Origin of the sequence: Pedobacter nyackensis, assembly GCF_900176505.1 — a bacterium.
GTDB lineage: Bacteria > Bacteroidota > Bacteroidia > Sphingobacteriales > Sphingobacteriaceae > Pedobacter > Pedobacter nyackensis.
On sequence record NZ_FWYB01000012.1, the window covers coordinates 108,094 to 165,764 of the forward strand.

The 57,671-nt window shown below is 39.3% G+C and carries 48 protein-coding genes and 1 tRNA gene (2 of these 49 only partly in view); 38 read left to right on the top strand and 11 right to left on the bottom strand.

Going from position 1 to position 57,671, the window contains the following annotated elements:
• The 9 genes from B9A18_RS18840 to B9A18_RS18880 form a co-directional block, all read left to right on the top strand.
• Nucleotides 1-431, top strand: partial view of a DUF5107 domain-containing protein gene (locus B9A18_RS18840; protein ID WP_084291094.1) — the final stretch only. 2,899 nt of this gene lie to the left of the window's left edge; only the last 431 of its 3,330 coding nucleotides appear in the window; its start codon lies beyond the left edge, outside the window; its stop codon occupies nt 429-431.
• A 157-nt stretch (nt 432-588) separates the two neighbouring features.
• The gene (gene galB, locus B9A18_RS18845) at nt 589-3,036 is read left to right on the top strand and encodes a beta-galactosidase GalB (protein WP_200816396.1); all 2,448 of its coding nucleotides are present in this window, start codon (nt 589-591) and stop codon (nt 3,034-3,036) included.
• Between the two features lie 180 nt (nt 3,037-3,216).
• Nucleotides 3,217-3,957 carry a GntR family transcriptional regulator gene (locus B9A18_RS18850; protein ID WP_084291149.1) on the top strand — a complete coding sequence of 247 codons (741 nt, stop codon included), beginning with the start codon at nt 3,217-3,219 and terminating at the stop codon, nt 3,955-3,957.
• Nucleotides 3,958-3,976: 19 nt separating this feature from the next.
• Nucleotides 3,977-5,755 (top strand): class I mannose-6-phosphate isomerase, encoded by a 1,779-nt coding sequence (locus B9A18_RS18855; RefSeq protein ID WP_084291096.1) that lies wholly within the window; start codon nt 3,977-3,979, stop codon nt 5,753-5,755.
• 58 nt (nt 5,756-5,813) lie between these two features.
• On the top strand, nt 5,814-7,229 hold the full coding sequence (locus B9A18_RS18860) for a sugar porter family MFS transporter (RefSeq protein WP_084291097.1): 1,416 nt from the start codon (nt 5,814-5,816) through the stop codon (nt 7,227-7,229).
• Nucleotides 7,230-7,258: 29 nt separating this feature from the next.
• On the top strand, nt 7,259-8,074 hold the full coding sequence (locus tag B9A18_RS18865; RefSeq protein WP_084291098.1) for a xylose isomerase: 816 nt from the start codon (nt 7,259-7,261) through the stop codon (nt 8,072-8,074).
• 25 nt (nt 8,075-8,099) lie between these two features.
• A complete protein-coding gene (locus B9A18_RS18870) occupies nt 8,100-9,074 on the top strand; it encodes a phytanoyl-CoA dioxygenase family protein (protein ID WP_084291099.1) in 975 nt (324 codons plus the stop codon).
• A gap of 32 nt (nt 9,075-9,106) precedes the next feature.
• On the top strand, nt 9,107-10,402 hold the full coding sequence (locus B9A18_RS18875) for a glucosidase family protein (RefSeq protein WP_084291100.1): 1,296 nt from the start codon (nt 9,107-9,109) through the stop codon (nt 10,400-10,402).
• Nucleotides 10,403-10,441: 39 nt separating this feature from the next.
• Nucleotides 10,442-13,099, top strand: coding sequence for a glycoside hydrolase family 38 C-terminal domain-containing protein (locus B9A18_RS18880; protein WP_084291101.1), 2,658 nt, complete (start codon nt 10,442-10,444; stop codon nt 13,097-13,099).
• A gap of 375 nt (nt 13,100-13,474) precedes the next feature.
• Here the strand turns inward: B9A18_RS18880 and B9A18_RS18885 are convergent, their stop codons facing one another.
• The gene (locus B9A18_RS18885; RefSeq protein WP_144009544.1) at nt 13,475-13,654 is read right to left on the bottom strand and encodes a hypothetical protein; all 180 of its coding nucleotides are present in this window, start codon (nt 13,652-13,654) and stop codon (nt 13,475-13,477) included.
• A gap of 252 nt (nt 13,655-13,906) precedes the next feature.
• Between B9A18_RS18885 and B9A18_RS25425 the strand changes: the two genes are divergently transcribed.
• From B9A18_RS25425 to B9A18_RS18905, 5 genes are all read left to right on the top strand, one after another.
• On the top strand, nt 13,907-14,074 hold the full coding sequence (locus tag B9A18_RS25425; RefSeq protein WP_235005380.1) for a hypothetical protein: 168 nt from the start codon (nt 13,907-13,909) through the stop codon (nt 14,072-14,074).
• Between the two features lie 64 nt (nt 14,075-14,138).
• A complete protein-coding gene (locus B9A18_RS18890) occupies nt 14,139-15,668 on the top strand; it encodes an arylsulfatase (RefSeq protein ID WP_084291103.1) in 1,530 nt (509 codons plus the stop codon).
• A 15-nt stretch (nt 15,669-15,683) separates the two neighbouring features.
• Nucleotides 15,684-18,407 carry a GH116 family glycosyl hydrolase gene (locus B9A18_RS18895; RefSeq protein ID WP_084291104.1) on the top strand — a complete coding sequence of 908 codons (2,724 nt, stop codon included), beginning with the start codon at nt 15,684-15,686 and terminating at the stop codon, nt 18,405-18,407.
• 10 nt (nt 18,408-18,417) lie between these two features.
• Nucleotides 18,418-19,014 (top strand): RbsD/FucU domain-containing protein, encoded by a 597-nt coding sequence (locus B9A18_RS18900; protein WP_084291105.1) that lies wholly within the window; start codon nt 18,418-18,420, stop codon nt 19,012-19,014.
• A gap of 135 nt (nt 19,015-19,149) precedes the next feature.
• Nucleotides 19,150-21,477, top strand: a complete 2,328-nt coding sequence (locus B9A18_RS18905; protein ID WP_084291106.1) for a glycosyl hydrolase family 95 catalytic domain-containing protein — start codon at nt 19,150-19,152, stop codon at nt 21,475-21,477.
• Between the two features lie 113 nt (nt 21,478-21,590).
• Here B9A18_RS18905 and B9A18_RS18910 read toward each other — a convergent pair whose 3' ends face one another.
• Together B9A18_RS18910 and B9A18_RS18915 are read right to left on the bottom strand one after the other, a co-directional pair.
• Nucleotides 21,591-22,319, bottom strand: coding sequence for a metallophosphoesterase family protein (locus tag B9A18_RS18910; protein WP_084291107.1), 729 nt, complete (start codon nt 22,317-22,319; stop codon nt 21,591-21,593).
• A gap of 1 nt (nt 22,320) precedes the next feature.
• Nucleotides 22,321-23,088, bottom strand: a complete 768-nt coding sequence (locus B9A18_RS18915; protein ID WP_084291108.1) for a nucleotidyltransferase — start codon at nt 23,086-23,088, stop codon at nt 22,321-22,323.
• A gap of 303 nt (nt 23,089-23,391) precedes the next feature.
• Between B9A18_RS18915 and B9A18_RS18920 the strand changes: the two genes are divergently transcribed.
• Both B9A18_RS18920 and B9A18_RS18925 read left to right on the top strand, forming a co-directional pair.
• Entirely contained in the window at nt 23,392-23,604 is a 213-nt protein-coding gene (locus B9A18_RS18920) for a hypothetical protein (protein WP_084291109.1), read from the top strand.
• Nucleotides 23,605-23,614: 10 nt separating this feature from the next.
• A tRNA-Cys gene (locus tag B9A18_RS18925) sits at nt 23,615-23,689 on the top strand.
• Between the two features lie 6 nt (nt 23,690-23,695).
• Here B9A18_RS18925 and B9A18_RS18930 read toward each other — a convergent pair.
• Nucleotides 23,696-23,941, bottom strand: coding sequence for a hypothetical protein (locus B9A18_RS18930; RefSeq protein ID WP_084291110.1), 246 nt, complete (start codon nt 23,939-23,941; stop codon nt 23,696-23,698).
• A 686-nt stretch (nt 23,942-24,627) separates the two neighbouring features.
• On the opposite strand from B9A18_RS18930, the gene B9A18_RS18940 reads away from it, so the two are divergent.
• Entirely contained in the window at nt 24,628-24,849 is a 222-nt protein-coding gene (locus B9A18_RS18940) for a hypothetical protein (protein WP_084291112.1), read from the top strand.
• Nucleotides 24,850-25,128: 279 nt separating this feature from the next.
• Nucleotides 25,129-25,329 carry a hypothetical protein gene (locus B9A18_RS18945; RefSeq protein ID WP_084291113.1) on the top strand — a complete coding sequence of 67 codons (201 nt, stop codon included), beginning with the start codon at nt 25,129-25,131 and terminating at the stop codon, nt 25,327-25,329.
• Here B9A18_RS18945 and B9A18_RS18950 read toward each other — a convergent pair.
• Nucleotides 25,324-26,160 carry a GNAT family N-acetyltransferase gene (locus B9A18_RS18950; protein ID WP_084291114.1) on the bottom strand — a complete coding sequence of 279 codons (837 nt, stop codon included), beginning with the start codon at nt 26,158-26,160 and terminating at the stop codon, nt 25,324-25,326. The two genes, B9A18_RS18945 and B9A18_RS18950, sit on opposite strands and share 6 nt — an antisense overlap.
• A gap of 167 nt (nt 26,161-26,327) precedes the next feature.
• Nucleotides 26,328-28,454 (bottom strand): FUSC family membrane protein, encoded by a 2,127-nt coding sequence (locus tag B9A18_RS18955; RefSeq protein WP_084291115.1) that lies wholly within the window; start codon nt 28,452-28,454, stop codon nt 26,328-26,330.
• A 197-nt stretch (nt 28,455-28,651) separates the two neighbouring features.
• Between B9A18_RS18955 and B9A18_RS18960 the strand changes: the two genes are divergently transcribed.
• The 3 genes from B9A18_RS18960 (at nt 28,652) to B9A18_RS18970 (ending at nt 30,885) form a co-directional block, all read left to right on the top strand.
• Nucleotides 28,652-29,479, top strand: coding sequence for a DUF6515 family protein (locus B9A18_RS18960; protein ID WP_084291116.1), 828 nt, complete (start codon nt 28,652-28,654; stop codon nt 29,477-29,479).
• Nucleotides 29,480-29,646: 167 nt separating this feature from the next.
• Entirely contained in the window at nt 29,647-30,291 is a 645-nt protein-coding gene (locus B9A18_RS18965; protein WP_084291117.1) for a hypothetical protein, read from the top strand.
• A gap of 129 nt (nt 30,292-30,420) precedes the next feature.
• Complete coding sequence (locus tag B9A18_RS18970) at nt 30,421-30,885, top strand: hypothetical protein (protein ID WP_084291118.1); 465 nt, start codon at nt 30,421-30,423, stop codon at nt 30,883-30,885.
• Here the strand turns inward: B9A18_RS18970 and B9A18_RS18975 are convergent.
• On the bottom strand, nt 30,882-31,463 hold the full coding sequence (locus B9A18_RS18975; RefSeq protein WP_159452693.1) for an ATP-binding cassette domain-containing protein: 582 nt from the start codon (nt 31,461-31,463) through the stop codon (nt 30,882-30,884). The genes B9A18_RS18970 and B9A18_RS18975 overlap by 4 nt on opposite strands.
• Nucleotides 31,464-31,927: 464 nt before the next feature.
• Between B9A18_RS18975 and B9A18_RS18985 the strand changes: the two genes are divergently transcribed.
• Nucleotides 31,928-32,233: a hypothetical protein gene (locus B9A18_RS18985; protein WP_084291121.1), complete on the top strand. Its 306-nt coding sequence runs from the start codon at nt 31,928-31,930 to the stop codon at nt 32,231-32,233.
• Nucleotides 32,234-32,236: 3 nt separating this feature from the next.
• On the opposite strand, the gene B9A18_RS18990 is transcribed toward B9A18_RS18985, so the two are convergent.
• The 3 genes from B9A18_RS18990 to B9A18_RS19000 form a co-directional block, all read right to left on the bottom strand.
• Entirely contained in the window at nt 32,237-33,016 is a 780-nt protein-coding gene (locus tag B9A18_RS18990) for a murein L,D-transpeptidase catalytic domain family protein (RefSeq protein WP_084291122.1), read from the bottom strand.
• 194 nt (nt 33,017-33,210) lie between these two features.
• Nucleotides 33,211-33,567: a hypothetical protein gene (locus B9A18_RS18995; protein WP_084291123.1), complete on the bottom strand. Its 357-nt coding sequence runs from the start codon at nt 33,565-33,567 to the stop codon at nt 33,211-33,213.
• 289 nt (nt 33,568-33,856) lie between these two features.
• Nucleotides 33,857-34,900: a hypothetical protein gene (locus B9A18_RS19000; RefSeq protein ID WP_084291124.1), complete on the bottom strand. Its 1,044-nt coding sequence runs from the start codon at nt 34,898-34,900 to the stop codon at nt 33,857-33,859.
• A gap of 154 nt (nt 34,901-35,054) precedes the next feature.
• On the opposite strand from B9A18_RS19000, the gene B9A18_RS19005 reads away from it, so the two are divergent.
• The 8 genes from B9A18_RS19005 to B9A18_RS19040 all read left to right on the top strand — a co-directional run bounded on the left by B9A18_RS19005 (nt 35,055) and on the right by B9A18_RS19040 (nt 47,535).
• Nucleotides 35,055-36,062, top strand: coding sequence for an LLM class flavin-dependent oxidoreductase (locus tag B9A18_RS19005; RefSeq protein WP_084291125.1), 1,008 nt, complete (start codon nt 35,055-35,057; stop codon nt 36,060-36,062).
• A 170-nt stretch (nt 36,063-36,232) separates the two neighbouring features.
• Nucleotides 36,233-36,835, top strand: coding sequence for an RNA polymerase sigma factor (locus B9A18_RS19010; RefSeq protein ID WP_235005381.1), 603 nt, complete (start codon nt 36,233-36,235; stop codon nt 36,833-36,835).
• A gap of 58 nt (nt 36,836-36,893) precedes the next feature.
• Nucleotides 36,894-38,048, top strand: coding sequence for a FecR family protein (locus B9A18_RS19015; protein ID WP_084291126.1), 1,155 nt, complete (start codon nt 36,894-36,896; stop codon nt 38,046-38,048).
• 305 nt (nt 38,049-38,353) lie between these two features.
• On the top strand, nt 38,354-41,902 hold the full coding sequence (locus B9A18_RS19020) for a TonB-dependent receptor (protein ID WP_159452694.1): 3,549 nt from the start codon (nt 38,354-38,356) through the stop codon (nt 41,900-41,902).
• Between the two features lie 8 nt (nt 41,903-41,910).
• Entirely contained in the window at nt 41,911-43,614 is a 1,704-nt protein-coding gene (locus tag B9A18_RS19025) for a RagB/SusD family nutrient uptake outer membrane protein (protein WP_084291128.1), read from the top strand.
• A gap of 26 nt (nt 43,615-43,640) precedes the next feature.
• A complete protein-coding gene (locus B9A18_RS19030) occupies nt 43,641-45,323 on the top strand; it encodes a DUF5018 domain-containing protein (RefSeq protein ID WP_159452695.1) in 1,683 nt (560 codons plus the stop codon).
• 69 nt (nt 45,324-45,392) lie between these two features.
• Nucleotides 45,393-46,802 carry a family 10 glycosylhydrolase gene (locus B9A18_RS19035; RefSeq protein ID WP_084291130.1) on the top strand — a complete coding sequence of 470 codons (1,410 nt, stop codon included), beginning with the start codon at nt 45,393-45,395 and terminating at the stop codon, nt 46,800-46,802.
• A gap of 127 nt (nt 46,803-46,929) precedes the next feature.
• Nucleotides 46,930-47,535, top strand: a complete 606-nt coding sequence (locus tag B9A18_RS19040) for a phosphatase PAP2 family protein (RefSeq protein ID WP_084291131.1) — start codon at nt 46,930-46,932, stop codon at nt 47,533-47,535.
• Nucleotides 47,536-47,538: 3 nt separating this feature from the next.
• On the opposite strand, the gene B9A18_RS19045 is transcribed toward B9A18_RS19040, so the two are convergent.
• The gene (locus B9A18_RS19045; RefSeq protein ID WP_084291132.1) at nt 47,539-48,132 is read right to left on the bottom strand and encodes a 2OG-Fe(II) oxygenase; all 594 of its coding nucleotides are present in this window, start codon (nt 48,130-48,132) and stop codon (nt 47,539-47,541) included.
• Nucleotides 48,133-48,245: 113 nt separating this feature from the next.
• On the opposite strand from B9A18_RS19045, the gene B9A18_RS19050 reads away from it, so the two are divergent.
• The 8 genes from B9A18_RS19050 to B9A18_RS19085 all read left to right on the top strand — a co-directional run.
• On the top strand, nt 48,246-49,448 hold the full coding sequence (locus B9A18_RS19050) for a DUF763 domain-containing protein (protein WP_084291133.1): 1,203 nt from the start codon (nt 48,246-48,248) through the stop codon (nt 49,446-49,448).
• Nucleotides 49,449-49,534: 86 nt separating this feature from the next.
• Entirely contained in the window at nt 49,535-50,878 is a 1,344-nt protein-coding gene (locus tag B9A18_RS19055; RefSeq protein ID WP_084291134.1) for a deoxyguanosinetriphosphate triphosphohydrolase, read from the top strand.
• A 156-nt stretch (nt 50,879-51,034) separates the two neighbouring features.
• Nucleotides 51,035-52,720: an ATP-binding protein gene (locus tag B9A18_RS19060; protein ID WP_159452696.1), complete on the top strand. Its 1,686-nt coding sequence runs from the start codon at nt 51,035-51,037 to the stop codon at nt 52,718-52,720.
• 66 nt (nt 52,721-52,786) lie between these two features.
• Entirely contained in the window at nt 52,787-54,241 is a 1,455-nt protein-coding gene (locus B9A18_RS19065) for an aminoacyl-histidine dipeptidase (RefSeq protein WP_084291136.1), read from the top strand.
• Nucleotides 54,242-54,296: 55 nt separating this feature from the next.
• Nucleotides 54,297-55,109 carry a serine O-acetyltransferase EpsC gene (gene epsC / locus B9A18_RS19070; RefSeq protein ID WP_200816397.1) on the top strand — a complete coding sequence of 271 codons (813 nt, stop codon included), beginning with the start codon at nt 54,297-54,299 and terminating at the stop codon, nt 55,107-55,109.
• Nucleotides 55,110-55,111: 2 nt separating this feature from the next.
• Nucleotides 55,112-55,984: a cysteine synthase CysM gene (cysM, locus tag B9A18_RS19075; protein WP_084291138.1), complete on the top strand. Its 873-nt coding sequence runs from the start codon at nt 55,112-55,114 to the stop codon at nt 55,982-55,984.
• A gap of 27 nt (nt 55,985-56,011) precedes the next feature.
• A complete protein-coding gene (locus B9A18_RS19080) occupies nt 56,012-57,265 on the top strand; it encodes a murein hydrolase activator EnvC family protein (protein WP_084291139.1) in 1,254 nt (417 codons plus the stop codon).
• A gap of 34 nt (nt 57,266-57,299) precedes the next feature.
• Nucleotides 57,300-57,671 carry the 5' portion of a pseudouridine synthase gene (locus tag B9A18_RS19085; protein WP_084291140.1) on the top strand. 306 nt of this gene lie beyond the right edge of the window, so the window shows 372 of its 678 coding nt (coding positions 1-372); its start codon is at nt 57,300-57,302; its stop codon lies beyond the right edge, outside the window.

Below are 57,671 nucleotides of genomic sequence, written 5' to 3' on the forward strand. Positions count from 1 at the left end.
GATTAAATGATGAAGCTTCGGCAAGAAAATATTTTAATAAAGCAACTTTAGGTACGAATGAACCCAGCGCAGCAATTTTTTATAACGATCAGCAACCTGATAAGATATTCTATCAGGGGCTAGCCTGGAAGAAACTAGGAAATCTGGAAAAAGCGCAGCATATTTTTGATAAGTTAATTGATTATGGTGACCTGCATATTAATGATGAGGTGGAAATCGATTATTTTGCAGTTTCTTTACCGAGTTTATCGGTGTTTGAAGATGACCTTGAAGTAAGAAATAAAGTGCATTGCTATTTTATTAAAGGATTGGGCCTACTTGGGAATGGATGTGTTGAGGAAGCGAATGAAGCTTTTCAAAAAGTACTTGCGCTTAATTCCTCGCACCAGGGAGCTCAGTTACATTTTGAAATACAAAAACAAGTAAATTAATTTAACGAATATCAGTTGGAATAAGTAAAGGATTAAACATAGACTACCTACAATAATGAATTGCAAAAGATTTTTTTTCAGGACTGCGTTCCTGATATTGATACTTGGTACCATAGGGTTCAAACAAGTACTATCCCAGCCTAAAGCTATTGTTAGGATGGGGTCTTTGAATACAGTTTCTTTTGATCAAGGTTGGTTATTTGCCCGATATGGTTTACAACCAGACGGTACAAGGAAAGAAGAACCATCTGGTTTGGAGGCTTCTGGATTCGAAGATATCAGCTGGAAAAAATTGAACTTACCACATGACTGGGCCATTACCGGCCCTTTTAGAATTGATCTTGAAGGTGCAACTGGTAAACTGCCCTGGAAAGGAATTGGGTGGTATAGAAAGCACTTTACTGTAAATGGATCCGATGCAGGGAAACGGGTTTTTGTAGATTTTGACGGCGCAATGGCTAACGCAAAAGTTTGGCTCAATGGCAAATACATTGGAACCTGGCCTTATGGATATTCCTCTTTCCGAATGGATTTAACACCCTTTCTTCAGTTTGGAAAAGAAAATGTTTTGGCTGTTCGTTTAGACACGGAGAACTGGGATTCACGTTGGTATCCGGGCGCCGGAATTTATCGTCATGTCTGGCTGGTAAAGACTGATCCGATACACGTGAATCATTATGGAACTTACATTACCACTCCTCAGGTTTCTGATCAGAACGCGGTTGTGAACATTGAAACAACAATAAATAATCAATCCTTAAAAAGTGAAAAAGCTATTGTAAAGACAAGCTTGTTTGAGCTAGACGCTTCGGATAAGCCCACACTTAAGGTAGCGGTTACAAAAGATACAATCATTGTAATTAATCCGGGCGAAAAGAAGTTGACCTCATCAAGAGCAGTCATTGATATGCCTAAACGTTGGAGTATTGAAAGTCCTCATCGTTATGTTGCGCAAACAACAATCCATATAAAGGGAAAAGTAGTTGATACTTATTTCACACCTTTTGGTATCAGAACGCTGGAGTTTACAGCCAAAAACGGCTTTTTATTAAATGGTAAGCGTGTTCAGATTCAAGGAACATGTAATCATCATGACTTAGGAGCACTTGGTGCAGCCTTTAATCTTAGTGCTTTAACCCGTCAGCTGAAGTTATTAAAGGAAATGGGCTGTAACTCTTTGCGCACTTCGCATAATCCACCTGCTCCGGAGTTATTGGAACTGGCTGATAAAATGGGATTTCTCGTTTGGGATGAAGCTTTTGACAGCTGGAAAAAAGGAAAACGTAAAAATGATTACAACAAAATTTTTGATGAGTGGCATGAAAAGGATTTAATGGCATTAGTGCATCGCGATCGTAATCATCCTTCTGTTTTTATATGGTCAATCGGGAATGAAGTTATGGAACAACAAAATGTTGAACTTACTAAACATCTGGTGGATATTGTACATCGGGAAGATCCTACCCGTCCCGTTTCTAACGGTTATAACGATCCTGATGGAGGTCGTAATTCAGGTGCTGTTGTGGCATTAGATTTAATGGGGGTAAATTATTTCTTTGATCAACAACCTCGTTGGGATGCTGATCCGAGATATGCCAATAAGCCGACTTTAGGGAGTGAGACATCTTCTTGTGTGAGTTCACGTGGAGAATATTTTTTCGGTGGTACAGAATACAAAAACTGGCAAATTACATCTTACGATGTTGCAAAACCAGGCTGGGGCTGCTCTCCGGATGAGCAATTCAGAACTAATGCCAAATATCCGCATCTGTTAGGTGAATACGTTTGGACCGGTTTTGACTATTTAGGAGAACCTACACCTTACAATTCAGATGAAACGAACCTGCTCAATTTCAGAGCCGATGCAAGTAAAAAAGAGGAATTAGAAAAACAGTTAGCATTAATTCGTAAAAACAATCCACCTTCAAGAAGCAGTTATTTTGGGATTATTGATTTAGCCGGTTTTCCTAAGGATCGCTTCTATAGTTACCAGGCACATTGGCGCCCGGATTTTCCAATGGCACATATTCTTCCTCACTGGAACTGGCCTGAGCGCATTGATTCCATTACACCTGTACATGTTTACACCTCGGGAGATGAAGCAGAACTGTTTTTAAACGGTAAAAGCCTAGGCCGTAAAATTAAAGCGCCAGGGAAGGATTTTCGTTTGGTTTGGGATAAAGTAATGTATAAACCAGGTGTGTTAAAAGTGGTTAGTTATAAAAATGGAAAACTCTGGGCAACGGATGTAGTGAAAACTACGGGTGTAATGAGCAAGCTTACCCTTTCAGCTGATCGAAAGACCATTAAATCGGACAAGGATGATTTGTGCTTTATCACGGTGAAAGTAACGGATGAATCAGGTTTGATAGTGCCGCGGTCGAATCCGTCTATACGTTTTTCGATTGAAGGACCGGGGGAAATCGTTGCAACCGACAATGGTGACGCAACCAGTTTTGTATCTTTTCAAAATCATGAACGACCGGCTTTTAATGGAATGGCATTGGTGATTGTGAAAGCAAGGAAGGGTGCTAAAGGTATCATTACGGTTAAGGCAGAAAGTAAAGGTTTAACCAGGGGAGCTACAAAAATTCAGGTTCAATAATCAGCCAAACTAAAAACTCCTTCTACCAGGTTTAATCAGCATCCGGTTAAATATCCTAGAGGTCATGTCGCTGTTATGACCAATTTAAGCCTTTCCGCCTGCACATCACTTGAAAAAAAATAACTGGAACTATTGCGGTTTATAAAAAAGTGTTTTTATATTAGTAATATGTTTGAACATATGAACAAAATACCATTACTTAATCACGACAGCAAAATACCATTGAATAAACAGGCTGAGGATGTATTGAGGTCTTTGATTCAGCTTCCTGAATTTAGCAATGGATCATTATTTCCAAAAGAGACTGATCTTGCTCAGCGTTGGAGCATTTCCAGGAATACATTGCGACAAGCAATCAATAATCTTGTTAAAGAAGGTTTGCTTGAAAGAAAGAAAAGAGTAGGAACACGGGTTACAAAACAAAAGATCTCTACAAATCTCAACAATTGGATGAGTTTTACGCATGAAATGGAGAGCATGGGGTTGTCCTTTAAGAACCTGTTGCTTAGCGTTGAAAAGATAGCCGTGGATGAGGAGGTAGGCCAAAGTCTTCAAATCCATGCGGAAACAGAAGTGATATGTTTAAAACGGGTTCGCAGTACAGATGAAAATCCAATGGTTTATTTTGAGTCCTATTTTCATCCACGTATAGGTATTTCGGAAAATGAAAACTTTGAAAAGCCTTTGTACGAGTTGTTAGATGAGCAGTACAATGTAATGCCTGTTTATTCGCAGGAAGAAATTAAGGCTGTTGCAGCGGTAGGTAAAATTGCTGAAATCCTCAAAATAAAAGAAGGGGAGCCCTTATTGGAAAGAAAAAGGCTGGTCCTTGATGCCGCAAGAAGACCCATTGAGTATAATGTGTGTTATTACAGAAGTGACTGGTTTACTTATAGCATAGAAATAAAGCATTCAGTTTAAAAAATATTACGAATTACCAATGGAAAATATTCAAACAGTACGAAATACAACACAATCCTTATTGCCGCTTACCAGCTCTTCTCATGCTCATCAATCCTATAATATTGTCCCAACTTTTAGTACGCAATATGCAGTACAAGCGGGTTATGATTCATTGGCTCAAAGTTTATTAGCTGAAAAGGCTGTAATAATCGATGGTTTTGGTGGTGTATTATGGGAATCGTTCCGAATGAATTTACAGCAGCACTTTGACCGGTACGGCAAAAGAGTATCGTGGCATAATATAGATTCCTGCTTAAAAACTCCTGAACAAATAAACGAAATGATTGCCCCTAATTTAAATGGCAACGATCCTGTATTTGGGAAGAAATATGTAGGCAACCTGATTGATTTCTTTGACGAAGAAAAAATAAAGTCATTAACGTGCAGTAACGATGTTGATTTATGCATTGTTTACGGAACGGGAGCGATGTTAAGTAATTGGCAGGGTCCTCTTATTTATGTGGATGTTCCAAAAAATGAAATTAAGTATCGCATGTGGGCTAAGAGTATTACAAACCTCGGGGCGATAGATGTATTTGAGAATACTCAGATGTACAAACGGTTCTATTTTGTTGACTGGCCTGTATTAAACAAACATAAAGAACTACTGCTTTCTAAGCTTGATTATGTAGTTGATGAGCAACGTATAAATGAAATTACCTGGATGCGAGGAGAATATTTCAGGAACACACTGGATGCCATGTTTGAACAACCTTTTAGAGCCAGGCCCTGGTTTGAAGCGGGGGTGTGGGGCGGAAATTGGATGAAGAAAAACATTAAAGAGCTGCCTCAGGATGAGGTAAATTATGCCTGGTCTTTTGAATTAATTGTGCCTGAAAATGGAATCGTGCTGGAAGGTAATAAACATCTGTTGGAGATTTCTTTCGATTTTCTTTTGTTCCGAAATAATCATAAACTGTTGGGAAAAGCGGCTCATAGGTTCGGTAATGAATTCCCAATACGTTTCGATTTTCTGGATACCTATGATGGAGGCAATCTTTCTATTCAGTGTCATCCAAGAACCAAATATATCCAGGAGCATTTCGGAGAAACATTTACCCAGGATGAGACTTACTACATCTTAGATTGCGAGCCAGACGCCGATGTTTATTTAGGCTTTCAGGATGATATTAATCCGGATGAGTTCAAACAAGCATTGCTTGATGCGCAGAACAATGGCGTAGAAATGCCAGTAGAAAAGTATGTGCAAAAGTACAAGGCGCATAAACACGATTTATTCCTTATTCCGAACGGAACCGTTCATGCTTCGGGCAAAAATAATATGGTGCTGGAAATTAGCAGTACGCCATACATTTTTACGTTTAAAATGTACGATTGGCTTCGTCTGGATCTTAATGGCAGCCCGCGTCCCATCAATATAGAACATGCTTTTAATAATCTATATTTTGACCGAAAAGGTGATTATGTTGCGCAAGAGTTGATTTCGCACCCTATAGTAATAAAAGAATGGCCAGAGGGCAAATTGATGAAGCTGCCTACTCATGCAGAACATTTTTACACTGTTGACCGATATGAGTTTACGGGAGAAACGGTTATTGCTACACAAGGACAATGTCATATATGCATGTTGGTTGAAGGAGCATCAGTTGAGATAACGGTTGGAAACAACAATACTGTATTTCAATATGCCGAAACATTTGTGATTCCTGCTGCGATAGAACAGTATACCGTTCGCAATCAAGGAACACAAAAAGCCTTTTTAGTTGTCGCTTATGTAAAGGATAATCATTGCTAAAACCCGAATTCCAATTGACCTATTAAAAAACGAACCACGTTTAAGAACTAAAACTATTATGGAAACAAAAGGAACAAATTACTTTATTTTTCTCATCACGCTTATTGCAGCATTGGGAGGATTTTTATTTGGTTTTGATATGGCTGTAGTGAGCGGTATTATTGAGCCGTTAAAATTGCAATATGGATTATCCTCCGCACAGGAAGGATGGTTTGTATCTTGTGCTTTATTGGGTTGTATTGTTGGTGTGGCTTTTTCTGGGTATCTCAGCGATAAAATTGGCCGAAGAAAAGTCTTGTTTATTGCTGCTGTATTGTTTTTAATCAGTGCCATTGGTTTTTCGGTTTCAGCGGAATATGCAATGTTAATTTTCTTCCGTGTACTTGCTGGTGTAGCTGTAGGTGTAGCCTCTAATGTTTCACCGCTTTATATTTCAGAGGTAGCACCTTCTAAAAAAAGAGGTCAGTTGGTCGTTTTTTATCAACTTGCTATTACTGTTGGGATCCTGGCAGCTTATATTAGTAATTTATTTTTACAACGTTACGCTACCTATGCAGGGGCTGGCGATGGTATATTACATTGGTTATTAGTCGAAAATGTTTGGCGAGGTATGTTTCTTGTTGGGGTTATTCCGGCTGGGGCATTTTGTCTGCTGTTGCTTATTGTACCCGAAAGTCCACGTTGGTTGGTACAATATGGAAGAAATGAAGAAGCTTTAACTATTTTAACTAAAATAAACGGAGTAGAAACAGGGCGCCTGGAACTGGATTCTATAAAAGAAATGGCCAGTCAAAAATCAGGTGGCATTAGCGAGCTCATGCGTTTACCGCTAAGTAAACTCTTAACATTGGCCATGGTGCTTACTGCATTGTCACAATTTAGTGGTATTAATGGGGTGATTTTTTACGGACCTACTATTTTAAAATCGGCAGGTATTGTAACCAGCGATGCTTTATTTTATCAGGTAATAATAGGATCTGCCAATGTAATTTTCACATTCATCGCCATTTCAAAAGTAGACACCTGGGGGCGCAGACCGTTGTATATTTATGGTTCAATATGCGCTGCTTTTGCTTTGGCACTAACAGGAGCTTGTTTCCTGATGGGTATAACAGGATGGTTTATGCTAGCAAGCATCATTTTGTTCCTTTTGTTCTTCGCTTTTTCTTTGGGCCCATTAAAATTTGTGATTTCAACAGAAATATTTCCTACGCACATTAGGGGGACGGCTTTGTCTATATGCATTATGACGATGTGGGTTTCCGATTGGGTTGTGAACCTGTTATTTCCCATGATGAGAGATGGTTTGGGCATTGCAACTACGTTTTTTATATTCTCATTTTTCTGTATCCTCTCTTTTGTATATGCAAAAAAGAAATTGTTCGAAACTAAAGGGAAAAGTCTGGAAGAAATTGAAAAAGCCTGGAATTCAGATATAATTAAGGAAGAGAAATTGTCTGTATCAAAAGTTTAAATTCCTAAGACGTTAAGAAACTATAGCTTATGAAATTGGAATTTTATTATCCGCGATGGGGTTCAGAGAATATGGATTGGAATCTCTTTTGTCAAAAAGTAAAGCTAGTTGGATATGATGGGATTGAAGCACCTGTACCGGAAGGTCCTGAGGAGCAAAAGGTAATGCTGAATGCATTGAAAAATAACGATTTGCAGTTGATTGGCCAATACTATCAATCTTTCGAAAAAGATTTTGAAGAACATAAATCCAATTACGTAAGGCAGTTATATATACTTGCTTCAGTGCAACCGGTAAAAATTAATGCACAAACGGGTAAAGATTATTTCAGTTTTGAACAGAATGCGGAATTGTTTGTTATTGCCAATACCATCTCGAAGGAAACAGGTATTACCATTTGTCATGAAACGCATCGCAATAAGGCTTTATTTGCGGCGCATATCACACATGGTTTTTTAAAAAAGTTACCCGATTTAAGGATAACAGCCGACTTTTCCCATTGGTGTAATGTAGCTGAAAGTTTACTCGAAGATCAGGAAGAGGCGCTTGCGCTCGCTTGTAAAAATGTGGAACATGTCCATTCAAGGGTAGGGCATGCACAAAGCGCGCAAGTGATAGACCCACGCTTACAGGAATTTAAAAATGAAGTGGAAGCGCATTTGAATTGGTGGGATGCAATTTTAAAAGAGCATCAGGATAATAAAAAAGAAGTATTAACGATCACAACCGAGTTTGGTCCGGCTCCTTATATGGTTCACTTGCCTTTTACCGATATGCCGATAGCCAGTCAATGGGACATCAACGTACACATGATGCATTTGCTGAAAGGGAGATATTGTAAATAAATATTTTGTGATAAAACAAATAACTATGGAAAATTTAAGCTTCCCTAAAGATTTAGCCGATTATAGTCATCCAATAGGAAATATGTTTGTGCAACCAAAATCTGCAAAAGAATGGGAACCTTACATGTTGTCTGAGGAACAGATTACTTCTTTTAAAAAAAATGGATTTGTAAAAGGGATTAAAATTCTGACAGAAGAACAAGTAAACCTGCTTAATGCGGAACTTGTAAAACTGCAATCCTTGAATAAAGAGGAAAAAAAACTATTTTACCATTACGAAAGCAACGAATCTGAAGATCCAAGCAAAGTACTCTTCCATGCCATCGGAGCCTGGCGTTTAACTCCTGGTTTTCATGATCTATTGTGGGCACCGGCATTTCGTATGGCCGCCTATCAACTATTGGGGCAATCGTTTCGGATTTTTCATGACCAATTGTTTTGTAAACCGGCTAAACATGGCGGGGTAGTAGCATGGCATCAGGATTTCTCCTATTGGACATTTACTAAACCTATGCACCATCTTACTTGCTGGATTGGTTTAGATGATGCCAATGAAGAGAATGGTTGTCTTTATTTTGTCCCGGGAAGTCATAAATGGGGATTGCTTCCCATTACGGGATTAACAGGCGATATGGATGCAGTAAGAGCAATATTAAATAAAGAACAATTAGCCGTATTTGAAAAAAGAGTGCCTAATGAATTGCCGAAAGGATTTGCCAGTTTTCATCACCCGCTTACGATGCATGGTTCTTACGCCAATATTTCTGATCGTCCCAGAAGAGCCACTGTTATTAACGTAATGAGTGATCATACATTGGGAAACACGACGGGGTATGACAGGCAGGAAGCTTTAAAAACCTTTCCTGATATGCCTCAGGATCAATTGCTTGATAGCAATTTTTTTCCGCTGCTATTTGATGGTGATAAAGAATTGGAAGCAATGGGAAAGGTTATTCCTAAAGTTGATCCTAAAGAGTTGTACGATATCGATATAAAATAAATATAAATTAAACATACATTAATTTAATAAAAATGAAAAGTTATTATGCATCGTTGCTGGGTATATTATTTGTTTTTACAAGTACAGCACAAGTAAAAAAGGAAGATGATAAAATCCAGACGGTAAAAGCGCAGAATGAGATTTACTTCCCTTTTGTAAAATCCAAAGCGCTGGAAGTAATGAAAACGGGCTTTAATGCTGGAGATGGCTATAGTGAGGTTTGGATTCGGGATTATAATACGTTTATTGAACTGGCGGCACAAGTGTATCCTAAAGAGGTTTTAAAAGAAAACCTATTGGTGTTTTGCAGAATGCAAGAGAATGACGGGAATATTATAGATGGATTTACACCTATAAAAAAAGTGGGCGAAGTTGCCTATGATTTCTCCTATTCAAAGTTAGAGCCAAGATATGCTGGCCATAAAAATACGGTAGAAACCGATCAGGAAACTTCCTTTGTTCAGGCGGTTTATAAGTACATTCAATTTACAGGAGATAAGACCATTTTGAGTGAAAAAGTAGGGGGTAAGACTGTCGGAGAACGATTAGAATGGGCTATGGATTTCCTGATGAAAAACCGATATAATACGAAATACGGATTAATTATTGGAGCCACAACAGCTGATTGGGGTGATGTACAGCCAGAACATGGCTGGGGAGTTGATTTGGATAAAAACACACATATGGCAATTGATATTTATGATAATGCCATGTTTATTATCGCATTGAACAATTTAATAGAAATGGTTCCCGCAACCCTCCAAAAATGGAGTCCGATAAAGAAAGAAATAGCCCAAAACTGCAGAAAATATTTATGGGATAAAAAAGGGCAAAAGTTTATTCCACATATTTATCTCAAAGATTCTCCTTTTCCGGCCAATTTTGATGAAAATGCCATCTACTATTTTGGTGGAACCGCTATCGCTATTGAAGCTGGATTGTTGAGCAAGAAAGAAGTCAAAGTATCCTTAGATGAAATGGTGAAAAGGGTAAAACAAGCAGGAGCAGCATCAATAGGATTGACACTATATCCTCCTTATCCAAACGGATATTTCGAAAATAAAATCATGAATCCAATATACAGTTATCAAAACGGGGGAGACTGGACCTGGTTTGGAGGACGTATGATTCAACAGTTAATTAAATACGGGTTCATTAAAGAAGCTTACGAGCAGATGCTTCCTATGGTTAAGCGTGTGAAAGACAATAATGGTTTTTACGAATGGTATTCGGTAGATAACAAACCAAAGGGCTCGGGTACTTTTAGAGGAGAAGCCGGTGTGTTGTATACAGCCATTACGATGTTTGAAAAAATGAAGCGTAAATAGATTAGACTAATTTTAATCCAATAACTTAAAATATAAAAAATGAAACGTTTTCTCTTTGGTGTACTCCTGTTTTTGCTTATAAGTACTAGTATCCAGGCTCAAACAAACCATAATAAAGTAAAGGAAGTAATTGTTGTATTTAAAACCCATTTTGATATTGGTTACACCGATTGGTCGGATAACGTTCGATACAATTACGCCAATTCGATGATTATAAGTGCTTTGAATACAGTCGATAAATCAAATAATTTGCCGAAAGACCAACAATTCAAATGGACAATTTCGGGCTGGCCAATGAAAGAAATTCTTTCGAAAGCGAAACCTGATGTTAAGCTAAGAGTTGAACGAGCGATTAAAAGCGGAAGCTTTTTCGTTCATGCTTTGCCTTTTTCCATGGAAACGGAGTCCAGTGATTTAGAACCATTGGTACAGTCGTTGGGATATGCTTCAAAAATAAGCAGAGAGGCGGGTTTACCACTTCCTATAGATGCAAAAGCATCAGATGTGCCGAGTCATTCCTGGATTTTGCCTACTTTATTGAATAATGCTGGAGCTAAATTCCTGCACATAGGGTGTAATCCTGCATCGAGGTCCCCCGAAGTTCCATTGTTGTTTTGGTGGGAAGGTCCGGACAAATCAAAATTGATGACTTTTTATTACGGAGAATATTACGGGACAAGTCCGGCACCCCCAAAAGATTGGGCTCACAGTACTTGGTTGGCAATTATCCAGAGTAACGATAACCATGGCGCACCTACTTACGAAGAATATAGAGCAGCAGTAAAAAACGTTGAAAAACTGAATCCAGGTGCAAAAGTTCGTGTGGGAAGTATGGCCGATTTTTACAATACCATTATCAAAGAAAATCCCAAGCTAATCACTGTAAAAGGGGATATGCCAGATACATGGATCCACGGTTATATGTCGATGCCACGCGAAATGAAATCGAGCAGAGCCCTGAGTAAATCTACTTTGAATTTGGAAGCTTTCAGTACACTTTCTACGATTTGGGGAAGAAAACCAGAAGAACCAATCCATACTTTGATTGATCAATCGATAGCGTATATTAATCTATTTGATGAGCATACCTGGGGCTTGGCAATGAGCCACGGTCGTTCGGGTTATTGGGCTTATGGCAAAGAATTTGAAAAATTGCGTGCCAAAGGGTATTATGATGATATTGAATATTCATGGAAAGAAAAAGGGAATTACATTAATGGTTCAGAAAAATTAATCCTTCCAACTTTAAACAGAGAACTGAAACGGTTAGCTACTTCTGTAAATGTAGCAGGAAATCGTATTGTGGTTTATAATCCACTGCCATGGGAACGGAATGATATGGTAACTATTCAGACCGGTGATGGTTTCAAAAAATCATTGAAAAATGTGGCTACCGGAGAGGTTGTTAAGCTTGTGAAAAATAAAAATATTCTTCAATTCCAAGCCAATCGTATTCCGGCAATGGGATATACTACTTTTGTTTCAACTGATGAGGAAGGGGGTTCGACAAAATCGAATCTTTCTTTCGATGTTGAAAAAGCAATGATGGAGAATGAATTCTTTAAAATCACTTTTGACAAACAAAGCGGAACTATCAAATCGTTGATTGACAAAAAATCGAACAAAGAAATGGTGAATACGAATGCTGATTTCAAATTTGGACAATACGTAAACGAGCGCTTCGCTAAAACACAAACAGACAAATACGCTAAAGATTACATTAAGGCGGGGTGGAATTGGGCATATGCGGAATTGGGTCGAATCAATCTTGACGATACGCCTTACAAGAAATCATCGGGTAAAAATGCAGAAATCGAATTTTCGAAAGATGCTTTGTCAGTTACAGCTATTATGACTTTCAAAGGAGATGCCGATTTGGTCCACAATTATTCAATGGTTTTTACTTTGTATGAAAACAAGCCAACAGTGGAGGTGATTTGGAGCATCAATGGAAAACCTGCTGATCCTTGGCCAGAAGGCGGATGGATTAGTTTTCCTTTCAATATTGAAAATGCACAGTTTAAAGTGGGACGTTTAGGAGCTGTACTTGATCCAGCGAAAGATTTTGTAAAAGGTTCTAATTTAGATTATGGGTTTATTACAACGGGAGTTGGGGTGTTGGATAAGAAAAATCAGGGATTTGGAATTACGTCTCCAGATGTACCTGGTGTTAGTTTGGATCGCCCGGGATTATGGAAGTATTCAACTGATTTTGTGCCGCAAAGAGGGAATGTATTTTTCAATTTATACAACAACCAGTGGAGTACCAATTTTACGGAATGGGTAGAAGGGTCATGGACTGCAAAATTTTATATCTGGAGCATTGATCATTATACCGATGGAAGTTCAATTGTGATGCCTTCTGAAGAAATTAGAAATCCATTGATGGTTGCCTTTACTGGTGGAGAAGCAGGAAAACAAGCCGCTAGTTTAAAAGGAGTTTCAGTATCTGAAAAAGGAGTTTTAGTGACTTTCTTTGGAAAAAACAGAGATGGGGAAGGGGATGTAATCCGTTTGTGGGAACAAAACGGAAAAACAAGCGCCTGCAGGATTACGCTGCCTGTTGATAATACATATAAATCGGTACAACCTTGTAATTTGAGAGGAGAAAAAACAGGAAAAGAAATTTCTATTAAAAATAATGCGTTCGAGGTTAAGCTGAATGCCAATCAGCCGGCTTCATTCATTTTAATTTAAATAAAATTCTAATGCCGTCAGAATTTTCTGGCTAACTTACTGCTTTGTAAATATGCATGGGTATTGCAAGTTCAAAATTAAAAACCATATTCATTTAGTTTTGTTATAACCTTTCAAAACTTGATATAATGGAAAATCAAATTCTCGAATCGGGCGGGTAAGAATCTGCATGAAGATTGGAAGGCAGATTACAGCGCGAAGGGCTGGTAGTACATGTAATTGTTAGTAAATGCGTTGATTTAACCAAAATGTTGGGTAAACTGGTACAGCGGGAAGCAGATGATTTGCCCGTATTGACATTTCATGGTGGAAGGAATTTCAAATAAAGTAATTTTTTAAGGGTTGTTCAGTTAGAAAAACCCTTAGGTATTAAGTCTAGTTTAAGTCGATTGAACGATCCTTTAAAGCTTTAGGTAGTATCATATCATTTTGCAATGATTTTTTTCCCCAATCTTTATCCTCTCTAAAGTCTTCATCCGCATGAAAATAATGCGCGATTTTAGCCAAACGAGAGTTTTTATGAATTTTCTTGCCTTCTATTATTTTGGTTTTCATGTTTTGAAAATTAGCACTGTTATAATGTAACAGGTTCATTATTAAAATGTTTGTCATAAGGAACCAATTTAAAAAGTCAGTCCTGCATATCGTTTGAAATCCGCGTCCTCTGCATAATTTTTGAGACGCTGGATATCCTGTATTGATCCAATCATCCGGGATGGCCGAGCTTATTAAATAATATAAACGATCGGTCAAGCACCGTTCTTTACATACCTGTTCCACAACAGAAGCTATATTCTACCTGCAACCGTGACTTCTTTTTTGCCTGACTTTAAGCGTTGGAAAAAAGGTAACTATATCAACAATGTGAAATTCTATAATGTTCCTTTGGGATGGCTGGATAAATACTATCTTGGGCCGATTCCAGTGCAGGAAATGGTATTAAACCCTCAATTGAAACAAACACAGGGCTGGTAACCTATAATATTACTATTTTAGGATGGTGGTCTTGGGATCACCATCTCATTTAATCGTTGACCATATGGCATTTATAACAAACTTTATTCGCATCGGGAAACTGATAATTTGCACGCTAACCCTGCTCCAATTCAGTTACGCTGTCTTTGCCCAGAAAGGAGTAAATAGAAAACCCAATATCATTTACATCTATGCCGATGATCTGGGGTATGGAGAAATTGGACCTTATGGTCAGAAGTTGATTAGAACACCCAATTTAGATCGAATGGCCAAAGAAGGAATTAAATTTACCCAACATTATACCTCTACACCGGTTTGTGCTCCTGCACGGTGCATGCTGCTAACCGGTAAGAATGGAGGGCATGCTTATATTCGGGGTAATTACGAAATGGGAGGTTTTGCCGACGATAAGGAAGGTGGGCAAATGCCTTTACCTGAAGGTAGCTTTACGATTCCGAAAATGCTCAAGACAGTGGGGTACAGAACCGGGATAACCGGAAAATGGGGATTGGGGATGAACTTTACTACCGGTGATCCAAACAAACAGGGCTTTGATTATGCTTATGGTTTTCTAGACCAGAAGCAAGCCCATAATTATTATCCAACGCATCTTTGGGAGAATGGGAAAAAAGATACGTTAAATAACAAATTCGTTGTTTTACATGAAAATATTGATCCTGCTAAGGCAACAGATCAGATTTTTGAAAAGTTTATTGGTCAGGATTACGCCGCTGAAAAGCTCACTGAAAAAGCGTTAAAGTTTATCAATGATCATCAAAATAAGCCGTTTTTCTTATACATGCCTTATACCATTCCTCATGTAGGACTTCAGGCCCCCGATTTGAATGTTAAGGAATACATTGGGAAGTTTCCCGGAGAAGAACCTTATTACGGACAAAATGGATACAATCCTTCCAAATATCCATTGTCTACCTATGCTGCAATGATTACTTATCTGGATGCGCAGGTTGGGATCATTATGAAAAGGATTAAAGATTTAGGTCTGGATAACAATACCATCATTATGTTTTCCAGTGATAATGGAGCAACTTTCAATGGAGGAGTGCGGGCAAAATATTTTAATAGTACGGCAGGGTTGAGGGGATTGAAAATGGATTTGTATGAAGGAGGAATTCGTGAGCCTTTTATAGCCCGATGGCCAGGTAAGATTAAACCAAATACGGTAACTGATCTCATCTCCGCACAGTTTGATATGATGGCTACTTTCGCAGAAATCTCGGGTGCAAGACTGAATCAAACGGATGGAATTTCTTTATTACCAACGCTTTTGGGTAATCACAAAGATCAAAAGAAAAGGGAATATATTTATTTTGAATATCCGGAAAAAGGAGGGCAGGTGGCCATTAGAATGGGCGACTGGAAAGGACTACGTTTAAACGTTCGTAAGAATATCGAAAGTCCATGGCTGTTATATAACCTGAAAAATGATCCCGGAGAAACAATTGATCTGGCTTTAAAGCATCCTGAACTTATTGAGAGACTTAAAAGAATACAAGTAAAAGAACATCAGAATGCTCATATCAACGACTGGGAATTTCTGAACAATAAAATGAACCTTAAAGTAAGTAACTAATGGAACGTATTTAATATGGAGAGTAAATCATTCGATAGAAGAAATTTTATTAAAAAAGCCGGCCTGTTTACAGTTAGTCTAGCCGCGTTACAGTTCCCGGTATGGGGTAAAAGTATATTTGCACAGGATTACCCACTTCATAATATACCAGAAAATAAACGCATAGATCCTCAATGGATCAAAACGCTTTACAATCGAGGTCAGGAGACAGCATACCTTAAGAGTAAAAGTGAATTTAAATATATTGGTATGCCTGTTGGTGGCCTTCACGCCGGAACAGTGTATGTTGGGGGAGATGGACGACTGTGGTTATGGCAAATCTATAATGAAACTTTTGAAGGGGCAAATGAAGGTATTGAACCAAAAACGGTAAACTGGAACGATGGAACATCGGTAAGAAAGATCCGTGCCAGAGACGGCTCTGCTTACATTGAACCTGCCATTGCCAACAATAAACGAGTCTTGGAGCAGGGTTTTGCTGTAAAATCTGTAGTGAATGGTAAAATTTTTATTAAAGAATTAAGTGAAGAGCATTGGGATGAGATTGTTTTTAAACCTGCTTATCCAATAGCCACCATTAAATATAGTAGCAAAGATTTTCCTGTTGCAGTGCAGCTAAAGGTTTATTCTCCTTTTATTCCCCTTGATGCACAGAATTCGGCTCTACCAACTACCATTTTACGGGTAGAAATAAAGAACACCACCACCAGTAATAATATTAATGTATCGGTGTTAGGCTGGATGGAAAATGGCGCTAATAAGTTAACAGGAAAGGTAAATACAGGAAAAAGAAAGAACGAAGTTTTAACAACCGAAAACTCAAGTAGTGTTTTCTCCTCATTTGAAGCAGCTAATGACGAGGTGAAGAATGCGCAGGATAGCGGAACCATGTGTTTTAGTCTACACAAGGCAAAGGGTAGGGCATATGCTGCTATTGAGCCATGGCCGGTTATGAGCAAGCATTTCAATGCTGCGGTTACCGATTCAGCATCTGCAGATGCACCAGGAAAATTAGTGGGAGGGATTGAAATGGCAGCGTCGCTTAGCCCCGGGAAATCACTTAAGGCTGATTATTCAATCAGCTGGCATTTCAACAATGCAAATGTTAACCTGAAGAAAATAGTTAAAGATGCACAAGAGGGCTTTCATTATGCCACCAGATTTAAAGATGCCCGAGCAGTAAGTGCTTATCTGCAGTCAAATTTTGAAAAACTAACCAAAACAACGGAGTTGTGGAGTACGACATGGAATGACGCTACGCTTCCATACTGGTTCCTGGAACGCACTTTTATTAATATTGATACACTGGCAACAGCTAATACTTATCGATTCGCTGACGGCAGATTTTGGAGCTGGGAAGGAGTTGGAGCCTGTGCCGGGACTTGTACCCACGTTTGGCAATACGCGCAAGCCGTAGCCAGAATATTTCCTGAACTGGAGCGCGATTTAAGGCAACGTGTAGATTTAGGTATTGGGTTTAAGGAAGACAGTGGTGCCATTATATTCCGTGCAGAAAATGAAAGCAGACCGGCAATTGACGGACAGGCAGGTACTGTTCTTAGATTTTACCGTGAGCATCAAATGAGTGGCGACAATACTTTTTTGCAAACCAATTGGCCAAAAATTAAAAAGGCAACTCAGTTCATGCTAGATCAGGATAAGAATGGGGATGGTATGACCGATACGCCAATGGAGAATACATTGGATGCGGTATGGGAAGGTGAGATTGCCTGGATTGTTGGACTTTGCATTGCAGGTGCAAGGGCTGGTCAGGCTATGGCAGAGGAAATGAATGACACTGCATTTGCTCGGATCTGCGAAACTTACGTAGCCAATGGCCGTAAGAACATGGAAAAAGAACTGTTTAATGGCGAATATTTTATCCACCGACCAGATGAGACTCAGGGTCGTAAAAAACTAGGATCATACAACACCTGTCATATTGATCAGGTATATGGCCAAAGTTGGGCGTTTCAGGTAGGACTGCCAAGGGTATTGAGTAAAGATAAAGCCATTGCCGCACTAAAAGCCTTATGGAAATATAATTTTACTACCGATGTGGGGCCATATATAAAGACGCATGTCGGGGGGCGGCCATATGCATTGCCCGGAGAAGGGGGCATGGTAATGAACACCAATCCACATAACGAACCTAAACCATTTGGAGAGGATGTAACCTGGCAATTGGGGTACTTTCATGAGTGCATGAGTGGATTTGAGCATCAGGTAGCAGCGCATTTGATGGCTGAAGGTATGGTAGAAGAAAGTTTGATTCTTACCCGATTTATTCACGATAGATATCATGCGGCTAAAAGAAATCCATTTAACGAGATTGAATGTAGTGACCATTATGCCAGGGCTATGGCAAGCTATGGTACTTTCATTAATGCCTGTGGATTTGAGTATCATGGTCCTAAAGGCTATATTAAATTCGCGCCAGCCTGGAATGCTGAAAACTTTAAAACTCCGTTTACTTCGGCTAATGGCTGGGGTAGTTATACGCAGAAAAAAGCAGGGGTTAAGCAGTTGCATACTATAAACCTGAAATATGGGGAATTGCAATTACAGGAGCTAGCCTTTAATAAAATAGGTTCTGGTAGTATAAAATCGGTTTCAGTAATGTTGGGAGGCCAAAATATCCCTGTTCAATTGAAACAGTACGGTGCTGAATTGCGGATTAGAAGTAATAAGAAGATCAGTGTTAAAACGAATGAAAGTTTAAATATTACTTTTTCATAGGTAAAATAGTATGAGATATTTAGTTGATACATTAAAAAAAATGCTGACAGTTTTACTGTTTAGTACTTTGGTAATGCTTGCTGGTTGCCAGGAATCGGGAGTCAAGACAGTTGAAAACACTGGAAATACGGATCGGAACTGGAAGGAACAATTCAATCAGAAACTGTCTATGCTTGGACATAGGAATTGGATTCTTGTTGTGGATAAAGCATTTCCAGAGCAAAATGCTCCGGGAATGGAATACATTTATGTCAACGAAGGTTTGCTGCCGGTATTAAAGGAGGTACTCAAACAAATCAATTTGTCTACCCATGTTAAACCCATTATTTATCAGGATAAGGAACTAGGTTTTATCACCGAAAACCAGGCTAATGGAGTTGAACAGTTTGTTCAGGAATCTAAAACTATCTTTGGGAATCAAACAGTTTATACAATGCTTCATGATTCAGTATTCAGGAAACTGGATAGTGAATCTAAACTGTTCAAGGTTTTGATCATTAAAACAAATGAAACTATTCCTTATACCTCTGTCTTTTTACAGTTGGATTGTAATTACTGGAGTGGAGAAAAGGAAAGGCAATTACGGGATACCTTAAACGCAAAGTAGAAAGCAACTTAAGAAAAGGACCAATTGAAATGGTGAAGTTTATAGGAGCTCACCCGCTAGTTATCGAAAAGGAGTGTTTTATATTTATTTTTTCGATATTACACCCCTGATTATCGATAGTTAATTCATAGTAAAATGCATACACGCAAAATTTTTAACGCAATTTTATTTTTCTTAAATATTTCCATAGGCTCGGTTGCTTATGCTCAAATGCCGGAATTGCCTGGTTCTGCTTATAATTTAGTGCTTAAAGCCCCAGTAACTACATGGGACGAAGCACTTCCTTTAGGCAATGGCTTAATGGGTGGTTTGCTATGGGGAGAAAAAAATATCGTCAGGCTATCGCTGGACAGGGGCGACCTATGGGATGAACGTACGAATGGAGAAAAAGAATGGTGGAAAAAATATACTTATCAAAAGGGGGCAGATATGATTGCCCAAAAGAAATTTACTACTGTAGCCTCCTGGTGGGATGAAGCTTACAGAGGAGTAAGCCCGACTAAACTACCCGCCGGCCGAATTGAACTTAAATTTCCTGATGGGGAAGAGGTAAAGGAATTTGAATTGATGGAGGCTACGGCTGAAGGAATCACAAGATTCAGCTCTGGTGCTATTATGAATGCTTTGTATAGTGCCACAGATCCGGTTGCATTACTTTCTATAAAAGGAGTAACATTACAGGATTTGGAATTATTAAGTCCGATGGATGTATATCGTCAAAACGCCAAAGGGGACGGTGGTCCAAGTAGCGGTGGTTCTGTGCGTAAACTGGGTTATCCGGAAGCCTTAAAAGGAAAAACGGAAAATGCACAGTGGTATATTCAGGAAGCAGCAGAAGGACTTAAATATTGCGTGTATATTGAGACAAAGAAAAACGGTAAAGAAACGCTGCTGGCTTTTACCATAACCTCCACAGCAGATGGAAAAGATCCTTTGTTGTCCGCGCGTCAACGTGTTGCCAATGCATTGAAAAATGGATATCAGTCTATGCGCAAGCCACATGTAAAGTGGTGGACCGCCTTTTGGCAGAAATCAAGTGTGAATATCCCCGATACCGCAATTCAAAAACAATACAATCTGGTCCAATATTTTTATGGTGCCGCTTCACGTTTAAATGCGCCACCTATGCCATTACAAGGCGTTTGGACAGCTGATAATGGCGCTTTACCACCTTGGAAAGGCGATTATCATAATGACCTGAATACCCAAATGACCTATATGGCATACCAACAATCCGGCCGATATAATGAGGGGGCATCCTACCTGAATTTCCTTTGGGACCGTCGTGATTTCTTCAGAGACTTTGCCAGAGACTTTTATGGCACAGCCGGCCTTGCTTGTCCTGGTGTGATGTCTTACTCCGGACAACCTTTAGGCGGATGGGGGCAATATAGCATGTCGCCAACAATGAGTGCCTGGAGCGCGCATCTGTTCTACCTGCATTGGCTGTATACCGCTGATGATACCTTTCTAAAAGAGAAAGCTTACCCATGGAGTTCGGAAGTTGGAGCGTGCATGTTGGGCTTATTGAAAAAAGACAACAATGGATTGCTGAAATTGCCGCTTTCTTCTTCTCCGGAAATTTTTGATGATAGTCCTAAAGCCTGGTTGGAGCCCAATAGTAATTATGATTTGATGAGTTTAAAAATGTTATTCCTGTCTTTAAAGGAAATGGCTGCGGAAATGGGCAAAACAATGGAAGCCAGGAAATGGTCAGACGCGGCTTTGGCTTTAGGTGATTTTCATACGAAAGACGATGGGACGCTGCTTTTGGATGCTAAATATGAACTGACCAATAGCCACCGACACTTATCTAACATTATTGGTATTTACCCGTTCAACCTGATTACCAGTGAAGGTGGTAAAAAGGACGAGCAGATGATCCAGGCGAGCATGAAAAACTGGGATAATTTAGGTACCCGGAGTTGGGTAGGTTATAGTTTCTCCTGGATGAGTTGCTTAAGGGCAAGACTGGGAGATGGGGAGACAGCGGTAAAAAACCTGGACATTTTTGTTAAAGCCTTCATATTACGAAATGGCTTTCATGTGAACGGCGATCAGACTAAAAGCGGTTATTCGGGCTTTACCTATCGTCCCTTTACCTTAGAAGGTAACTTCCTGGCTTCACAAGCTGTACATGAAATGTTATTGCAAAGCTGGAGTGCCACTGCAGGCGAAGTGCATAAGGGCATTATTCGTGTTTTTCCTGCGATGCCTAAGAAATGGGCTAATGCTTCATTTACAAATTTAAGGGCAGAAGGCGGTTTTAAGGTTTCGGCAGTTTGGAAGAATAACAAGGCCGTAAGCTTCAGCATTACTGCTGCTCATCCACGAAAGGTTCGTATCAAAGATAATTTTAATGGAGCAACACCCAAATGGAGTGTTAAAGGTGTTACAAAAACCGGCGACGTTTACGAAGTTAAAATGAGTAAAGGGCAAAAATTGGTCGCTCAGTTCGATTAAGTTTCTCTTTATAATGGATTGAAATACCGGATTCTCCAAGCGCAAGGTCCCGCAGATTATGTCCCTGTAAAAGTAAAAGAGGAATAGATAGCGTGGAAAAAGGAGATAAATGGTCAGATATCAATCGTAAAATAACCATCATGTCCATTTTTTTTCAGCACAGGAATCGCTACATTATAAACCATTGATTCGTTTCCAATACGCCCTTGCATTGTTCCAAGATGGGCATGGCCATGAAATGTCGCCAATACTTTTCGCCGCAAAAGGGGTTCTGCCAGTCTGGAACAACCAAGAAATGGATAAATTGCCTCTGGTTCGCCAGCAACGGTGCCTGATATCGGAGAATAGTGCATGATGGCTATTTTTTTAATTTGTTCATGCTCCTGATCCAGACGTGCAAGAGCCCGATCTAATTGAAGCGCGTCATTTACAGCTTCCTGAACAAAATTTTTCATGGTATTTTCCCCAAACATAGATAGCATATGATTATCGAAGCCTCCCCCAAATCCTTTAATGCCGGCAAAACCGATCCCTTCTATCACTACCGATTCTCCATCAAGAATGTGGACATTTTGACTTTGCAGCGCCTGCCTGATTAATTTCTCTCTTCCTTTCTCATAATCATGATTGCCAAGTACGGCAACAACCGGTATGGTGCAATGTTTTAGGAGGTTCGCAAGAATGTGGGCTTCGGCTTCGTCACCTGTATTCGTCAGGTCGCCGGCAATAATTAACACTTTCGCTTCTGCAGAAACCTTTTTAAAGCAGTCAGACCATCTTCCTGAATCGGCCTCATGGAGATGAATATCTGCCATTGCTGCTATTTTTACTTTTTTTATCATCTCATGTAGTTTTGATAGTACTTACCTTATAATTCCATTCTTTGATATCTATTTCGTATTGTGTTTGATCTATTATCGGCCCTCTGCACACTTTCTCAACTGCAGCTGGGATGTCATATTGTTCCTTGGCCCGCTCTATCAAGGTGTCAAAAATCCATCGGGGGATGATATGGTGATATTCTGCCGGATAGACAAACTGAAAAAGTAAAATTTGTATCAGTAATAAATGCCAATCCTTATCCAAAAGAGCCATTAAGCGGTTCCAATCAACTTGCGGACCTTGTTTTAACAACAAATGGTTTACATCTGCACCATCATAGCGTTCTCTGTTTTGAACGTATACTTTACACCAGATTAATTCTTCCAATGGTATAAAATTAATGGGGATTCCCTGAAAAGTGCCTGAAACCGCATGCTCAAGCCAGGTATCGTCAACCGTGCAAATGTTGTTCACCGTATCAAAAATGATGTCGATATAATCCTTATTATAAAAAACTTTTGCTAGCCAGCGGACATCTGTTAATTCTGTTTTATAGCCTTTTTCTGCCAGTATTTTCAGGATTTTCGGATATTGTGAAGCTTTGCAAAAAATATCGAGGTCCTTTTTATCGCGTAGAATTCCCGTATAGTGTTGCATAGCAAACCCTCCGCCAATCATAAATTTAATAGCTTGCTGGTTGAGTATCTCCAGTACGCTGCTATAAAATTGAGTTACATCTTGCTTCTGCCCCTTAGAATGTAGGTTAAGGTGTTTCTTTAAAACCCGCATGTTTTTTGTGTTAAAATGTTTTAGCAGAGGAATGATAGTGATACAACAGGTTTCGGAGGATATAGATTTAATTTTTTGAAATAAAACTTTTGGCTATTTGAACTGTTTTTAGCATCTCAAGGGGAAAGATTCTGGTGAATTTAAATCAATTTATGATGTTAACAGGGAGTGATAAATATGTCAATGATCTGGCTGGATGCAGATGGGGTATTCAAGCAGGTGAATTGTATTGTGAGGGGACTAATAGGATAGGCCTATGGAGTTGAATATATCTCTCGTAGTTTTTTAACTAAAAAATTAATTATGAAATTGAAAGTTTTGGCAATGTTGTTCCTCCTTATGGGAGGATTTACAGCCTGTAATTCCGACCGTCGTGACAAAGGTCACAGAGATTCGCTAATGACCGACAGCACAATTTTGGATACTGCAACAATGGGCATTGGAGTTCCCGATAAAACAAATCTTGATACGTTGACGGAAGATACATTGAAAAATGATACACTGCTTTATAAATAATCTGGAACAAGGTCGGGTGGCTCGAGTGGCTAGGCGGGGGCCGGCAAAACCCCCTACAGAGGTTCGAATCCTCTTTCGACCTCCAGTTTATTTAGGTATGACTATGCCCATTATTCCATTGCTCATGGGACTGGATGCCCGCTCTGATGGAGTTTAAAATTGGTAAATCCAATTCACAACCCTGGCTTTCACAGCGTGCATGATCTTGCTCATCAAGTAGGATTGTGCCCATGGTTTCACCTTCAACAAAAATCTCATAACGCGCGTTCCCCAATGGCCTAATGTCGAAAAACCTGGCCTGGCCTTCGTTTGCGACTTCTAATCTGAATTGCTTCATGATTGACTAACAATTTTCGTAATAAATAGTTCTCCTGGTTTAAAGAACTTTTAGGTTTATTGTATTAAAATACTTTAGCTTGGGTAAGTTGAGAAATTACAAATGCTTTAATTTTTCTTCTTCTTTTTTGACAATGATTTTTTCTTTTTTAAGGTCTATTCTGAGAAGGTTGTATAAACTCATATAAATATTGGCTATCCAGACAATGGAAAATCCCGCAATAAAGTACCCCCGCCAGTCGGGATATAATAATTGATAACGGGTAATAATCAAGACCAATATTGTGACATAGTAGCTAAAGCAATATTCACAAGTGAAAATATAATAGAACTTTCGTTGTAAAATATGCTTGCACATTTTTGACTTTTCAACGCAGAATTCTCTGGGTTCATGGAATATTTCTTCCTTAGTTACTGTCCAGGCTATACACGCCACCGGCAAGGCTAAAATAAATATCCAATAGAATTCGGAGGAAAGGTGATCGTAAATCATATCTGGTCGTAATTCATATCATGTAATTAAACTAACAGATTAATAACAAGCTGACTAGTATAAGGTTTTTGAAACTGGTTTTATTGTGCCATATGTGCCTGTTTTATAAATGGGTATAAACTATTATACATTAAAGCTGTTGTGATATTAATTGTTAAATGGAACAGGTAGTATAAAATTTAAACTCTATTAAAATGAAAAATGAAGAACAGGACCAGCACTTATATGACCCGGAATGGAATAAAAAAAAACCGCGGAATGCTGAAAACGACCAGGAGGATACAGAGGATGATCAGGAAGGTGCTGACGATTTTTTACCTTCGGACGGGCTTGTAGATAGGAATATAGGAGAGGGGAGTGAAGATCTTTATGATCTGGATGACTTTGATGATGATGTGTTGGATCCAAAGGATTAAGAAATTTTAAATTTGATGACAGACATCCCGATCATTTTATACATGATATTCGGATGGTAGAAAGCAATACAGGCTTCCCAGGCCATTTTTTAAATTACTTTAAAATACCTTTAAGTTTTTTTGTAAAGTATAAAAAATAATTTGTACATTTACTTCGAGAGCGTTAATTTAACGGGGGTGAGTCTTAGGATTTATCCCCGTTTCTTTTTTATTTATTGGCCCAGAATTTGTCCGTTTATTTAGTCTGGCTAAGCTGCCAACATAACGAAGGAGAAAGAGATGTTTAATAAGACTTTAAAACACAAGTCCGATAATAGTAAAGTTTTGGACTTTGCAGCTGCACAAGCTGAGATAAATGACCGTGTTAAAGCATTAGCCGGAAAGAGAGAAATAGCTCGTAAGCTAAAAAGTAAAAACACTGCTTTGGAAATTATTGCTGAAACCACTGGTCTCTCCGTAGAAGAAATCGAATCTTTATAGCAATGGCATTATCATCTCGTATTGACTGATGAATTTTTCGAAACCATTCTTTTTCAAAAATTCGTTACTCTCATCGGAACGGGCATCAACATTGATTATGTGTACCTGCTTATCAAAGTGTTCAGCTAAGTAAGCTAGTAAAGCACTGCCTATTCCTTTATTTCGCTGAGTTTTGTCTACCGAAAATTGCTGAATTCTTTTAGTTAAAGGATTATATATCAGGTAAGCAATAACCTTTTGATCCTGCTGTGCTACGATCAGTTTATTGGTAGATTTAAGTAGATTTAACGCCGAAATGCTGTTCGACCATGATGGCTGCCAATCCCAGAAGAACTTAAACCGTTCCCAATCATAGTTGTCGGATACTAGGATATCAACCTCAGGAATTGTATTTAGTAATGATAATGAACCTTTGTAGCAATGTAAATGCCGGTAAATATCGAAGCCTACTTTTTCATAGGATTTAATTGCAGGGATATTGTCGCTGATAACCTCAAGACTCATGTAATCTATATTGGTTAACTTAGGAATAAGGTAGTCGTAAAGCTGCTTCACAATGCCTTTGCCTCTGTACTCAGGAATTACCCCTGTACCAGCATTGTACAATACCAGTTTGTCATTGATGTTGCCTAATCCATTTAAGATAAATCCAACTAGCCGTCCTTTGTCTTCAATACCCAGAGAATAATTTAAATCAACCTGGTCTGTTTTACACTTTAAGTCGAATTGTTCAGCATTAAGCTGCATGGGGACAAGGTAATCAGCAAAAGAGTTATTAAATACCTCAATGATTTCTTCTTTTGACCGGTTGATTAAGTTATCTATCTTCATTTGTGAATCTACAGGTTCTAATATCGCTGATCTTCTGGCTGTTTGGAATTGGCCTATCCATATATAATGCCTATTGTTCTTATGGTGCTGTTCATAATTTAGGTTAAGATATTGGTATTTTCCCTATTTTCAATGGGAAGATATTAATCTCATAGGAAGCAGCTGTTTTATAGTTTAATTCGCTCCGGAGATGTACTCAAATAAATCGTCTCCTTTTTAATCGCTTTACATATCAGTAAAATCTGCTGAATCTTATGATACTCTAAATGCCCTGGTGTATTGATATCCAGTACTGCAGTGTGCTCAATAGTGATATCTTGCAATTTCTCTGTTTTTGAACCATCCAGAATTTCAATACCCGATTGGAGTATCTCCATAGCCTGACTAATCCTGTCTTTGATTTCTTTCAGGTGGTCGTTCGCATTCGTAAAGGGGAAGAAAGAAGCGATTGTCGACGATAACTGATGACTCAGTATCTGAAACTGATAAAGGTGTTGGATTTTACCCTGGGCTTGTTTAGGTTCCAACAGCATATTTTGCAAGCCTGATGAAAATACAGCCAGTTTGGTATATACCTCTTTTCTGGCTAGCTTAAACGAAGTGATATCCGAAGGAATTCCTGCAGCCTGATCATGCAGTTTTAGTAGGTAATTCAAATTGGCGTTAATCACGTCTTTAATATATTGGGATTGCTTTTTGATCTCCCATGATGGGAATAAATAGGCAGTAGCAAATGCTATGGCACAGCCAATAATCGTATCCATAGCACGTTGTAAAATAACCGGATTATGATGGTCATATATGCTTAAGCAGATGATCACCATTGGAGTTAAAAATAAAATGCAGAGCGCGTAGTTGATGCGCAAGTATACAAAATAACCCAAAAGGAAAAATCCCGCCATAATTAACTGGATCTGTATATTACTGATTAATGCCAGTAAAACAATCCCAATAAATACCCCTGAAAATGTCCCTTGTAAACGTTGGATATTTCTTCTCTTAGTAAGACCAAACCCAGGCTTTATCACCACAATTACGGTAAGCAGGATCCAGTAACTGTAAAAGCCAATAGGCGTAAGCATAAAGCCATATGCAATGACGCAGGCAAGTGTCAACCGTAATGCAAACCTGAAAATTGGAGATTTTAAGTGCAGTTGATTTTTGATCAGGTCGAAGCTAATAGCATCAGTCCCAGTGAACAACTGGTAGGTAGGCAGGTTTTCGGGAAAGCTGATTTCACTGCGTTTGCTACTTAAGGTGTGGGTGATTCCCCTCAATCCCGTATATATATCTTCTATATTGTTCTGCAGCTTCAACAGAATTGAAGTATAGGTGGCTTTTTCCCCTGAAACTAGTTTAGCTATTTGCTGTTTGATTTGTTCCAGCTCTTTGGCTGAAGCATCAACATATTTAATGCGCGATTTTGCAAAAAGGGCTGCACCAACCAATTGCAGGTCATTAGCCAAATGCTTAATCACCTCTGTGATCGACTCCAATAGGCCGGTATCCTTAAAGTTCTTATGCAGGGATTCATAATTGTATTGAATGGCACTGATCAACTCATAAAGATCAATGATCTGAGTGGTTACCCATAAGTAACGCTGTCCCTGATCATGGTCCTCCTGCATCAACTGCTTATCTCTTAATAAAAGATGTCTTACCTGCTCTTGTTTCTCACTTACTTTATTGTGCAGTTTGATGATTTCAAGGTAATTGGCTTCTATGTCGCAGTCTGCCTGATAAAAATTAGCTTTTGCCCTTAAAAAATCTGCGGTGGAAATGATGCATTCTCCCAGGGCATGACGTACCGAGCTCAGTGGCCATAATTTAGTTTGCAGCAAGCTGATGGTATAATACCATATCCCCCCGATTACAATGTACAAACTAAAGGAAAGGGGATGTATTGGCCTTAATCCTTGTACAAAAGTCATGATGATAAGCGCCATAGTGCCTAACAGCGAAAAACGAGGCCCAAGAGCTGTAAACATAGAAAATATAAAGCAAAACACTATAATCATCAGCCCCATAAGGATGAGGTGTTTCATCAGTACCGCGGTTAATAATGAAACCACAAAGAAGATGACTAAGCTGCATATGGAAATGACCATTTTATCCTTTAATGTGCCGGGCATATCAGTTAAACTGATTAAAAGTGCCCCTACACCAACAGCTATGGCTGTATGTGGATCGGTAAAATAATAAAGTGCACAGAAAGGGATGATGATACTTAAGGTAGTGCGAAGAGCGTCGGAAAAGTACTCACTACGGATAAGATTAAGCGAGTATTTAGCCATAGATTTTACAAAAATAGTTATGCATGCATAGTGATTTTCCGCAAAGCTAATTAAAAAATAGCTATCAGCGTTAGGCGTTTTTTACGCAGTAGTTGTTGCTGAAATTTTATCATCATTTTGTCAGTTTGGACGCTGTAAGTTAAGCTAAATAATCTTTTTTGTGTATAATTAGTCAAACTACCAAATTGAGAAAGATTATGAAGACGTTAAAGCTTAAATGGTTAGCTCTATTAGGGACAGCGGTAATGATTATCGGACTTACTGCAGATGATGTTTTAGGTCAAAGACCTACTCGTCCGGGCTCTACAGTATCGCCAGGAGAGGGAGCTACGCCTCGACCAACCCGACCATCATCGGGTACAAGCAGGCCACCTAGTTCTAGCAGACCCCCAAGCAGTTCCAACAGGCCATCACGTCCGGATTACAGACCAAACAGACCGGGGGTAAGACCGCCATCATATAGACCTAATTACAGGCCCAATTATAATTACAGTTCTAATTATCACAGGCCATACTACGGGTATTATAACTATTACAGACCTTTTTTAGGCGTTAGGATAAATATATTACCATATGGATATTATCCATTCTATTTTGGACCTGACCGGTTTTATTATTCCGGAGGGTTCTTCTATAGACAATATGACGATGGTTACAAAGTTGTTGTACCACCAGTAGGAGCACAGGTACCAAGTATTCCTTCGGAAGCGAAATCTATTGCAATTAACGGGCAGGCGTATTACGAGTATAAAGGTGTTTATTACACCACTGCCTTAGATGCTAATGGTAAAACAGTGTATGTAGTTGCTGGTAAAGACGGGATTTTAGATACTGATAAGGATGCTCCCGCTATGGAAAACAGCAATTTACCTAAAGAAGGTGATATCGTAAATGAACTGCCTGCCAATGTAAGAGACGTAGTGATCAAAGGAACATTATACTATGTTTCGGAAGATGGCGTGTATTACGAAAAGATTATTGAAGGTGATAAGGTAAATTATAAAGTAATCGGAATAGGGAATTAGAATTGAAATCAACTCTTAAAAGGGCTGCCCTTTGTTGTTTAAGTACCTTCTAACTATATATAATATACTTATTGAAGTTGAATTTTAATTAAGGTGTAAAGTATTTTAATTTTATTGTGTTTTTTCTCATTTAATTTATTATTATTATTGTGTAAAAATAAATCTAAATGAAAAAGACGCTAATCTTATTAACACTCTTAAGCTGTAGTTTGGTTACTATGGCTCAGTATGAAAATGCTAAACAAGTATTTGAAAGTCCAACACTCAAGGAATCTGTAAAGACCCATAAGCTGGTGGCAATAATTCCTTTTGAAACAACCATTTCTTTCAAGAAAACGCCGAAAAACTATGATGCCGAAGCGAATAGAGAAAAGGAAAGGAAAATGGCTTCGTCTATTCAATCTAGTATGTATACTTTTTTATTGCGTAAAGCAGATAATTATTCTGTTGTGTTTCAGGATGTTGATAAAACAAACACCCTCTTAAAAAGAGCAGGGATGATAGATAAATTGGGTGATTATACCAAAGATGAGATTGCTAAGATATTAGGGGTTGATGCGGTAATAGGTGGTAAGTTTGAAACTGAACAAACTAAATCTGAGGCTGGTGCTATTGTAACTACTGTTCTTTTTGGAGGATTAGGAAGCAAAACTGGATCAGGAGCATTAACAATGTTAGTTAATAATGGTAGTAATGGCGAATTGCTTTGGCGATTCTTTAAGAGTATGAATGATAATGTTTTCACATCAACTGATGAATTGGTAGATAGGATGATGAGGAAGGTGTCTAGAAATTTTCCTTACAGTAAGTAGTAAAGTTTAAAGGGCAAACAGGAAAGGGAATCTATTAGATTCCCTTTCCTGTTTTAACCTTAAAAGTCTATCAAATATTTATATATCCGGCATATTTTTATGCGTTAATTTAGATAATGTATTAATCACATGTACGCAATACTACTGCCTTTACATTCCTTAGTCCGCTGGCTTGTACTTATTACACTAGTTTTTGCCATTATTAGGGCCTATAGGGGGTGGATTAGTTGTAAAAGCTTTTCGAAGTTCGACGATGCGCTCTGCAAAATTGTGGTGAACGTCCTGAATATTCAAATGACAATAGGCATTGTGTTGTATTGTATCAGCCCGATTGTCAGCTATTTTCTCCATAATTTTAAAGAAGCAGTACATCAAAGACAGGTCAGATTTTTTGGGATGGAGCACATTACCATGATGATTATTGCGGTTATAGTAATCACTATCGGATTTAATAAGGTAAAGTATAAAACTTCTGATGAAGAGAAATATAAAACCATGGCCATTTGGTTCGCTATCGGTTTGTTTATTATTTTATCGTCTATTCCCTGGGCCTTTTCGCCGCTTACAAGTCGACCAAATTTCAGACCTTTTTAGATAGGTAGATACCCATACAATTTTAAATCATCTATATGATTGATATTGTAGTTACAACCGTTGTGTAGTAGCACTATGCTTGATGAGGTCTCGATAATTTGCCGATAGTAATGGTCGGTGATGATAAAGCCCTTTATGGCCTTAAGTTTATGGATATGCTGCTTGATTTCATCAACGATAACAGGGGCGAGCTGTGAAAATGGCTCGTCAAGTAATATAAAATCACTATCGCTATACATGATCAACAGGCACTCTATCAAACGCTTTTGTCCGCCTGATAGATCACCAATTTTCATGTTTAAATGTTCCTGAATTAGCGGTTCCTTTATTAACTCATGTTTATGTTTGTTGGTGTAAAGCGTTACTAAGTATGAAATCTTGAGATGGTCTGGTATGAAGAAATCTTGCGGCAGATAGGATATTTGTCGCGTTATGTAGCCCTTTCTTATAAGCTTACCGTTTACTTTTATATGAGAATAATCTGGCTTTAGTGTGCCAAAGATGATTCTTAAAAGTGTTGATTTGCCACAGCCATTTCTTCCAAGTAAGCCGATCACTTCGCCTATTTTACAACTCATGTAAACACTGCTTAGTATAAGGCGCGAGCCATACCGATGGGCAACACTATCAATATAAAGTTCCTGCATAGTAACAGATCAATATGGCTATAATTAAAAAAACAAAGTCAATTGAAAATAAAATTCCGAAGATTTTCCGATAGGCAAATCCCATATTTTTGTAATGAAATGAGCGTTTTGCGGAGAAAATTTTTTCTATGGCAACGATGATAATGTAACCTCCGGCTTTGAAAAAAAGCGTAAGCATATACAAAGCATAATGGTCGAAACCCTTTGAAATGAAGAGCATTAAAAAGAATAGGCTAATGGAAAGGTTTAAGGCTATTGCAAATTTAAAATGCTGAAAATAGATACTTTTTAGTTTAAGATACATCACCTTGCTGAGCATTAGTCAAACTCTAATATAGCTTTTTTCCAATTTGAAATTTTATCTTTGCCCCTGATTCTATAAAAAGAATTCGAATATGAGCACTCAACAAGAGTTTAAAATTGAAATGGATCCAAACAAATTGGATTCAGTAATCAGAAGTTTTAACTACGATGGCAATGAATACATTTATGTATGCCATTTGGATAAATACTCAGCCATTTCAGGCGGCCATCTCAGCGACAATGTTAACCAGGTAAAACTATTAGTGAAGAGCTTTTATGGAAAGTATTTAAATATGGAAATTCCTGTTAATACCTTTGGATCTGATGAATTTTACGGAGATTTAAAGCATCAGATAGATGCGGTACTAACAGGAGATTTGTTTGCTGTATTAGACTAAAGTCTAGTTGTGGTCTTGAATTAATGCTTCATTTTCTTCCAGGTACAGAGAGCTGTAAGAAGGAATAGAGGCATTAATAAATAATACCGTTTTATTTTGCATCGCATTGATGACCGTGCCTACCAGTTCTTGTGGTACAGCAGGGCAGCCTTGACTGCGACCTAATCTGCCTAGTGAACTAATGGAGCTCTGACTTACATAGTCTGCACCATGAACCACGATGGCTCTTTTACGCGCATTGGTATTAAAACCTTCGTCCATACCATCCAGACGCAAAGAAAGGCCATGCTTGCCGCGATAGGTTTCACCGGTTACATAAAAGCCAATACTGCTTTTATTTGATTCCCTGGTGTTCGAAAAATTGGTGGCGCGATCTGCACCACTAAAAGTACCGTGAGCTACCCAGGTATTCAATAGCAATGTTCCCTTGTCAAGATCTACAATCCACATACGTTTCTTCGTACTGCTTTGATCGAAATCTGCAATGGTTAAAATTGATTTGTTATCCGAAATCTTACCAGCCGTTTTTAGGTTATAAAAACCTGTTACTGCTTTAGTAAACACATCGTACGACAAGCCACTTTGCGCAAGCTGCGCACTCTCATAAATTTCTTTAACATTTACAATAGGTGCCCTTGGTGTCGAAAGTGTCGAACTGGTATCAGCAATTGCTGGATTCGGGTCTACTGCTGGTTTACTTTTTACTGGTATCCAGCTGATCATGGTGAGTGCAAATGTAACTATAACTAATCCCGCAACTCCTAAAATACTACTTCTCTTCATAAGTTATTATCTTGCCCTCCGGCACTATATATTTAAAAATGATTCCTGTTTTGTCTAACTATTATTGTTTAAGTTTTTACAAATATAGGAAAATGATTTTTTAAAACTAGCTTATAATTAAGTGATTACGTTTTTGTGACTTGGTAAAATGCTCCAGTCGTTTACCAGATCAGCCCGAATCGGCCCCTGTTTATTTAATTTTGAGCCTTACTCATTAACGTAATAATTCGTTCCTTATCGTTGATCTGGTCCTTCAAAGTCGATACAAGTTCCGTATAATTTTTTATACTTAACCTGTAGTCTCCATACTCATGAACCGACTCGGATATGAGGTTGGGAACAGCCATGAAATCTTCCTCATTGCCTTCAAAAAAGTTTTTGGCCGGTACTTCCAGTATTTTTGCCATCAGTAACAAATCTTTGTATTTGATAGACTCGTTGATCAGACTAAGTCTTAAGCCATCGAAGGTTTTTCCCATGCTAACAGCAAGCCAACTTAACGATCTGTGTTTCTCTTTTAGAATGCTATCAATCAGTGTTTTTAAAGACATATATGAAATATTTTAAGCAAAATAAGAATTGTTTTGTAAATAAAGTAACTATTTGCCTATAATTTTTATTGTTTATGCATAAAAATATTGTATGGATGCTTAAATAAACGATTTTGTTGCTATAAAAATATTGGGTTTTTGTCCAAAAAAATATAGGGGTAGCATCATGTAAAAGACGTTTTTTTTGAAATATCCTATTGACAATCAGGTTTTTTTATATACCTTTACATCGAGAGCGTTAATTTGCGGGGGCAATCAGTCTTTTAGACCTGCCTCCGCTTTTTTTGTTTTATAATTTCACCTGTCGGATGATATTTTTGATATTCAGCTCGATGATATCAGTCATATTTCTGCATTCCCGGTACTGAGAATCTTCAAAATATTCGGCCATTCCGTTTTTTAAAGTGATGATATTCTCGTCCGTGGTTAGTATTTCGGTGCTTGACACATCCCGTAAATCAGTAAGACGGTGTCTTTCACTCCGAACCCGGTGCAGGAGAGAGGATTTTTCTTCCTGCTGATATTGAAGAAAGGTTTTATCGGTAAGCTGCTCCATACCCAATTTTACATAGGGGTAGTTTTCTTTAAAAAACTGGGGCAGGTATACTTTTATATTGCCCTCATAAAATTGCTGATCGAAATCAATGGCCCTTATTCTGAACTGGATGTCGTCAAAATCAGGAGTAATCTGCATCACAAAGTTATAAGCCCGCATATCACCCAGTAACATTACTAAACAACGTTCGTTAAATTTCACAAACTCCTTGGCGATACGGGTTGGATTGTACTCCGGATTGTGGAGATAGGTTTTTGCAAATACATCGCCCGGAATTCCGGCTATATGTTCTTCAATTAAGGTCTCCCTGTCTACCAGATAGTTAACCTGGTTTGGCGAGAGGATATGTTCCAGCTCTAAACCATATATTCTGGAGGCATCTGCCTTTTTTACGTAAAAGTAGTCGTACACATCATTTAAGCGGTTTACAATTCTGATGCGGAAAGGGTTGGTGTTGCCAAAAGTACAGTATTCAATTTTGTCGATGTATTTGTGCTGTACAATGCGCAAATTACCTGATGCCTTTAAATTGGCATATACGATTTTAAGGCCATTGTGTAAATCCGACATCTGGCTGTCGGTATAGATCGGTGCTTCCCAAAGCGAATCTTTGCCATACTTATCCATAATGGGATAAGCCTCCGTAAAATCCAATAAGTCATTATAGGTGATAGGCAGTTTAGATTCCCGCTGATAGGTTTTAAGGTATTTCTGTAAAGCAGGGGATACCGGGAATATTGGTTTCTTGCGCGATATTTTTACGTCATTGGAGTCCATCAGCAGGTAATTTATGCTCAATTTACTGTTTTCTGTACAGAGTTTTGTAACGGCCAGGTATATTTCATTTGAATTTCATATTGATGTTGGTTTAAAGTCATATCCATATCAGCAGAGATGTTTTGATCGTCGGGGATATTAGCTTTGTGACCTCATGAAAAAAATCCTCAATTCCATTCCATATTCAGTGCTGGATCTTGCAACCGTAATAGAGGGCAAAACGCCGGCCGATACTTTTAAGAACAGTTTAGATCTTGCGCAGCATGTCGAAAAATGGGGTTTTAACCGTTACTGGCTGGCCGAACATCATAACATGATCAGCGTGGCGAGCTCGGCTACCTCGGTAGTGATAGGTCATATTGCAGGTGGAACCAACACCATCAGGGTAGGATCGGGAGGAATTATGCTGCCTAACCATTCGCCATTGATTATTGCCGAGCAGTTTGGTACCCTGGCTTCTTTGTATCCGGGCAGGATTGATTTAGGATTGGGGAGAGCGCCGGGCACTGATCAGGTTACAGCGGCAGCGATAAGGGGGGACCTGCGTTTCCAGGCAGCTCAGGATTTCCCAAATGAGGTAATGAAATTGCAGGCTTACCTATCCCTAGAAAATAGCAATAGTAGCGTGCGCGCTATTCCGGGTGAAGGGCTTGATATTCCGATCTGGATATTAGGCTCAAGTACCGAAAGCGCGCGTTTGGCAGCAGCCTTTGGCCTGCCTTATGCATTTGCCAGTCATTTTGCACCAGCCCAGTTTATGGCTGCTATTAATATATACCGACAAAATTTTAAACCATCCGAACACCTGGCCGAGCCTTATGTGCTTGCCTGTGTAAATGTGGTAGCTGCGGATACGGATGCTGAAGCCAACAAATTGGTGACTTCACTTTATCAGTTGTTTTTGGGTATCGTTACCGGTAAACGCCGTTTGTTACAGCCGCCTGTGGATGATATGAACCAGGTATGGGATGTTTACGAAGAGGAACAGGCAAGTCAGATGCTGGCTTGTACTTTTGTAGGTAGTAAAGAAACGCTGAAGACTGATCTTCAGCAGTTCCTTGATCAGACCGGGGTTGATGAGATTATGGCAACTTCACATATTTTTGACCATGCAGCCAGATTAAGATCTTATGAATTGCTGGCCGAAGTATTTAAAGTCTGAAAAGAAAGATTGTAAATTATAGAGAAACAAGGTTTTGTAGCTTAATGTAGTAAATTGATATTATTCTCATAACAGTAATTTGAAAATTATTATTTAATATTGGCGTAGGTCTTAATAATTAAACTTTAATGTGTAAACATTTTATTTTATTTAATTAACCTGCTAACCAAATGATTTTCCGGATTGCTAAGTTTATGAACCTGTACGGTAAACTTTCTGACGCTGAATTGGTGGACTTACTGAAGTCTGGTGATCAGACTGCGTTTACTGAAATTTTTAACCGCTTCCAATCTTTGTTGTATATTTTTGCCTATAAAAGGACTGGCAACAGGGAAGAGGCAAAAGACCTGATTCATGAACTTTTTTTGATGTTATGGGAAAAGAGAAGCGAACTTCACATTCCTTCCGGCTTACCTGCATATTTATTTACAGTGCTCCGGAACCGAATATTTGATTTGTATAAACGCAAAAAAGTAAGTCAACGCTATATTGAAACTTTTCAGAAATATTTAGACCATAATCATAACACCACTGATCATTTAATCAGGCATAATAATCTTTCCGAACTTATAAGTAGAGAGATTGCAGCACTTCCTTGTAAAATGCGTGAAGTATTTGAGCTTAGCCGTAAAACTAATCTGACAAGGAAGGAAATTGCCTTAACGCTCAATCTTTCCGAGCAAACTGTTAAAAGCCATATGCATCATGCCTTGAAAATTCTCAAGGGAAGACTTGGGTATATGCTTGCTTTTGTGTTTATCATTTATCCTTAAAATTTATTTAACCCCTACGGCTTAGCAAATCGTTATGTATTAAAAGAGCATAAAAAAAATGCAGCATAACGACGCAAAAAGCCTGTTTGAGAAATACCAGTCCGGATTATGTACACCGGAAGAAAAAGAAATTGTAGAGAATTGGCTAACGTTTGGTGAGGCCAGTAGCTTTGATTTATCTGATGATGAACTAAAACACGATCTGACTGAACTCCAAACCCGTGTTGCGGATATTACAATAGTGAAAAAGATTGTCCTATGGCCACGTATAGTGGCTGCTGCCATGTTATTGATTTTTAGCGGGGTGGGACTATATATTTATAAGCAAAAAAGAGATGTTGATCTTCCAGTGATCGCTGCGCATCAGGATATTGCTCCGGGTAGCGATAAAGCTATTCTGACACTGGCCAACGGCTCTAGAATCTCTTTAACTGATGCTGCCGGCGGAGAACTTGTTAAACACTCAGGGATTGTTATTTTAAAAAATAAGGAAGGACAGCTGGTTTATCAGGTTACAGGAAAAAGCAAAGGTAAGGCTTTAGCTTATAACACTATCGAAACCCCCAAAGGTGGCCAGCATCAGGTTGTATTGGCAGATGGTACAAGGGTATGGTTAAATGCAGCATCATCTATTAAATTCCCTGAAAATTTTACGAATGCCAATCAACGTAAAGTAGAGTTAAAGGGAGAGGCGTATTTTGAAGTTAAAAAGGATCAAAACCGTCCTTTTGTGGTACTTACCAACAGGCAGTACATCGAGGTGTTGGGTACCCATTTCAATGTAAATAGTTATGCAGATGAGTCTAGATCAGCCACAACTTTATTGGAAGGTTCTGTTAAGGTTTGTCCGGTAGGCCAGGAGAAGGCGAATGTTGGTGTAGTATTTTTTGACCTTGCTACAGTAATAAAACCGGGGCAGCAGGCAAGCACTTCAAATGGTGACCTGAAGATATTAAGCCCGGAAATTGACCAGGTAATGGATTGGAAGAATGGTGATTTTATGTTCAAGCAAGAGAGCCTGGCAGGCATCATGCGTAAAGTTTCCCGTTGGTACGATGTTACTGTTCAGTATGATAAAGGTATTGATGTGAACCAAACCTATAGCGGTTTGGTGTCCAGATCTAAAAATATATCAGAAGTATTAAAGATTATGCAATCGGCTGGCCAGCTAAAATTCGAAGTAGATGGGAGGAAAGTGATCGTAAAGAATTAGTACTATGGTGAAACAGCCTAAACCACAGTTGATAAAAAAACAAACATACACAATAACCTGAATTGGCTTATAAACCAATAAAAACCAAATCAAATGAAACCAAACTTCAAAAACAGTAGCTAAGCTTTAGGATGATAGGATTAAAAATTACCGGGAATGCTGGAAACACGCCCGGTAAAAGTTTAATGCTTATTCATTAAAACCCAATAAAATTGGGTATTGCGTAAATCAATTGATTAATGAACGATGTGAAGTGTTTGCCCTTCGAAAGTATACACAACACAGATTTAAACAGATTCAAATGTATGAAATTTTACATTAAAAGTGTGTGCAGGCCGCCGGCTGGCATAGCGAAATTCTTGTTGGTCATTAATTCGCTAAAGCGAATTGATCCGACAGTTAAAAGACAAATAATTATGAGGTTCAACCTGATTATAGTACTATTAACAGCCACAATTTTACATGTGAGTGCAAGCTCTTACAGCCAAAGTGTTACCCTGAAGTATAAAAATGCTGCTTTGATAAGTGTTTTTAAGGAAATCAGATCACAAACAGGATATGATTTTTTTTACAGCGACAAATTGATGAACGGTGCAAAACCCGTTAACCTTAACCTGAACAATGTGAGTCTGGAAAATGCGCTAAAGATTTGCTTTGCCGACCAGCCATTGAGCTATTCTATTGAAAACAAAACCGTGATTGTTAAACACAAAGAAACTTCCATACTCGATAAAGTACTTGGGTATTTTAGCGCTGTGGATTTGCGTGGACGTGTTTTAGATGAAAACGGACTGCCCTTGATAGGTGTAAGTGTTAAAATTAAAGGTGGTACAGGCGGCGTAAGTACCAATAGTAATGGTGAATTCATAATTAAACTGCCCGAGGGGAGCGAAACCCTGATATTTAGCTATATTGGTTACCAGACTAAAGAGATATCCGTAAATAACAACACGGTACTTAATGTAACCCTTCTGGAAGCTAATAAAGGACTTGATGAAGTTATTGTAGTAGGTTATGGTTCTCAAAAGAAAAGAAATGTAATTGGTTCGGTAGCTCAGATCAATAGCGACGATTTGAAGCAAATGCCAACCATGAACATCACCAATATGTTGTCGGGACGTTTGCCGGGTATTACGACCTTACAGCAATCGGGCCGGCCGGGAGCAGATGATGCTACACTTAGAATCAGAGGAACATCTTCTTATCAGGGAAGTCAGGGGCCGATTGCCATTGTTGATGGCGTTGAGCGTCCTTTTGCTCAATTGGATCCGAATGAAATTGAAAGTATTTCCATATTGAAAGATGCGGTTGCTTTATCCGTATACGGTTTGCAGGCTGCAAATGGAATTATACTGGTCACCACTAAAAGAGGTAAGGCTCAGCAACCAAAAATCAGTTATGATGGTGCAGTAATGGTTAATTCTAATACACGTTTTCCTAAGTTTTTGGATGGACCAGATTATATGGAATGGTTTTCAAGAGCTGAAGAGTTGGATAATGAATACAGAATTAGTACAGACCAGGATCCTAACCCTCTGACTTATAATAAAGCTCAGATTAATGCGCTAAGGAATGGGACGAATACCAACCCATTGTTTGGAAATACCGATTGGGTAGGTGAGTTTTTAGGTAAAAAAAGTACTTCTCAAAGCCATAGTGTAACGGTAAGGGGAGGAACAGAACGGGTAAAGTATTTCTCCAATATTGGTTATCTGGATCAGGAAGGTATTGTAGCCAATACTGGTTTTAAACGGTTTAATCTGCGTACAAATCTTGATGCGCAATTGAACAGTATCTTATCAGTTGCTTTTGATATCAATGCGCAAATGCATAAAACCCGTACACCAGGGATATCGCCGGATAATACTGCTTACATGAATCCCTTTTATCAGGCGGTAAGAACTTTACCGAATATGCCGATGTATGCTCCAAATGGTTTACCTACGGCTTACAATAGTAATGCAGGGTATGTGAATCCAATTGCATCGGTGATGCAATCTGGTTACCAACATGGCGAGGCTAACGTATTCCAGACTTCATTGGCTTTTAATGTAAAAGTTCCCTGGGTTAGTGGGCTTTCGGGTAAAGTACTTACCTCATTTGATAAAACCGGAACAGAAAATAAGAACTGGCTTACCCCTTATCCGTTAATGGGGAGAGGTAGAAATCAAATTTCAGGCAATTATACCCTAATACCTAGCCCTCCTGGTTTTTCAGTAACTACCTTACGTCAGAACTATAATCAAAACAATAGATTAACTTTTCAGCCTAGTTTAAACTATACGAAAACCTTTGGCAGCCACACGTTCAATGCCCTGGCATTATATGAATGGGCAAGAACTAAAAGTAGTTTGTTCTCAACTGGAGCTAGAAACTTTGCTTTAACCGAGCTGCATGATATAGATTTTGGTAGTTCTGCAACGCTTGATTTTGTCAGCCCGACAGGTTCAAGTAGAAATAAGGCAAGACAGGGATATGTAGGAAGGATTAATTACGCTTATAAAAATAAATATTTGTTTGAAGCCGCTATGCGGGCAGATGCTTCTATAAGCTTCCCTGAGGAAGGTCGTTGGGGGTATTTCCCGGGAGCAGGATTAGGGTGGATCGTAAGTGAGGAGAATTTCTTTGAAAAAATAAAAAACACGGTTAATTTCTTTAAAATCAAGGCCTCTCATGGTGTATTAGGTAAGGAAGCAACAGTTACTGAATTTGCCTATCTACCTAGCTTTGCTTTTACAGAAAATCCGGTTGCCGTGATTGGTGGATCACCCGTTTCGGCATTATATACAGGTACACCGCCAAACAGAGATCTGACCTGGGAAAGACATAGAGTAACGAATGTAGGTTTTGAAGCAGAATTGTGGAATGGTAAACTGGGGGTTGATTTTGATTATTTTTATAAGGTTGTTACGGATATATTAACCACCAGAAGTGGTCTTTACCCATCTTCTGTAGGTGGGAATTTTCCATCAACATTTAACGATGGTATCACAGATAATAGAGGTTTTGACCTGCAAATAAAGCATCGCAATAACCTGGGCAAATTTAGCTATGCAGTAACCGGTAATTTTAACTGGGCACGAAACAAGATCATCTTAATTAATGAAGTTCAATCTTTGCCCTCCTGGCAAAAAAGAACAGGCAGGCCAATAGGTGAAAAGCTAGGTTTTGTAGTAGATGGGTTTTATCAGAACTGGGATGAAGCGCGAAATGGTTCTTCACCAAGCAGTGGTATCATAGCCCCTGGGTTTTTCAAGTATAGAGATTTGAATGGAGATGGTCGTGTTACGCGTGATGCTGACATGACTGCTGTCGGTAGAAGTAATATGCCGGAAATCATGTATGGTTTAAATCTGGAAGCAAGTTATTCGGGCTTTGATTTTTCGGTGCTGTTTCAGGGTGCAGGATTATCCAGTGTAGCCTTGGGAGGGGTATATGAAGGGTCTTCCGGAACTTCGGGTATTGAAGATAATACGCCTTTTACGAAGACATTTTATGGATATGGAAACTCTCCGTATTATCTTGTTGAACAAGCCTGGAGACCGGATAATCAGGATGCTAAATTTCCGAGGTTAACTTCTGGTGGTGTCGCACTTTCACCACATAACGCAAATGCCAATTCAGGTTTTATCATCAGCAATGATTACCTGAGGTTGAAATCTATTCAATTGGGGTATACGCTTCCAAAAAGCCTGTTTAAATCTAAAATAGAGAAAATGCGCTTTTATGTTTCAGGATTTAACCTGTTTACCTGGGATAAGTTGAAGTACCTGGATCCGGAAATGCCTAACGTAAATAACGGATTTTATCCCCAGCAGAAAATGATCTCCGGAGGAATTAACCTAATATTTTAAATGCAGCTATGAAAGAATTTTTAAAAACACTAAAGAAATCATTCCTCATAGCAGGTGCTATTCTTGCTATGAACGGGTGTAAAATAGATACGGATCCCCTGGACAGATATACCGATGTAGCTGTTTATCAGAATCCGGCTAATATCCGCCTTTATATAATTGGTATGTATAATGAATTTAACACTTTTAAGTTCGGCACTTTTCCTATTGGCTACGACAATGCGACCGATGCATTAACTGATCTTATGAAATATACTTCCGGGGTTTCTGGAAATGGAACAGTTAACATTCTGGCCTCGGATGCCTCAAGAGTGAGTGCGGCAGGACCACAGTTAAATTATTGGACTGCCGGTTACGCCAGAATCCGCCGTTTGAATGAGTTTTTGGAAGGATTGGATACCAAAGCACAAGGACTGGATGAAGGTACGAAACTGAAGTTTCAGGCCGAAGCAAGGTTCATCAGAGGATATGTTTATTTCTGGCTGGTAAAAATGCACGGCAGCGTGATATTGCAGGATAAATTGACGAGCGAAAAAGATAAGCAGCGCTCTAGTGAAGATGAGTGCTGGAACTTTATTGCTTCAGATTTTTCCTTTGCAGCTGAGTACCTGCCCAAAACCTGGGACGCAGGGAATACCGGGAGGGCTACAAAAGGTGCTGCCTACGGAATGCTGGCCAGAACATGGTTGTATGCAGCCTCTATTGCTGAATATGATAAAAAGCAATTTAATGCCGACGAGCTGACTGGCGTACCTGCGGCAAAAGCCACAGCTTATTATACGAATGCATCTAATGCAGCTGAGGAAGTGAAGAAGCTGGCAGCAGAAGGTTTATATGATCTTGAAGCAAATTTCGCATCTATTTTTACCAATAAAAACACCAAAGAAGCCATCTTTAAAATTGATTTTATTCGCCCGCAGTTGACCCATCAGTATGATTTGGGATTTGCTCCACCAAAGGATGCTCCGGGGCAGGTTTTGGTATATGGAGTGCCTACAGCTGAGTTGGTAGATGAATTTGAAATGAGTGATGGTTCAACTTTTTCATGGTCTAATCCCGCAATGGCTGCTAACCCTTACGCCAATAGAGAGCAGCGCTTTAATGCAACCATAATATTTAATGGTTCATCCTGGAAAGGCAGGACAGTAAATACAACACCTTCAGATGGAGTGGAAGGTATTACTGAATATGGCGCCTCTACAGATCCTAAAAAAACGGTTAGCGGTTATTACGCTAAGAAATTTCTTGATCCGCTTAATACACAAATTGTAATCAATAAAAGTGATCAGAGTTGGATGGAGCTGCGTTACGCAGAGGTATTGTTAATCGATGCTGAAGCCAAATCTAAAATCAATGATATCGCTGGTGCGAAGACATCATTGAATATTTTAAGAAATAAAAGAGGATTGCCAAATACACCATCTCAAACGCCTGCGGAATTAATGAATGCAGTAGAGCATGAGCGTATTGTGGAGCTTGCCTTTGAAGGACATCGTTACTGGGATTTGAGAAGATGGAGAAAAGCGCATGTTGTACTAAACAATGTAAGGTTTACGGGCCATAAAGGTACACCGGTTGGTTCATCAGTAAGTTATACAACAGTTCCTGTAGACAATACAAATCGTCAGTTCACCCCAGCATTATACTACATTCCAATTCCGCTCGATGAAATTTTGAGGAACAATTCAATTACTCAGATCAAGGGATGGTAGTATTTAGTTATAATATTAAACTTTTAATGATGAAGAAATTATCATTGGTTTTTATAGTTACAGCACTGGCTGGCCTGGTGCTTAACTCCTGTAAAAAGGCAGAAAAGGTAGTTCCCAATACAAAGAACGATCTAAACGATATATATGGTACTATTGAGGGTATGGGGAGCAGTCGTCTTTTTGAGCCTCGTTTTAGTGCAAATATGGATACCATCTATTTCGATATGCCTTATTATTATCCGATTAATTCGGATAATGAAGTCGACCTTTCTAAGATTATCTTAAGATCGAACGTACCCTCTGATGCTATTGTTAAACCAGGATTAGGTATCATACAAGACGTATCGAAACCCTTTAAGCTTAACATCACATCGGGGTCGGGCGAAGTCAGATCTTTCGTGGTTGTATCTAAAAAGGTAGGAGATGTTTCCATTACCAAAGCAAAAGTGCTTTATCAGGCCGGGGCTTCCACACAGGAGATTGAGGCGGTAATTAAAGGGAATGATGTGCTGTTTTATATACTTCCGGGTACTGATTTATCTTCCGCAACATTAAATCTGGAAATCAACAAGCATTCCACGAGTTCTATTGTTAGTGGGGGAAGTATCAATTTATCGCAAGATCTGCCTTTAACCATTACTGGTGTGGATGGTTTAAAAAAGACCTATACACTTAAAGCTGCTGAGCCGGTTAAACTTGATTATGGGGTAGGTATAAGCAGGAGGCTATGGACAAAAACAGCAGCTGAGCTTGGCTTTACTGCCAATATGGAACCTTCATTAGCTGTGTCAGGTGATTATCTGGTTACTGTTGTTCGTACAAATCCGGCTGTTTACAGAGTGTTTAACAGGCATACCGGGGCATATGTTAAAAACATGGCCTTACCTTTTAGTGCACTTGCTATGCAAATTGTAAATGATTCGGAAGGTAACCTGATTGGGACTACTTTTGGGGCCAAAAATGGTAAGTTCATTGCATATAAGTGGAGTAATATAGATGCTACTCCAGTTAAACTGATTGATTGGACTAACAATAATCCGACCGGAATAACAGGTGATGGAGGAGTAGGAAGGAGACTTAATATTTATGGTAACGTGAATACCAATGCGATCATCATGAGCACCGGTGGCCAGTCAAAAATCATTTACAAGTGGCGGATCCAGAATGGTGTACTTGTGAGCAATACCCCTGAAGTAATTACTTATAACTCGATTACCGGAGGTGCTGCTTCATTTATGGGATATCAAGCCGATGCACAACCTATTTCCACAGATGCCAACACTGATTACTTTATCAATTATCAGTTTGAAATAGGTTTGGTTAGCGGGATTACAAATGAAAGAACGATTGGTTTTGCCAACGAAACAGCTGTTTTTGGAGTGTTCCACTTTGCAACTGACTACATTGTGTTTAACAATGCCAAATATCTCGCTATTCAGAAATTTGTTAAAACAACAAGCTATAACAATGCGGTGTTGGGACTTTTTGATGTAACAGAAAACTCTAAGATCAATTTATCTGCGGCAGATCCAAGATATCCAACCTTTAATATTTATAATTCTGAAGAGTTTTTAGGGGCAACAGTCAATTCCAATGGTACTGGGGATGTGTGTATAGGATTATCACCTGATAAAGAGCGCATGCAGGTTTATATGTTGCTAACCAATGGTGGTATACTGGCTCATGAATTTACTAAGTACGCTCCTTAATATCAATTAATGTCCGACAGCCTATCTTATAAAGGTAGGCTGTTAATTACCATTAACTAAAAACAAAGCATGATGAAGAAGATCATTTATCCAATATTCCTATTAGCAGTAATCCTGCTTTTTAATCTGGGGGGCTGCAAAAAGTCGAACCCCGGAAAAGTAGTAGATGAATTAGAAGAGGAAACGAAAATACGACCAGATACGATGCGCCGCGGCGAGGCCATTGCCTGGGTTGATGCACGTTCCAATGTTTTTGGAACCTATGGTCGTTTCAGCGATACGACCATGATCAAAAAAACACTGGATACCCTTAAAGAAGTAGGGGTAACTGGTTTGGTGCTTGATGTGAAAGGCTCAAACGGTTACACCATGTATCCAAGTAATTATTCAACCCACTTAACCAGTATGGATGGGAAAACCTTTACCGTGGGTGTTGATTATGTTGGATTTATGGTTGCCCAGGCAAAAAAGCGTAATTTAAAAATCTATGCCTCCATTGTTACCTTTGTGGAAGGCTCGGCATCAAAAGGTTTGGTGTACGAAAATGCAACCTGGAAAGATCAATATCAATCAATCGTTTGTGATGAGAGCGGCAAAAGAGTGCCCATCGTATCTACCGGTAAGAACGGTTTTGTGAATCCTGCCATACCAGAAGTTCAGGAAAGAGCCCTGAATATCATTAAGGAAATAGTTGGGAAATATGAAATTGATGGCTTAATACTAGATTATGCGCGCTACACAGACATCAATGCTGATTTTTCTGATTTCAGCAAAAATGATTTCATAAAATTCCTGGAAACAAAATATAATGATACACAGGCCAAACGAATGGAATTCCCTGCAGATATTGTTAAATCATGGAAAATAGTAAGTGGTGTAGTAACACCTAATGTAACTGGAAAATATTACAAGCGCTGGTTGCTTTATCGCGCTACAGTAATTCATGATTTCTTTGTTAAAGCCCGTGGAGCTGTTAAAAGTATAAAGCCTAATATGAAATTTGGCGTTTATGTAGGGGCATGGTATACCACTTACTATTCGGTAGGAGTGAACTGGGCAAGTCAGGATTATGATCCATTTAACGATTATGAATTACGTTTTGACTGGTCTTATCCTGATTACAATAAAACTGGTTATGGTGAACAACTGGATCTCTTGATGACCGGTAATTATTTTACGCAGTTGATGCTGGCAGATAATCCGGCTACTGCAGGTTTAGCCTATCATTGGTGGAGTGTTGAAGGATCAATAAAGGGTGGAAAATATATCACCAGGAATAAAATGCCATTGTATGGAAGTATTGATATGGGGAATGTGGATTGGCCAAATTTACAAGCCATTAGCAATACCATCAAATACATTAGGTCTAACGCCTCTGGCGGTGTAATGCTGTTTGATGTGGTTCACGTGTATGCACCACAGTACAACCGACTTAAGAAACCTCTTTGGGATGCATTGAAAGAAGGTTTAAAAAAATAGTGGTTAGTTTTGAAAAGCAGGCGGCAAGATTTGTCGCCCTGCTTTTTCAGTTTTCTTGCCCTTTTAAAGCTTTAGTGCCAATAAATGTTGTGAAATCTTAGTATTTTGCCCTGCAACAGCTTTAAATATGAAAGGACTTTATCTCAAGTGTCTGTTTTTATGTCAGTTTACTCTTTTGTTTGTCGGCAACGGGCAATTGCAGGCGCAATCTAAACTTCAGCAATTTGATGATCAGGTGCTGATTAACCTCTCTAATTCCAGAACGCATGCGAAAACAGATTTATTTCTTTTTATATCGAAGTACAATGATGTGGTAAATGTTGGTGTCCCTGTTGGTTTATTAGCTGCCGGCATAATCAACAATGACAAATCCATGCGGCAAAATGCGCTTTATATAGCCAGCAGCTCAGTCGTAAATGGATTGGTTACGCTATTGATTAAAAAAACAGTGAAACGTCCGCGACCATTTTTAGCGAATGTTAAGATCCGCGCGGTGTACCAACCTCCCCAGCACTCTTTTCCATCAGGACATACTTCTACAGCCTTTACAACAGCTACGGCGCTTTCGCAGGTTTACCCAAAATGGTATGTTGTTGTACCTTCCTATTTATGGGCGGGTTCTGTTGGTTTTTCGCGCCTGTATTTAGGTGTGCATTACCCAACAGATGTAGCGGCCGGTGCGGTATTAGGCACAGGAACAGCTTTCTCTTTACGCTCCATGCGTGCAGATTAAGCCCTAATTGATTTTTAACCAGCCGGTAATACTCATTCTTGGCTTATTGGTGATCAATACTTCATGTTCAAGTTCGCTGCTTTTAAAGAACACGCTTTTACCGTTAACCGGTGAGATATTCTGCAAATTATCAACGTGGTGGATACACAGTTGTCCGCCATCTTCTTCCGCCCAATTCTCGTTTAAATACATGATCATGGAGTACTGTCGCACTTCGTTATTCCGAAACTGATCTACGTGCTTTTTATAAAAGCTGCCTGTTTCGTATAGGGTATAATGAAACTCATAGCCGGTGATTCCGGTATAGCAGGTGCGGTTTAGATGGCTAATAAAAGTATCCATCAGATCAAAAAAACTGTTTTCATGCACATCATTGTGCGCTCTGTCGAGCCAGTAAATTTTATCACTCCTGTACATCTTGTCGTGCACAACTAGCGTGTCGTTGCCTGTACCTGCCGAAAGCATGAGCTTGTCTTTAAACAAGCCGATCAGGTTAGTGATAAGGTGTTCTGACAAGTCTTTACTTAAAAAGTTTTCTGCGATACCTACTTTGTTTTCTATAAAGCTGTCAATAAGCTGGTCAAAGATCTTTTCCAATGGAATGTTTAAGCGAGTAAGGTAGCGTTAATATATGGCTATATACCTTGGGTGCCAATTAATAAATAGACTTATTTTCAGACTCGGTTCTTTTTTGCTAATTTTGTTAGTAAATGAAAAGATCCGGAACCGCTGATTTACCCTTGCATTATGGCGAAGTACCAAAGTGGCTCTATGAACGTATGTCGCGGCTTGGCCTTGCCATTACAGAAGCTATTGTAGAAGAATATGGCACTGCAGAAGTATTGCGCCGTCTAAGTGATCCCTTCTGGTTTCAGAGCCTTGGTGCAGTGATGGGGATGGACTGGCACTCATCGGGTATTACTACATCAGTAATGGGCTCTTTAAAGGCAGCAGTTAATCCGCATTACAAAGAGCTTGGTATATATTTCTGCGGCGGTAAGGGGCAGAAATCGCGCAATACACCTGAGGAGCTATTACGTTTTGGTGAGCGGACCGGTCTCAATGGTCAGGCGCTGGTACGTAGCAGTAAATTGAGTGCTAAAGTAGATAATACAGCGTTGCAGGATGGTTTCCAATTGTATACACATAGCTTTGTTGTAAATGCAGAAGGGCTTTGGACTGTTGTGCAACAAGGTATGCAGCGTGGAGGTACCACAGCTCGAAGATATCACTGGCATTCGGATGGCCTGGCCTCGTTCGTGGAGGAACCACATACAGGTATCTGTGGTAAAAATCAGGGACAGATTTTGAATTTGGTTGCGAAAGCAGCACAACCTTCAAGAACAGCCATGTTAAGCATGACAACTGAAAATCCTGATCGTATGCTTAGAGAGGTAAAAAGGTTGGTTATGCCCAATCATCATGATGTGAGAGCCAAAGATGTTGATTTAAAACGTCTTGGTTCAATGCTGTGGCTGACACAAGAAAAACAACCTGCTGATTTTGAAGAATTGCTTTTACTGGAAGGTATGGGGCCAAGAACCTTGCAGTCGATGGCCCTGGTAAGCGAGATCATTTACGGAACACCTTCACGTTTTACAGATCCCGCGCGTTTTTCTTTTGCTCATGGTGGAAAGGATGGGCACCCATTTCCTGTACCGGTTAAAGTTTATGATGAGACCATTAGTATTTTGACAAAAGCAATACACCGGGCAAAAGTAGGACAGAGTGATAAATTGCATGCCATTCAACAACTCAGTAGCCTGTCTCGAAAAGCAGAACAACACTTTGTACCCAACGATAATTTTGATGCTTTGATTGAAAAAGAGCGTCGGGATTCCTGGAAATACGGCGGGAAAACTGTTTTTGGAGATGCAAAACCACCTGATAATCCTCAGTTACAGCTGTTTTAGAAAAACGTTATTGCAACAGACCTTTCAACTGTAAATACTTACCTTCGCGTTTATTTTAAAGTAAAGTACTACAAAAGGAATTAAATATGGTTTGGGAAAAGTTATTGTCGTCTAAACGTTGGGGAAATGAAGATAGGTTTATTGGTAATCAGAAAGAATCAAGGTCTGAATTTCAACGCGACTACGACAGGATCATATTCTCTTCTCCGTTTAGAAGACTACAGAACAAAACCCAGGTTTTTCCTTTACCAGGTAGCATATTTGTACACAACAGGTTAACGCATAGTCTGGAGGTTGCCAGTGTTGGCCGCTCTTTAGGAACCATCTTTTACAATAAAATTAAAGACCGTGATCCGGGAATTGACGATAGTTGCCCTTTACTTTGTGAAGTGGGTAACATCATTGCCTCGGCTTGTCTGGCACATGACCTGGGAAATCCCGCTTTTGGTCATTCGGGTGAAGCAGCCATTTCTCATTATTTTACCGATGGTGATGGAAAGATCTATAAGGATCAGGTAAGTGCTGAGCAATGGGAAGACCTGATTCATTTTGAAGGTAATGCAAATGCTTTACGCATCCTAACTCATCCCTTTGCGGGTAAGGGAACGGGTGGTTTTGCGCTTACCTATGCTACATTGGCGGCCATTGCCAAATATCCATGTGCATCCATAGCCGGACATAATAAAAAGAACATTTTTACTAAAAAATATGGTTTCTTCCAGTCGGAGCAAAGTGGCTTTGAAAAGATAGCTACAGAAATGGATCTGATCAAAGTACAGGACTCACCATTGATCTATAAAAGACATCCATTGGTATATCTGGTAGAGGCAGCGGATGACATTTGCTACAATATCATTGATCTGGAAGATGCACACCGTTTAAAAATCCTTTCCTATCAGGAGGTAGAAACATTATTGTTGCCTTTATGCAGGGATGAAAAGATGACCGCGCGATTGACGGAAATGGACGACGATGATGCAAAAATCACGCTGATGAGAGCAAAATCAATCAGTACTTTAATCAGTTTATGTTCGGAAGTGTTCTTTAAAGAGGAGCAGACCATTCTGAATGGCGATTTTAACCAAAGTCTGATGGATGCCATTGAAGAACCATTTCTATCTGTAATGAAGGAAATTGAAAAGGTCTCGATTAAAAAAATTTATAACTATTCATCTGTAGTGCAGATTGAGGTAGCGGGTTACCAGGTAATGGGTGGTTTGTTGGAAGAGTTTATTCCGGCTTACCTGAAAAATGAATCGAAATACCACAAAAAGCTCGTAGAGCTGATACCGAAACAATTTTTAACTCAAAAAACTGATGCTTATTCTAAAATTCAGTCGGTTTTGGATTTCGTTTCAGGCATGACGGATATTTATGCGGTAGAATTGTTTAGAAAGATCAAAGGAATCTCATTTCCATCAATGAGTTAAGTCGTTTTGGTGAGTTAAACTAAAAGAACGTATCTTTATTTTTATATGCTCGATACGTCATCTCTAAGTTTATCTAACTGGTCGCTCAAAAAAACGCTTGAAAGTACCACAGACCCAATATTAAAGGCCCAGATTATTGTATTCTTTTGGGTTTTTATGCTTAATTTTTTAAAATTCGGTGTGATTTTACCGGAGTATATCGCCGACGGTAAAATAGAACTTATAGCTGGATGTACGTTCGCTATTTTGATTACGCTATTTGTAATCAAAATTTTACTGTCAAGACCAGGCTATCTAGCTCATCTGATGCATTTTGTTTTAGTTTTGAACATTGCATTCATGTGGTCGAAAATGCTCAGCCCGAATTACTCTTTAAACCTGATTACGATACAAAATGTATTTATGATCTGCATGTGGAGCTTTTATGGCTTAAGCAACAGATGGGGCATTTTTTATTCTATTGTTGCTATTGGCACCGTTTCGGTAGGCATGTTTATACATAACACAGATACGCTTAGTCTGGGCTTGCCTGACGTTTCTATGGCTGCATCTGTAGTCATTATAGTGCTCAATACAACCATTATACTACTTGGGCATTACTTCTATCGCAATGCGATTTACAATACCATAGAGGAGAAGGAGAAGCTAAACGATGAGTTGGCGGAATCTAATGAAGCTAAAATCTTATTTCTTTCCACCATGTCGCACGAATTGAGAACGCCACTTAACTCGGTAATCGGGATAACAAATCTGTTGATTGAAGACAGCAAAGAGAAAGAACAAAATGAGCATCTCGATATTTTGAAGTTCTCGGCCGAAAGCCTGCTAACCTTGATTAATGATATTCTTGATTTTAATAAAATGGGTTCGGGAAAGGTAGAACTGGAATCGATTTCTTTTAACCTGAAAGCGCTTTTAGCGAATGCCTGTGCTGGCCTGAGTATAAAGGCGGTTGAAAAGGGCTTGTACTGTACGTTGACGATCGACCCGGAATTAGATGATCAGCATATTATTGGTGATCCGACCAGATTACTGCAGATCATATATAACCTGGTTGGAAATGCGATTAAATTCACTCAGAAAGGCGGTGTTCAACTTAAGGTAAAGCTTTTGCAGCGAGATGATAATTTGTTGCTGTTAAGATTTGTAGTCAGGGATTCCGGACTTGGGATTAGTGCAGAACAGCAACATCATATATTTGAACCTTTTGTGCAGGCTTCGAGAAACACAACCCGGAAATATGGAGGTACTGGATTGGGTTTATCTATTGTAAAGCACCTGCTTACACTGCACAACAGTGAAGTTCATGTTGAAAGTAAAATCAATGCCGGGGCTAAGTTCTATTTTGATATTTTTTATCAGACTGGATTAGCCGATAAGGGGATTGTGCAATTGAGCGGCGATAATGATCCGGTCGACATTTCGGGATTAAGGGTGCTGTTGGCTGAGGACAATATGATGAGCATCTTGTTTATGAAAAAGTTATTTTCGAAATGGAATGTTTCGTTAACGGTGGCAGAGCATGGACAAGAGGTGCTGGATATTATAAATGAAAACGATTTTGATGTGGTGCTGATGGATATCCATATGCCTGTGCTGAACGGCTATGAAACCACCAGAAAGCTGAGAGCGCTCCAGGATAAATCTAAGGCAGATGTTTATATTGTAGCTTTAACCGCTTCTTTATCAAGAGAGATTGAGTTGGCGGTGACGGAGGTTGGGATGAATGATATGATTAGTAAGCCTTTTCAAACAAACGAATTGCTGCATAAGCTTAAACAGATTAAGGTCGGACGACTGGAGACCAGTAATTTATTTTTGCCACAAAAATCACATGTTTAGCGGTTATTAAATCTTAAATTCATTTAACTTTTTAGCTTTGTTCAAAATACAAGTAGAAGTTACATAATGAAATTAGGAAATTTAGAACCTCAAGCCCTTTGGAATAATTTTATAGCGTTAAACGCGATACCACGAGCTTCCAAAAATGAAGCACAAGTAATAGAATTTATGGTTGCCTTTGGTAAGGATCTGGGCTTAGAAACCATAAAGGATCATATTGGTAATGTGGTGATTAAAAAGCCGGCCACTGAAGGAATGGAAAACAGAGAAACTGTTGTACTTCAGTCGCATTTGGATATGGTTCACCAAAAGAACAGCGATAGCGACTTTGACTTTGATACACAGGGTATTGAAATGTATATTGATGACGACTGGGTAAAGGCTAAAGGTACTACTTTAGGTGCCGACAATGGTATTGGAGTAGCCACGATTATGGCATTATTGGCTGCGGATGATATTGCACATCCTGCTTTAGAAGCTTTGTTTACCATTGATGAAGAGACAGGTATGACGGGCGCTAAGCAGCTTGACCCCTCTAATATATCGGGCAATATCTTGTTAAATCTGGATACGGAAGAAGATGATGAGCTGACTATAGGATGTGCTGGTGGTATTGATACAACCACGGTATACAGCTATAAACACCATTCAGTTGTGAATGATAGTGTAGCCTTTAAAGTTTCAATTAAGGGCTTGTTGGGTGGTCATTCCGGTATGGACATTCATAAGGGAAGGGCAAATGCCAATAAGTTATTAACCAGATTGTTGTATAATGGTAATAAAGTACTGGATCTGCAATTGGCTTCACTGGAAGGTGGAAGTTTAAGAAACGCCATTCCTCGCGAGGCAAGTGCTGTTGTAGCCGTTTCAAATGATCAGAAATCAGCATTCCTTTCTTTTATCGGCGATTTCTCTGAAGTGATCAAAGCTGAATATCAATCCATAGAGCCTGGTTTAAAGATCAACGTAGAGGAAAACACGCTACCTTTAGAGGTGCTGGATAAACAAGATTACCATAAAATTATCAATGCCTTATACACGGTGCCAAATGGTGTTTTCAGGATGAGCCCGGATATCCCGGATCTGGTTGAAGCTTCTACAAACCTGGCCAGAGTGATCATTAAAGACGGAGAGTTTATCACCAAGTCGCTACAACGTAGCAGTGTTGAAAGTACTAAGGAAGATGTAGCTATTGCAGTAGGTGCAGCATTTGAAAATATAGGCAGTACAGTAACCACCAGCGGTGATTATCCGGGGTGGAAACCTGATGCCGAATCGAAGATTTTATCCCTGATGCGGAAATTGTATATGACAAACTTTAATGCTGAGGCAAATGTAAATGCTTGTCATGCCGGTTTAGAGTGTGGTATACTGGGTGCACACTTGCCCGGTATGGATATGATTTCTTTTGGTCCCACCATTCATGGCGCACATTCTCCTGATGAAAGGGTACAAATCTCGTCGGTTAATAAGTTCTGGTATTATCTTTTAAATGTGCTGCAGGAAATACCGGTTCGTTAAAATCACTATTTATTCATTTATTTGTAAGCTCTAATTAATTAGTAATCAATATTCAATGAACGAGGAATTTTATCTTCATATTTTTAATAAACAAAACAGTATTGAGCCTGTACCCTCTAATCAGGAGCTGGCCGACTGGGCAATGAATCTGATGAATTTGTTGTATCCGGAGCGTTTAACCACACCTGATTATTCGATCAATGAGATCAAGCGCTTGTTTAATAAGCAGGAAAGGGAACTGGTTAAATTGTTAAATGCGACCAAAGCATGTGAGCAATGTAATAATGAAACGATTGTTTCGGAGTTCTTTGCCGGGCTCCCTGAATTGTATAGGAAGATGAATACCGATATTGAAGCTATTTTAACCGGAGATCCTGCAGCAAAAAGTGAGTTTGAAGTGATTAGAAGCTATCCGGGTTTTCTGGCTATCGCCTTGTACCGGATTGCACATACTTTATTGAAGGCTGATGTGCCCATAGTACCTCGCATACTAACGGAGTACGCACATTCGCTTACAGGAATTGACATCCACCCGGGTGCTGTGATCGGTGAATATTTGTACATCGATCATGGTACCGGATTGGTGATTGGCGAAACAACAGTAATTGGTAGTCATGTTAAATTATACCAGGGTGTAACCTTGGGGGCCTTGAGTGTAGAGAAGTACATGAGCAATACCAAAAGGCACCCTACGATTGAAGATCATGTAATCATTTACTCTGGGGCAACCATATTGGGCGGTGAAACGGTAATCGGCTCCAATTCAATTATAGGTGGAAACGTATGGCTTACCAAAAGCGTACCTTCCGGATCTACGGTATACCACCAATCCTCAGTAAAAGTTATAGAAACAAAAGACACCAAGTAAAAATGGGAAACATTATAGAATTTATAGGGAATACCCCTTTGGTTGAGATTAGCAAGTTAAATCCGAATCCTAATGTTAAAATATTTGCAAAACTGGAGGGGAACAATCCGGGTGGTAGTGTAAAGGATCGTGCAGCTTTAAATATGATCCGCAGTGCGATTGAGCGTGGAGATATTAAAAAGGGTACCCGTCTAATTGAGGCTACGAGTGGTAACACCGGTATTGCACTGGCAATGATTGCGAGTATATACGACCTGGAAATTGAACTCGTGATGCCTGCAAGCTCAACAAGAGAACGCACTTTAACGATGGAGGCATTTGGTGCTAAAGTTACCTTATTGGAATCTATAGAAGTTTGTCGTGATTACGCTGAAGAACAGCGTGATAAGCATGGGTATTTTTTACTTGATCAGTTCGCTAATCCGGATAATTATCTGGCGCATTATAAAACCACAGGGCCTGAAATCTGGCGTGATACCAATCAGAAAATTACCCATTTTGTAAGTTCGATGGGCACAACGGGCAGTATTATGGGGAACTCTATGTTTTTAAAAGAACAGAACCCGGAGATACAGATTGTGGGTTGTCAGCCTACAGAAGAATCTTCTATTCCGGGTATCCGCCGTTGGCCGGAAGCGTACCTGCCTAAAATATTCGATGCAAGTAGGGTAGACCGCGTGATGGATGTTTCGCAGCAGGAGGCTACGGAGAAGGCAAGACAACTGGCAAAGGTTGAAGGGATATTCGCAGGAATGAGCAGTGGAGGCGCTTTAGCCTGTGCTTTAAAACTTGCCGAAGAGCTTGAATCAGGACTTATTGTATTCATTACCTGCGATCGTGGCGACAGATATTTGAGCAGCGATTTGTTTGGATAGCCCTAATATGCTATTTTTGATTACACAATGAAGCTACAGAGATTACTTTTATTATTCCTTTTTATATCCGTTACCTCTACCTTATTTGCTCAAACCAGTTCTGAACTGAGGAGAAGTAAGGAAGCGATACAGCGGGAAATTGATTTGCTGCAAAGAAATCTGAACGCAACTTCGAGTAGCAAAAAGATGACTATGGGGCAGATTAGGGCCGTTAGTGCCAAAATCAGGCTGATGCAGAATAAGATATCAGTAATCAATTCTGAAATCAAAAACCTGGATAACCAGATCCATGAAAACACCAATGAGGTGCATACTTTAAAAAGTCAGCTGGGGCAGTTGAAAAATGAATATGCCGGAATGGTGCGTTTTGCGCAGCGAAATAAGAATGCATACGATAAGATGATGTTTATTTTTGCTTCTGATAACTTCAATCAGGCTTATAAACGCATCAAGTATTTCCAGCAATTTGGACAATACCGTAAAAAACAAGCTGATTATATTCAGGGAACTAAGAAAAAGATAGAGTACAAGATTGTAGTACTAGATAAAAATTTGAAAGAAAAAAGCAGTTTGCTGACAGAGCAGGAGCAGGAGAAGGTAAAGCTTGGTAAGAATAAAACTGAACAGGCGCAAATGCTCAATCAGATCAGCAGACAGGAGAAGCAATTCAGGCAAGACATTGCTGCCCGTAAACGTAAACAGGCAGAAATAGACAGGGCAATCCGTAACGCCATCCAACGTGAAATTGAGTTAGCGCGTAAAAAGGCAGAAGAAGAAGAGCGCCTTGCAGCACAAAAGGCAATTGCTGAAGGAAGGCCGGTGCCGGTTACTAAAGGAAAAACTACCAGTAACTACTTAACGGCTTCGCCAGAATCTGCTAAATTATCTGCCGGTTTTGAAAATAACCGTGGCCGTTTACCGTGGCCTGTTGGTCAGTATTCGATAGTTGAGCGATTTGGTAGCCATACTGAAGGGCAAGCACATTATACCAACGATGGTATCAATATCTTAACTGAACAGGGAGCAGCAGTAAAGGCTGTATTTGAAGGGGAGGTTTTGTTTGTAAGAGAGTTATATGGTACATATATTGTGGCATTACGTCATGGTGATTATTTTACCATTTACCAAAACTTAAAGACGGTTAATGTAGCCAGAGGTAACAAAGTAGAAACTAAGCAAACATTGGGTATCGTGGCTTCTAAAGAGGATGGGCCGATACTACATTTTGAAATTATGCGTGGCCAGAACAAGCTCAATCCTGAAGCCTGGATAGCAAAATAAAAACAAAAGCCTTACCTTCGTGGCAAAAAGATAAATGCTTGAAATTGTATACCAGGACGATCACTTAATCGCGATTAATAAACCACATGGATTGCTTGTACACCGTTCATCAATTGCTAATGATGCGAAAGAATTTGCACTGCAGCTGCTAAGGGATCAGGTGAGCCGCCATGTTAGTCCTGTACATAGGTTAGATAGAAAAACAGGTGGACTGTTATTGTTCGCTTTTGAGAAGGATGTGGAGATTGCGATGCATCAGCAATTTCAAAACGGGCAGGTTATAAAGAAATACCTGGCTATACTAAGAGGGTATGCCCCCGATCAGCTGGATATTGATTATCCTCTGGCGAAAGAGAATGGCACCGTTCAGGAAGCGTTCACTTCATTTGTTACTTTAAAACGGGCC

Bases quoted from the DNA above. Each gene is read 5' to 3' on its own strand.
- B9A18_RS19035 (WP_084291130.1), top strand. From the start codon at position 45,393: ATGATGAAGAAGATCATTTATCCAATATTCCTATTAGCAGTAATCCTG.
- B9A18_RS18880 (WP_084291101.1), top strand. From the start codon at position 10,442: ATGAAACGTTTTCTCTTTGGTGTACTCCTGTTTTTGCTTATAAGTACT.
- B9A18_RS19055 (WP_084291134.1), top strand. From the start codon at position 49,535: ATGGTTTGGGAAAAGTTATTGTCGTCTAAACGTTGGGGAAATGAAGAT.
- B9A18_RS19005 (WP_084291125.1), top strand. From the start codon at position 35,055: ATGAAAAAAATCCTCAATTCCATTCCATATTCAGTGCTGGATCTTGCA.
- B9A18_RS18950 (WP_084291114.1), bottom strand. From the start codon at position 26,160: ATGAAGATAGATAACTTAATCAACCGGTCAAAAGAAGAAATCATTGAG.
- B9A18_RS19060 (WP_159452696.1), top strand. From the start codon at position 51,035: ATGCTTAATTTTTTAAAATTCGGTGTGATTTTACCGGAGTATATCGCC.
- epsC (WP_200816397.1), top strand. From the start codon at position 54,297: ATGAACGAGGAATTTTATCTTCATATTTTTAATAAACAAAACAGTATT.
- B9A18_RS19025 (WP_084291128.1), top strand. From the start codon at position 41,911: ATGAAAGAATTTTTAAAAACACTAAAGAAATCATTCCTCATAGCAGGT.
- B9A18_RS18985 (WP_084291121.1), top strand. From the start codon at position 31,928: ATGAGCACTCAACAAGAGTTTAAAATTGAAATGGATCCAAACAAATTG.
- B9A18_RS18850 (WP_084291149.1), top strand. From the start codon at position 3,217: ATGAACAAAATACCATTACTTAATCACGACAGCAAAATACCATTGAAT.
- B9A18_RS18855 (WP_084291096.1), top strand. From the start codon at position 3,977: ATGGAAAATATTCAAACAGTACGAAATACAACACAATCCTTATTGCCG.
- B9A18_RS18955 (WP_084291115.1), bottom strand. From the start codon at position 28,454: ATGGCTAAATACTCGCTTAATCTTATCCGTAGTGAGTACTTTTCCGAC.
- cysM (WP_084291138.1), top strand. From the start codon at position 55,112: ATGGGAAACATTATAGAATTTATAGGGAATACCCCTTTGGTTGAGATT.
- B9A18_RS18910 (WP_084291107.1), bottom strand. From the start codon at position 22,319: ATGATAAAAAAAGTAAAAATAGCAGCAATGGCAGATATTCATCTCCAT.
- galB (WP_200816396.1), top strand. From the start codon at position 589: ATGGGGTCTTTGAATACAGTTTCTTTTGATCAAGGTTGGTTATTTGCC.
- B9A18_RS19080 (WP_084291139.1), top strand. From the start codon at position 56,012: ATGAAGCTACAGAGATTACTTTTATTATTCCTTTTTATATCCGTTACC.
- B9A18_RS18900 (WP_084291105.1), top strand. From the start codon at position 18,418: ATGAGATATTTAGTTGATACATTAAAAAAAATGCTGACAGTTTTACTG.
- B9A18_RS18965 (WP_084291117.1), top strand. From the start codon at position 29,647: ATGAAAAAGACGCTAATCTTATTAACACTCTTAAGCTGTAGTTTGGTT.
- B9A18_RS19040 (WP_084291131.1), top strand. From the start codon at position 46,930: ATGAAAGGACTTTATCTCAAGTGTCTGTTTTTATGTCAGTTTACTCTT.
- B9A18_RS19015 (WP_084291126.1), top strand. From the start codon at position 36,894: ATGCAGCATAACGACGCAAAAAGCCTGTTTGAGAAATACCAGTCCGGA.
- B9A18_RS19010 (WP_235005381.1), top strand. From the start codon at position 36,233: ATGATTTTCCGGATTGCTAAGTTTATGAACCTGTACGGTAAACTTTCT.
- B9A18_RS18945 (WP_084291113.1), top strand. From the start codon at position 25,129: ATGTTTAATAAGACTTTAAAACACAAGTCCGATAATAGTAAAGTTTTG.
- B9A18_RS18930 (WP_084291110.1), bottom strand. From the start codon at position 23,941: ATGAAGCAATTCAGATTAGAAGTCGCAAACGAAGGCCAGGCCAGGTTT.
- B9A18_RS18885 (WP_144009544.1), bottom strand. From the start codon at position 13,654: ATGAAAACCAAAATAATAGAAGGCAAGAAAATTCATAAAAACTCTCGT.
- B9A18_RS18990 (WP_084291122.1), bottom strand. From the start codon at position 33,016: ATGAAGAGAAGTAGTATTTTAGGAGTTGCGGGATTAGTTATAGTTACA.
- B9A18_RS18875 (WP_084291100.1), top strand. From the start codon at position 9,107: ATGAAAAGTTATTATGCATCGTTGCTGGGTATATTATTTGTTTTTACA.
- B9A18_RS19050 (WP_084291133.1), top strand. From the start codon at position 48,246: ATGAAAAGATCCGGAACCGCTGATTTACCCTTGCATTATGGCGAAGTA.
- B9A18_RS18940 (WP_084291112.1), top strand. From the start codon at position 24,628: ATGAAAAATGAAGAACAGGACCAGCACTTATATGACCCGGAATGGAAT.
- B9A18_RS18865 (WP_084291098.1), top strand. From the start codon at position 7,259: ATGAAATTGGAATTTTATTATCCGCGATGGGGTTCAGAGAATATGGAT.
- B9A18_RS18975 (WP_159452693.1), bottom strand. From the start codon at position 31,463: ATGAGTTGTAAAATAGGCGAAGTGATCGGCTTACTTGGAAGAAATGGC.
- B9A18_RS19000 (WP_084291124.1), bottom strand. From the start codon at position 34,900: ATGGACTCCAATGACGTAAAAATATCGCGCAAGAAACCAATATTCCCG.
- B9A18_RS18995 (WP_084291123.1), bottom strand. From the start codon at position 33,567: ATGTCTTTAAAAACACTGATTGATAGCATTCTAAAAGAGAAACACAGA.
- B9A18_RS18970 (WP_084291118.1), top strand. From the start codon at position 30,421: ATGTACGCAATACTACTGCCTTTACATTCCTTAGTCCGCTGGCTTGTA.
- B9A18_RS18895 (WP_084291104.1), top strand. From the start codon at position 15,684: ATGGAGAGTAAATCATTCGATAGAAGAAATTTTATTAAAAAAGCCGGC.
- B9A18_RS19020 (WP_159452694.1), top strand. From the start codon at position 38,354: ATGAAATTTTACATTAAAAGTGTGTGCAGGCCGCCGGCTGGCATAGCG.
- B9A18_RS18905 (WP_084291106.1), top strand. From the start codon at position 19,150: ATGCATACACGCAAAATTTTTAACGCAATTTTATTTTTCTTAAATATT.
- B9A18_RS19065 (WP_084291136.1), top strand. From the start codon at position 52,787: ATGAAATTAGGAAATTTAGAACCTCAAGCCCTTTGGAATAATTTTATA.
- B9A18_RS18870 (WP_084291099.1), top strand. From the start codon at position 8,100: ATGGAAAATTTAAGCTTCCCTAAAGATTTAGCCGATTATAGTCATCCA.
- B9A18_RS18920 (WP_084291109.1), top strand. From the start codon at position 23,392: ATGAAATTGAAAGTTTTGGCAATGTTGTTCCTCCTTATGGGAGGATTT.
- B9A18_RS18960 (WP_084291116.1), top strand. From the start codon at position 28,652: ATGAAGACGTTAAAGCTTAAATGGTTAGCTCTATTAGGGACAGCGGTA.
- B9A18_RS18860 (WP_084291097.1), top strand. From the start codon at position 5,814: ATGGAAACAAAAGGAACAAATTACTTTATTTTTCTCATCACGCTTATT.
- B9A18_RS18890 (WP_084291103.1), top strand. From the start codon at position 14,139: ATGGCATTTATAACAAACTTTATTCGCATCGGGAAACTGATAATTTGC.
- B9A18_RS19030 (WP_159452695.1), top strand. From the start codon at position 43,641: ATGATGAAGAAATTATCATTGGTTTTTATAGTTACAGCACTGGCTGGC.
- B9A18_RS18915 (WP_084291108.1), bottom strand. From the start codon at position 23,088: ATGCGGGTTTTAAAGAAACACCTTAACCTACATTCTAAGGGGCAGAAG.